The sequence below is a fragment of the Bradyrhizobium sp. 138 genome (assembly GCF_023074075.1).
Classification (GTDB): domain Bacteria; phylum Pseudomonadota; class Alphaproteobacteria; order Rhizobiales; family Xanthobacteraceae; genus Bradyrhizobium.
The window spans coordinates 1-55674 of the sequence record NZ_JADPKT010000020.1; the positions used below are offsets into that span (position 1 = coordinate 1).

General features: G+C 62.4%; 53 protein-coding genes, 3 pseudogenes and 1 other annotated feature (1 of these 57 only partly in view). Of the genes and pseudogenes, 37 read left to right on the forward strand and 19 right to left on the reverse strand.

Going from position 1 to position 55674, the window contains the following annotated elements; all coding sequences use genetic code 11:
- Window positions 1–145 (forward strand): transposase domain-containing protein (locus IVA79_RS10540; RefSeq protein ID WP_247552994.1); only part of this gene is annotated, 145 nt, incomplete at its 5' end.
- Window positions 142–744, forward strand: a complete 603-nt coding sequence (locus IVA79_RS10545; protein ID WP_247280260.1) for a plasmid pRiA4b ORF-3 family protein — start codon at window positions 142–144, stop codon at window positions 742–744. The genes IVA79_RS10540 and IVA79_RS10545, both read left to right, overlap by 4 nt.
- A gap of 183 nt (window positions 745–927) precedes the next feature.
- On the opposite strand, the gene IVA79_RS10550 is transcribed toward IVA79_RS10545, so the two are convergent.
- The 3 genes from IVA79_RS10550 to IVA79_RS10560 all read right to left on the reverse strand — a co-directional run bounded on the left by IVA79_RS10550 (window position 928) and on the right by IVA79_RS10560 (window position 4187).
- Window positions 928–1419, reverse strand: a complete 492-nt coding sequence (locus tag IVA79_RS10550) for a GNAT family N-acetyltransferase (protein WP_247552578.1) — start codon at window positions 1417–1419, stop codon at window positions 928–930.
- 84 nt (window positions 1420–1503) lie between these two features.
- Window positions 1504–2718 (reverse strand): hypothetical protein, encoded by a 1215-nt coding sequence (locus IVA79_RS10555; RefSeq protein WP_247552580.1) that lies wholly within the window; start codon window positions 2716–2718, stop codon window positions 1504–1506.
- A complete protein-coding gene (locus IVA79_RS10560) occupies window positions 2715–4187 on the reverse strand; it encodes a coproporphyrinogen-III oxidase family protein (protein WP_247552582.1) in 1473 nt (490 codons plus the stop codon). Before IVA79_RS10560 ends, IVA79_RS10555 begins: the two co-directional genes overlap by 4 nt.
- A gap of 1592 nt (window positions 4188–5779) precedes the next feature.
- On the opposite strand from IVA79_RS10560, the gene ybgC reads away from it, so the two are divergent.
- Entirely contained in the window at window positions 5780–6223 is a 444-nt protein-coding gene (ybgC, locus tag IVA79_RS10565; protein ID WP_247387742.1) for a tol-pal system-associated acyl-CoA thioesterase, read from the forward strand.
- A gap of 244 nt (window positions 6224–6467) precedes the next feature.
- Here ybgC and IVA79_RS10570 read toward each other — a convergent pair.
- The 6 genes and pseudogenes from IVA79_RS10570 to IVA79_RS10595 all read right to left on the reverse strand — a co-directional run.
- A pseudogene (locus IVA79_RS10570) lies at window positions 6468–6643 on the reverse strand (IS630 family transposase); the annotation flags it as partial.
- A gap of 143 nt (window positions 6644–6786) precedes the next feature.
- Window positions 6787–7459, reverse strand: a pseudogene (locus IVA79_RS10575) (IS110 family transposase); the annotation flags it as partial.
- A 135-nt stretch (window positions 7460–7594) separates the two neighbouring features.
- A pseudogene (locus tag IVA79_RS10580) lies at window positions 7595–8857 on the reverse strand (IS701 family transposase).
- Window positions 8858–8901: 44 nt separating this feature from the next.
- Complete coding sequence (locus IVA79_RS10585) at window positions 8902–10281, reverse strand: aspartate aminotransferase family protein (RefSeq protein WP_247552584.1); 1380 nt, start codon at window positions 10279–10281, stop codon at window positions 8902–8904.
- A gap of 351 nt (window positions 10282–10632) precedes the next feature.
- Window positions 10633–11124, reverse strand: a complete 492-nt coding sequence (locus tag IVA79_RS10590; RefSeq protein WP_247552587.1) for a hypothetical protein — start codon at window positions 11122–11124, stop codon at window positions 10633–10635.
- A 216-nt stretch (window positions 11125–11340) separates the two neighbouring features.
- A complete protein-coding gene (locus IVA79_RS10595; protein ID WP_247552589.1) occupies window positions 11341–11904 on the reverse strand; it encodes a hypothetical protein in 564 nt (187 codons plus the stop codon).
- 257 nt (window positions 11905–12161) lie between these two features.
- On the opposite strand from IVA79_RS10595, the gene IVA79_RS36920 reads away from it, so the two are divergent.
- Both IVA79_RS36920 and IVA79_RS36925 read left to right on the forward strand, forming a co-directional pair.
- On the forward strand, window positions 12162–12431 hold the full coding sequence (locus IVA79_RS36920) for a DUF5681 domain-containing protein (RefSeq protein ID WP_346658170.1): 270 nt from the start codon (window positions 12162–12164) through the stop codon (window positions 12429–12431).
- Window positions 12403–12561: a hypothetical protein gene (locus IVA79_RS36925; protein WP_346658168.1), complete on the forward strand. Its 159-nt coding sequence runs from the start codon at window positions 12403–12405 to the stop codon at window positions 12559–12561. The genes IVA79_RS36920 and IVA79_RS36925 overlap by 29 nt, the downstream gene beginning before the upstream one ends.
- Before the next feature lie 72 nt (window positions 12562–12633).
- Here IVA79_RS36925 and IVA79_RS10605 read toward each other — a convergent pair.
- Both IVA79_RS10605 and IVA79_RS10610 read right to left on the reverse strand, forming a co-directional pair.
- Window positions 12634–13865 (reverse strand): IS3 family transposase gene (locus tag IVA79_RS10605; RefSeq protein WP_247552591.1). Its coding sequence is split into 2 segments (ribosomal slippage): window positions 12634–13574 and window positions 13574–13865, totalling 1233 coding nucleotides; the frame shifts between segments, so codons are not numbered across the junction.
- Window positions 13465–13581 (reverse strand) — a sequence feature (AL1L pseudoknot). (Overlaps the previous gene by 117 nt.)
- 290 nt (window positions 13866–14155) lie before the next feature.
- A complete protein-coding gene (locus IVA79_RS10610; protein ID WP_247552593.1) occupies window positions 14156–14296 on the reverse strand; it encodes a hypothetical protein in 141 nt (46 codons plus the stop codon).
- Between IVA79_RS10610 and IVA79_RS10615 the strand changes: the two genes are divergently transcribed.
- A complete protein-coding gene (locus IVA79_RS10615) occupies window positions 14289–15950 on the forward strand; it encodes an acyltransferase family protein (RefSeq protein WP_247552595.1) in 1662 nt (553 codons plus the stop codon). The genes IVA79_RS10610 and IVA79_RS10615 overlap by 8 nt on opposite strands.
- A gap of 258 nt (window positions 15951–16208) precedes the next feature.
- Here the strand turns inward: IVA79_RS10615 and IVA79_RS10620 are convergent, their stop codons facing one another.
- A complete protein-coding gene (locus tag IVA79_RS10620; RefSeq protein WP_247552597.1) occupies window positions 16209–16430 on the reverse strand; it encodes a hypothetical protein in 222 nt (73 codons plus the stop codon).
- Window positions 16431–17267: 837 nt separating this feature from the next.
- Between IVA79_RS10620 and IVA79_RS10625 the strand changes: the two genes are divergently transcribed.
- The 4 genes from IVA79_RS10625 (at window position 17268) to IVA79_RS36935 (ending at window position 19775) form a co-directional block, all read left to right on the forward strand.
- Window positions 17268–17462, forward strand: a complete 195-nt coding sequence (locus IVA79_RS10625; protein ID WP_247552599.1) for a hypothetical protein — start codon at window positions 17268–17270, stop codon at window positions 17460–17462.
- Window positions 17463–17795: 333 nt separating this feature from the next.
- Entirely contained in the window at window positions 17796–18104 is a 309-nt protein-coding gene (locus IVA79_RS36930; RefSeq protein WP_346658169.1) for a hypothetical protein, read from the forward strand.
- 200 nt (window positions 18105–18304) lie between these two features.
- Window positions 18305–19177 (forward strand): type I restriction enzyme HsdR N-terminal domain-containing protein, encoded by an 873-nt coding sequence (locus tag IVA79_RS10635; RefSeq protein WP_247552603.1) that lies wholly within the window; start codon window positions 18305–18307, stop codon window positions 19175–19177.
- Between the two features lie 91 nt (window positions 19178–19268).
- The gene (locus IVA79_RS36935; RefSeq protein ID WP_247552605.1) at window positions 19269–19775 is read left to right on the forward strand and encodes a TIGR02391 family protein; all 507 of its coding nucleotides are present in this window, start codon (window positions 19269–19271) and stop codon (window positions 19773–19775) included.
- Here the strand turns inward: IVA79_RS36935 and IVA79_RS10645 are convergent.
- Window positions 19711–20076 (reverse strand): hypothetical protein, encoded by a 366-nt coding sequence (locus IVA79_RS10645; protein ID WP_247552608.1) that lies wholly within the window; start codon window positions 20074–20076, stop codon window positions 19711–19713. The genes IVA79_RS36935 and IVA79_RS10645 overlap by 65 nt on opposite strands.
- Window positions 20077–20375: 299 nt before the next feature.
- On the opposite strand from IVA79_RS10645, the gene IVA79_RS10650 reads away from it, so the two are divergent.
- The 4 genes from IVA79_RS10650 (at window position 20376) to IVA79_RS10665 (ending at window position 22220) form a co-directional block, all read left to right on the forward strand.
- Window positions 20376–20702 carry a hypothetical protein gene (locus tag IVA79_RS10650; RefSeq protein ID WP_247552610.1) on the forward strand — a complete coding sequence of 109 codons (327 nt, stop codon included), beginning with the start codon at window positions 20376–20378 and terminating at the stop codon, window positions 20700–20702.
- Between the two features lie 66 nt (window positions 20703–20768).
- Complete coding sequence (locus IVA79_RS10655; protein WP_247552612.1) at window positions 20769–21176, forward strand: hypothetical protein; 408 nt, start codon at window positions 20769–20771, stop codon at window positions 21174–21176.
- Window positions 21177–21241: 65 nt separating this feature from the next.
- The gene (locus IVA79_RS10660; RefSeq protein ID WP_247552996.1) at window positions 21242–21673 is read left to right on the forward strand and encodes a YbgC/FadM family acyl-CoA thioesterase; all 432 of its coding nucleotides are present in this window, start codon (window positions 21242–21244) and stop codon (window positions 21671–21673) included.
- Window positions 21674–21752: 79 nt separating this feature from the next.
- Window positions 21753–22220, forward strand: a complete 468-nt coding sequence (locus IVA79_RS10665; RefSeq protein WP_247552998.1) for a nuclear transport factor 2 family protein — start codon at window positions 21753–21755, stop codon at window positions 22218–22220.
- Window positions 22221–22510: 290 nt separating this feature from the next.
- On the opposite strand, the gene IVA79_RS10670 is transcribed toward IVA79_RS10665, so the two are convergent.
- Window positions 22511–23224, reverse strand: a complete 714-nt coding sequence (locus IVA79_RS10670; protein ID WP_247552614.1) for a type 1 glutamine amidotransferase — start codon at window positions 23222–23224, stop codon at window positions 22511–22513.
- 52 nt (window positions 23225–23276) lie between these two features.
- A complete protein-coding gene (locus IVA79_RS10675) occupies window positions 23277–24203 on the reverse strand; it encodes a LysR substrate-binding domain-containing protein (protein WP_247552616.1) in 927 nt (308 codons plus the stop codon).
- Between the two features lie 271 nt (window positions 24204–24474).
- Here IVA79_RS10675 and IVA79_RS10680 point away from each other — a divergent pair, with 271 nt between their 5' ends.
- The 10 genes from IVA79_RS10680 to IVA79_RS10725 all read left to right on the forward strand — a co-directional run bounded on the left by IVA79_RS10680 (window position 24475) and on the right by IVA79_RS10725 (window position 34387).
- Window positions 24475–25509 (forward strand): ABC transporter substrate-binding protein, encoded by a 1035-nt coding sequence (locus IVA79_RS10680; protein ID WP_247552618.1) that lies wholly within the window; start codon window positions 24475–24477, stop codon window positions 25507–25509.
- Window positions 25510–25529: 20 nt separating this feature from the next.
- Complete coding sequence (locus IVA79_RS10685) at window positions 25530–26570, forward strand: ABC transporter ATP-binding protein (protein ID WP_247552621.1); 1041 nt, start codon at window positions 25530–25532, stop codon at window positions 26568–26570.
- The gene (locus IVA79_RS10690; RefSeq protein ID WP_247552623.1) at window positions 26567–27442 is read left to right on the forward strand and encodes an ABC transporter permease; all 876 of its coding nucleotides are present in this window, start codon (window positions 26567–26569) and stop codon (window positions 27440–27442) included. The genes IVA79_RS10685 and IVA79_RS10690 overlap by 4 nt, the downstream gene beginning before the upstream one ends.
- Window positions 27439–28248: an ABC transporter permease gene (locus IVA79_RS10695; protein ID WP_247552625.1), complete on the forward strand. Its 810-nt coding sequence runs from the start codon at window positions 27439–27441 to the stop codon at window positions 28246–28248. The genes IVA79_RS10690 and IVA79_RS10695 overlap by 4 nt, the downstream gene beginning before the upstream one ends.
- Window positions 28249–28256: 8 nt before the next feature.
- Entirely contained in the window at window positions 28257–29393 is a 1137-nt protein-coding gene (locus tag IVA79_RS10700; protein WP_247552627.1) for an FAD-dependent oxidoreductase, read from the forward strand.
- 19 nt (window positions 29394–29412) lie between these two features.
- Window positions 29413–29709, forward strand: a complete 297-nt coding sequence (locus tag IVA79_RS10705; RefSeq protein WP_247552629.1) for a (2Fe-2S)-binding protein — start codon at window positions 29413–29415, stop codon at window positions 29707–29709.
- Complete coding sequence (locus IVA79_RS10710) at window positions 29706–31124, forward strand: NAD(P)/FAD-dependent oxidoreductase (RefSeq protein ID WP_247552631.1); 1419 nt, start codon at window positions 29706–29708, stop codon at window positions 31122–31124. Before IVA79_RS10705 ends, IVA79_RS10710 begins: the two co-directional genes overlap by 4 nt.
- A complete protein-coding gene (locus IVA79_RS10715) occupies window positions 31121–32242 on the forward strand; it encodes an FAD-dependent oxidoreductase (protein WP_247552633.1) in 1122 nt (373 codons plus the stop codon). Before IVA79_RS10710 ends, IVA79_RS10715 begins: the two co-directional genes overlap by 4 nt.
- A gap of 16 nt (window positions 32243–32258) precedes the next feature.
- Window positions 32259–32606: a RidA family protein gene (locus IVA79_RS10720; protein ID WP_027545617.1), complete on the forward strand. Its 348-nt coding sequence runs from the start codon at window positions 32259–32261 to the stop codon at window positions 32604–32606.
- Between the two features lie 167 nt (window positions 32607–32773).
- Window positions 32774–34387: an ABC-F family ATP-binding cassette domain-containing protein gene (locus IVA79_RS10725; RefSeq protein ID WP_247552635.1), complete on the forward strand. Its 1614-nt coding sequence runs from the start codon at window positions 32774–32776 to the stop codon at window positions 34385–34387.
- Between the two features lie 222 nt (window positions 34388–34609).
- Here the strand turns inward: IVA79_RS10725 and IVA79_RS10730 are convergent, their stop codons facing one another.
- Window positions 34610–35938 (reverse strand): dicarboxylate/amino acid:cation symporter, encoded by a 1329-nt coding sequence (locus IVA79_RS10730; protein WP_247552637.1) that lies wholly within the window; start codon window positions 35936–35938, stop codon window positions 34610–34612.
- A gap of 141 nt (window positions 35939–36079) precedes the next feature.
- Here IVA79_RS10730 and IVA79_RS10735 point away from each other — a divergent pair, with 141 nt between their 5' ends.
- From IVA79_RS10735 to IVA79_RS10775, 9 genes are all read left to right on the forward strand, one after another.
- Window positions 36080–37399: a solute carrier family 23 protein gene (locus IVA79_RS10735; protein WP_247552639.1), complete on the forward strand. Its 1320-nt coding sequence runs from the start codon at window positions 36080–36082 to the stop codon at window positions 37397–37399.
- 73 nt (window positions 37400–37472) lie between these two features.
- Window positions 37473–38309 (forward strand): SDR family oxidoreductase, encoded by an 837-nt coding sequence (locus IVA79_RS10740; protein WP_247552641.1) that lies wholly within the window; start codon window positions 37473–37475, stop codon window positions 38307–38309.
- A 114-nt stretch (window positions 38310–38423) separates the two neighbouring features.
- Window positions 38424–40223 (forward strand): cation:proton antiporter, encoded by a 1800-nt coding sequence (locus IVA79_RS10745; protein ID WP_247552643.1) that lies wholly within the window; start codon window positions 38424–38426, stop codon window positions 40221–40223.
- Window positions 40224–40299: 76 nt separating this feature from the next.
- Window positions 40300–41121 carry an NAD-dependent protein deacetylase gene (locus tag IVA79_RS10750; RefSeq protein WP_247553000.1) on the forward strand — a complete coding sequence of 274 codons (822 nt, stop codon included), beginning with the start codon at window positions 40300–40302 and terminating at the stop codon, window positions 41119–41121.
- A gap of 139 nt (window positions 41122–41260) precedes the next feature.
- Complete coding sequence (locus IVA79_RS10755; RefSeq protein WP_247552645.1) at window positions 41261–43345, forward strand: hydantoinase/oxoprolinase family protein; 2085 nt, start codon at window positions 41261–41263, stop codon at window positions 43343–43345.
- A 2-nt stretch (window positions 43346–43347) separates the two neighbouring features.
- Window positions 43348–45006, forward strand: coding sequence for a hydantoinase B/oxoprolinase family protein (locus IVA79_RS10760; RefSeq protein ID WP_247552647.1), 1659 nt, complete (start codon window positions 43348–43350; stop codon window positions 45004–45006).
- Between the two features lie 36 nt (window positions 45007–45042).
- The gene (locus tag IVA79_RS10765) at window positions 45043–46044 is read left to right on the forward strand and encodes a TRAP transporter substrate-binding protein (RefSeq protein ID WP_247552649.1); all 1002 of its coding nucleotides are present in this window, start codon (window positions 45043–45045) and stop codon (window positions 46042–46044) included.
- Window positions 46045–46054: 10 nt separating this feature from the next.
- A complete protein-coding gene (locus IVA79_RS10770; RefSeq protein ID WP_247552651.1) occupies window positions 46055–46648 on the forward strand; it encodes a TRAP transporter small permease in 594 nt (197 codons plus the stop codon).
- A 31-nt stretch (window positions 46649–46679) separates the two neighbouring features.
- Window positions 46680–47984, forward strand: coding sequence for a TRAP transporter large permease subunit (locus tag IVA79_RS10775; RefSeq protein WP_247552653.1), 1305 nt, complete (start codon window positions 46680–46682; stop codon window positions 47982–47984).
- 885 nt (window positions 47985–48869) lie between these two features.
- Here IVA79_RS10775 and IVA79_RS10780 read toward each other — a convergent pair.
- On the reverse strand, window positions 48870–49514 hold the full coding sequence (locus tag IVA79_RS10780) for a glutathione binding-like protein (RefSeq protein ID WP_247552655.1): 645 nt from the start codon (window positions 49512–49514) through the stop codon (window positions 48870–48872).
- Window positions 49515–49619: 105 nt separating this feature from the next.
- On the opposite strand from IVA79_RS10780, the gene IVA79_RS10785 reads away from it, so the two are divergent.
- Window positions 49620–50300 (forward strand): TetR/AcrR family transcriptional regulator, encoded by a 681-nt coding sequence (locus IVA79_RS10785; RefSeq protein WP_247552657.1) that lies wholly within the window; start codon window positions 49620–49622, stop codon window positions 50298–50300.
- 20 nt (window positions 50301–50320) lie between these two features.
- Here the strand turns inward: IVA79_RS10785 and IVA79_RS10790 are convergent, their stop codons facing one another.
- Together IVA79_RS10790 and IVA79_RS10795 are read right to left on the reverse strand one after the other, a co-directional pair.
- Window positions 50321–52288: a methyl-accepting chemotaxis protein gene (locus IVA79_RS10790; protein WP_247552659.1), complete on the reverse strand. Its 1968-nt coding sequence runs from the start codon at window positions 52286–52288 to the stop codon at window positions 50321–50323.
- 169 nt (window positions 52289–52457) lie between these two features.
- Window positions 52458–53423, reverse strand: a complete 966-nt coding sequence (locus tag IVA79_RS10795; protein WP_247552661.1) for a glyoxylate/hydroxypyruvate reductase A — start codon at window positions 53421–53423, stop codon at window positions 52458–52460.
- A gap of 141 nt (window positions 53424–53564) precedes the next feature.
- Here IVA79_RS10795 and IVA79_RS10800 point away from each other — a divergent pair, with 141 nt between their 5' ends.
- The 3 genes from IVA79_RS10800 to IVA79_RS10810 form a co-directional block, all read left to right on the forward strand.
- Window positions 53565–53933, forward strand: a complete 369-nt coding sequence (locus IVA79_RS10800) for a YciI family protein (protein WP_247552663.1) — start codon at window positions 53565–53567, stop codon at window positions 53931–53933.
- Window positions 53930–55213 (forward strand): RNA polymerase sigma factor, encoded by a 1284-nt coding sequence (locus tag IVA79_RS10805; RefSeq protein WP_247552665.1) that lies wholly within the window; start codon window positions 53930–53932, stop codon window positions 55211–55213. Before IVA79_RS10800 ends, IVA79_RS10805 begins: the two co-directional genes overlap by 4 nt.
- Before the next feature lie 130 nt (window positions 55214–55343).
- A protein-coding gene (locus IVA79_RS10810) for an SRPBCC family protein (RefSeq protein WP_247552667.1) crosses the window boundary here: on the forward strand, window positions 55344–55674 show its 5' portion. 209 nt of this gene lie beyond the right edge of the window; 331 of the gene's 540 nt are visible here — the first part of the coding sequence; it begins with the start codon at window positions 55344–55346; the stop codon falls past the right edge of the window.

Consider the following 55674-nt stretch of genomic DNA (forward strand, 5'->3'; position numbering starts at 1 on the left):
GCTCAATGGCGTCAGTGCCGAGCACTGGCTCGCTGATGTTCTCGCGAAGCTCGTCAATGGTTGGCCTGCGGCGCGACTGGACGAACTGCTCCCTTGGGCGTCGATCTACACGATGCATGCACACGATCCGAGGCTGGCGGCATGAGCCTGAACACGACCGCGGTCCGGATCAAGGTGACCCTCAAGGACGTGAAACCGGAGGTGATGCGATGCCTTGTCGTGCCGCTTACGCTGCGCCTTGATCGGCTGCATCTGACGCTTCAGGCGGCGTTTGGCTGGACCAACAGGCATCTCTTCGAGTTCCTGGCCGGCGAAGGAAGTTGGGGTATCCCTGATCCCGATGGAGATTTTGGCCCTCAGCCCATCGATGCCCGCAAGACGCGGCTCTCTAATATCGTTCAGGAGACCGGCGCGAAGACGATCCATTATCTCTACGACTTCGGCGACAGCTGGGATCACGTGATCAAGCTTGAAAAGTGGTTCGACAACACGACAACGGAGGGACTTCCGTTCTTGCTCGAGGCCGCCGGCCGTTGTCCTCCGGAAGATGTCGGCGGTGCGCCAGGCTATGCCGAATACCTCGACGCCATCAGCGACCCCACCCATCCGGAGCACGAACATATGCGCCTCTGGGGCCCGGAGCAGTTCGATCCCAACGTCGTCGACCGGAAGGTGCTTGAGGCCGCTGTCAATGCGTTGTCCGACATATGGAAGCCGCGCCGGCGCACCACGCGCTCAAAATAGACGTCAAGCGCCAATCAAATGGGCCTCAGAGCTACGCTTACGTTTTATCTGAGCGGATTCGACATCATTCCCAAGGGGCGAGTTTGGGCGTTTGGGCGATGGTCGGGGGCAAGTGACTGAATTTGTGCTCGTTGCGCGTCCGCAGAGCTCCACTGGACTATCCGGTCTCACAACCTGATTTGCTCATGCGGGGCCATCCTGGCGAATGAGCCGCTTCTCGTAAAAGATCACCGCATATCCATGCAACATCCCTTCCCTGCGGCGAACATAGCCAGCGCTCTCATAAAGTCTTTGGGCCCCTACTTGGATCGTTGTTGTGTCGAGCATTACCCACTTGAAACGGAGAGCTACAGCTCGCGACTCCAATTCACGAAGAACCCTCCTTCCAAACCCTCGTCGCTGAAAGACGGGGTCGACCCGCATACGTCTAAGTTCTGCGACATCATCGTCAAAAGGTTTCAGCCCACCCATGGCAGCGAATCGGGTACCAATATGCGCAACTACGAAGTCTCCGCCCGAGGCGATGTATACTTCCCCGATATTGCGTAAATCATCCTCCCAAGCCCCTTCCGGGCCACACACACCAACATCCTGCGATGCGCTTCTGTGCAGATGCCATACATCATCGCTATCCCCGGACTCGAACCGACGAAGGATCAGTTCGTCTTGAGACATCGACTATTACCTCTCGACCGGTGGAGGACGCCTGCGTCTCTGGCATCGTTGTCTGTTTTTAGCCACGCAGAGACCACCGTCGGCTTACCGGCGCGCCTCTGTCAACAGCCGCTGAGAAAGGACAGCCTCAACACTTTCCGACACCTCAACTCCGACAATTGGACGACCCGGCTCAACCGTATATTTTAACGCCGTACTACGGTGCATCTGGGTAAACCGATCCAGTGCACAAACACAGCACGTGCGCAGCGTTCGGATTTCGCCGCCGTGATGCTCCACGACTGGCGAAATGGTCGCAATCCTGGGAAAGTCCGCTTTCCCCTTTAGCCAACCTGGCTTGAGCGGTGCACTCCCTTTGCCTGACGACAGCCAGCGGAATACCTCGTGAATGCATCTCTGCGGATAATATTCGGACAGCCGATACAGATCCCTATAAAATTGCGGTTTCTGGTGGAAGAGTTCTTCACCGACCAGTAGCACCGAGACCGCCACGATACGAGCTGAGAAGCGGCCGCTTGGACCAAGCGTATTCTTGTAAGGATTCTTTCCGTAAAACACACGAAATTGGCCAAACAAGTCCGGCGACATATGTTCATAAAAGCGCGTCAGAACATTGTTTGCTGACTCAAGGCGCTCCAGGCATAGCGCAAGACATTGCCCTGCATCCACGTCGGCCACATCACGCAACTTAAGCAGAGCGTCCATTGCTGACTGCAATTCGCTCTCGATGATCTGATGGCCCAAGCAAAAATCTCGCTCCTCGACCCCGGCCGCGCCGAGGCAGTATACGCGTGGATCGTTCTGCAGCGGATTCGTAAGGATCATATTTTCATAGGAGAGGACCTCAATGCCAGGCTGCCGTTGACAACTTGAGCGGGCAAGGCGGCTCAGTACCTCTCCCACCGTCAGCTCGGCGTCCATGGGATGAAGGCCGGCAAACGCAGACATCTGATAAGCACAATTTACGAGATATTGGATGTCTGTCTTAGCGATCTCGAAGTCCGACTGCGGCAAACTTAGCAGCTGTGCTTCATAGTCCGTCTCCGCCATCATTGCGTTGATGCTACGCCCAAGAGCCTTAACCGCTTCACCTGGTCGTTCACTGCATTTGATCTCCGCAATGCAGTGCGGCAGTTGATCGGCGACAAAATTGCTGACCAGCCCAAGCGGGCGTTCTCGCTGTCGGCGATCAATGCTATCGGTCAGATGCGAAAATATGTCCTCCGCCTGGCAGGTCGACCCTTGCGGGGTGGAAACGGAAAAAGGAGCGACCATAAATGAGCGCGCCCGCGACTTCATCGAAACGCAACTTGCATTTCGGCGCTTGACCCGTATCGTGCGGCCGGTGAGTAATCGTGCTTTTCGAGCAGATCAGTTCGTTTGTCTATTATCCTACTGTCGTTGTACGCGACCCGCTCGAGTATATTGTTCGAGAAAAATAGCAGCGATACGGCGCCCGAATTAATAGTGCCGGCGGCAGTTAACGAAAGCAGGCCGTTTGAAATGCAGATGAGTCCTGCCTCATTCAAGAGTTCAAGCTCGCGGCCAAAGCATTTCTCGATGGACACCCCAAACTCCCGCTCGAAGCGGGAGAGCAACACCCCACTGCTTCGCAGGGCAAACATTACCGTTCTGCGCATGAGATCATCTTGCGACAGGACAACACCCTTCCACACAGGCTTCTCGCCCCCCTCAACCCTATATAGGTAGCGATCTAAATCTGCCTCGTTATAGAACTGGCACTGGCTCATGTAACCAAATCCGGCAACCCCAAACGGGACCAGATTATTGTCGTTCCAGGAATCGTATTTGCGGCTCTGTTGAATCGAGTGTGGCTGCGACTGCTTACTCCAATAGAAAATCGGCCCATGGCGATAGCCGAGTTTCGTGAGGATGTGCTCGGCCATAAAATGCATGATAATGCGCTCCTTAGCCCCGGCAAATTGATATCGTCCCCGAGCCAAATGGCGGGCTACGGGGTCTGTAGATTTAAACATCAATGGGAATACATTGAACTTCTCTATTCCCATATCCAGTAAGCCGATAAGTGAGTCGTACCAGCTCCGGAGCGTTTGCTGCGGCAACCCATACATGAGGTCAAGCGACAGATTCTCAACGCTCATCTCATTCAGTAACTTCACGAGTTGTACTACCTCGTCCACGTGGTGCCCGCGGTTCAGTATGCGTAAAATGCTCGGATCAAGACTCTGAACGCCCAATACGAAGCGGTTTACGCCGGCTTTAAGCAGTGTAGAGATGCGATCTGCAGCGTCCACTTGCTTTGCAAGAGAGGGATGCAATTCGAAACTCACCTCCGACTTAGACAAATCAAAGCGCCGGCCAATCATACCAAATAGCGTTTCGAGTTGACGGTTGGTCAAGAAGGAGGGAGTGCCGCCTCCAAGAAAAGCAGTCTCAACAGCTCTGCCAGCCAGCGCCGCGTCCGACCAACTCATCTCTTTATCTAAAGCCGCCAGATAGCGCTCCACCCGCCCGGAAGATGGATTGATTTCCTTGGCGAAGTGGCAAAAGGTACAATACTGATCACAGAAGGGGATGTGAAAATAGAGATCAATTGACGGCGTAACCTGAAGCAACAACTTTTCGGCATCCAGGTCGCCCATTGCCTTGAGAGGCGGATATGTGCCGACAAGATAATCGTTGTGCGTGTCAAGGTGCAAATTCCGTGACCTCAACATGTCAAGGTTAATGTCGTACGAGCGGTCGATCGCGAATTCCAAAGCCTCGGAATAGGTCGGCGCACGCATTTTTTTAAACTCCTCTAGCTTTCGTGTGGAGGCAAGCCACGATGGCAGCTCCGTTTCCTCGTGTCACATTGCGCTCTTCACTTCGGGTTCGATACCGAAGTCGTGCATTTCGATCGAAGGCTTCCGCTCGGCGACATGGCGGGATGATTATGGTTCGGCGAAGAAGACAGATGCCGTGACCGAGGCCGAATGTCCTTCGGGCGTTGCGAAACGGCACCGAGGAAGACTTCAGGCGCCGAGGAGTGCGAATACTGCTCGACAAAATGGTGTTCCACCTCCGAGTGTGACCCGCGCCGAGTCGGGCGCCGAGCTCGATCTGCTCCAGCGTGCCATTGAACAACTTCTGTCCGCTCCCCTCTTCGAAAGGAAGCGGCCATTGCTCGAGACCAAGCTTGATTTGGTTTCCTCCCGGTCCGACGCCGACATTCGCATGCCACTGCATGCATTCGCCACAGAGCCGCCCAAACGCGTCACACTGGTTTGGATTTGCTCGGGAGTAAGCGCGCTGAATGCTAGTCGTTGGTGGTCTTGAGAGTTATCCAACGCGAAGAACGACAGCGGCACCCGCGAGAGACGCGGCAAAGCTTTAGGCGGGGCCGCACTCAATAGCGCAGCGTCCATGGCATTGATTTGGATCAGTCGAGCAAGTGTCATTTGAACTCCTGGGCCGGCGAATGCGAGATCGTCATGGTCGTGCGGATCCTTTACGGTGTCCCAGCAATCCACGTGCCACTCAAGACATTTGCGAGCCTCGCTTGAAGAGGGCAAAACCATGTGCTTCGTGTCCACCGACGGAATACTCGCGCCTCAGTGTCTGGTCCCGGACATTAACGTCTTCAGCCGGACACGGCTGAACACGACAACGCGGAATGTTGAATGACGATGGCGGCCTCTCATGCCGAATTCGAACATCTACTTCAACGGCGACCTTACGACCGAATCGCTCGGCTGATGGAGGCAGCGTCCCGGCACGTGACGGATATGCAAATGAACTCGTCGCTTTCTTGCGGCGCGGTGGCCACGGAGCGACTTCGATCTATTGGCAACGCTCGGCGCGGACTTGCCAGGCGCGGTGCGCGTCGTACCGAGCGACGAGGCTCGACCGCAGAGCATCGGCGCGGCCGACTCTCCGGTCAAGATGCCGTGGATCATTCTGCCCGGTTTCATCGATCTCCATGACCATCTCACCTGGAATATCCAGCCGCGATGGCTGACCGGTCGGAGTTTAACAACTGCTGTGAATGGTAGGATTCGCGGAATAGGACTGCTTGCTGAACAATCCGCACTGCCGGGCAATCCCGACTTTGGCCTGCGAAACGCAGATGTACGCGGAGATCAAGGCGCTTGCCGTTGGGGCCACCTCGGTCCTCGGGGATTGCTGAGCAGCGATAAGAGCTCTGCAAACCATCCGTGCTGCGGGACTTGCCGGAAATCTGGATAGGGGTTCCGGCTTCTCGCAACAGCAACCGGTCTCCGACCGTCCTTGCGCCGGGCGGCCTCCACCTGCACGCACCAAGCCCATTGGCACTTGCTGCGGAACGCGCCCCTGTGCAAGACAATTCGTCCCAGAAGGGCAGTAAGGGAACCGCACTGTGACAGCTTCTCTTGATGGCGAAATTCGCGACGGCGGCCATCATATGCAGGTTCGCGTCTATTTCGAAGATACTGACTCCGGTCAGATTGTTTATCACGCAAATTTTTTGCGCTTCATGGAACGGGGTAGAACGAACTACTTGCGCCTGCTCGGAACCACTCAGCAAGCGCTACTCAAAGAAGCCAAGAACGATGCGCCCGGCTTTGCCTTCGTGGTCCGCTCCATGACGATCGATTTTCTAAAACCGGCGGTCTTGGATGACCTGCTTGACGTTGTCACAGTCCCGCAAGAGGTGAGGGGAGCGTCGATTGCCTTGCTGCAGGAATGCAGGCGCGGAGACAATCTCCTAGTCACGGCGCGTGTACGCGTGGCGTTTATTTCAGCCGGAAAGGCGCAGCGCATCCCGAAGTCGCTGCGGCTCGCTATGGAAGGGCTTAGATAAATCCGCCGCCTTTGCCTTCCAGCGCCCGAATGAAATCAGGTCATTAAGCTTCTGTTGCAACATAGTCAAACCAGTGTTCGCGGACCGATCGGAAGACCCCGCGTTGAGGCCGCGTCTGGAGCCTTCCAGCGCATCGAAGGCGGCAAAGATAGTGGGTGGTACCGTTGTGCTTATATCGTGGGCATGGTGGCGCGCCCCTTTTTCACGGCAGACCCGGTTCGGTGCGATCGAGCGCCTGGATTTAGCTCTTCTCGTCGACCGAGAGCAAGATGGCATGCTCGGGCGGATTGACGTGGAGCCCCGACCACGTCTTGCAGCTTGTCGACCAAGTTGGGATCATTCGAGAGGTTGAACTGGTGGGCGAGACGGTTGCAGTCCGTGCGCCCGCCAGATGCGCTGCACCAAGGTTGCGCTGATGCCCGCCGCCTTTCGCCAGTCCTGGCTCTCGTCCGGCGCCATATATCTACAGTCCGGACGAGCTAGTCCGGCTCGTTGCGGATCAAGCTCGCGGCTGGGTGGACATGCAGAGCTCGAGCCGGTCGACCCACTCCCTGCCGACGCACTTCAACCGTTTCTTGGAGCGCGATCTGATGTGCGGGGTGATCGAATTGTTGTTCCTGAAGCCAGCGCAGATAGCGCATCGTCCAACTCTTCTTGCGAGGACGGGTGCGGTCGTGCTTGAGCATGAAGACGCCACCTGTTGCCGGTGAACCCGCAGCGCCTCAACCGCTGCCGCTCGCGCGCGAACGAGATACCGCATCGCCTCGTGGCCTTCAAGGGGAACCCATACCGCCGTCAGCTCGCCAGCGCGTAGCAGCCGCGCGAGAGAAACGGCGCCCGGCGATTCGTCTTCACCCGATCCCCCGGCTTCCTTGTGCAGCGATGGTGCCGACACCGTGCATTCATGGCCCAGCAATCGGATCAGATGATAGAGGCCGTAGCCGGTCGGGCCGGCCTCATAGCAGAAATGCACGCGGTCGAACCGGTTGGCGATCCGCGCTATGATGCGACCCATGTTCGTTGCCGAAGCGTCGACCTCGCCGAAGAAACGAACTTCTCCCTCCCGGCCTGCCTCAGCAATCGGATGGCGTTTCTCAGTTTGGCGTCGATTCCGACGAATGCTTCCCTATAATCTGCCACGGTTCGTCCTCCTGTGATGAGGATCGGCTCGGTCCACCCGAGCAACCATCGGACGCGCAGTGTAAGGCGAGCTATCTCATCGGCAGAGACGGACATACGCTCTTACCGTTCATCGGGGATGACCTCTTGAATATCCACGACCGGCTCTGTTCCAATTTCTGGAAAACAATCGTCGCCGGATTTTAAGCGCACTAACACTACTTTGGCAGAATGTGTTTTCGCCACTGCTTTTCAAGGAGTTGCTTTCGGCAATATGGGCACTGCTGAGACGGCGGCCGAAGGATGAGATCGACGATGGCGTGACGTACGGCGGGCATGGTTGGTTGAGGGCGGCCCGTTGATTCTTTTTTTTTCCGCCCCGCGTATGCGAGGCGACGATGTTGCAGGAAGGCGTAGGCAATCATTGTCATCAAGGCGTGGCGATGAAGACCTTGCCATGATCGCCCTTCGAAGTGATCAAGTCCAAGCTCCTCCTTCAACTGCTGATGCGCCTGCTCACAAATCCACCGTGCCTTGATGGTTGCGGCCAGCGTGCGCAGATCCGTTTCCGCCGGATTGGCGAGATAGTATTCCCCTGAGGCACGTTGCTCGCCAATGAGCCAGGCTTCGTCGCGCGGGAGATGCTGCTGACCTTTGTCCCATATCCGCTGCGGAGGGCCGTCGGCGGTCCGGACACGGAGAGCAGCAAATTGGGCTTTGAGCCGACCTTTCGTCCCGCTACGCCAACTCACGGTTTTCCATTTGGCGCTGGCCAGCATTTGTTCTGCCGCAATCGATAAGATATCAGGCACGTGGTGCTTTCGTGGTTTCCTGCGGACTTTGGTAATCGGCCAAATGAGCTTCACATCGACCGGATACACTTTCAGGTGCCGAGGGATGCCGACAGCCCAGGCCAGCCCGCGCTCTGTTAGACCTTGTCGAAACGGTGCGCTGAGGCCGTATCCTGCATCCGCCAGCACACATCCAAAGCGCACGTTGGCTGCCATCGCGCGGTCAATCTCGGCCAAAGCAATCTCCGGCTTGGACCGTGGCGTTCGGTGTTCGACGGGCACGCGAGCGCGCTTCAAACGAGACGCGTCGCTTGTCCAACTGTCAGGCAGAAAGAGACGTAACGCGACCATCACTGGCACTTCGCCGCGCGCAAGCGTTAAAGACACCAGCGTTTGGCAATTTGCCGTTTACCGAGAGCCGACGCGTATTGAGCCGCAACACCGACCGAGCGCTCACCCTTCTTCGGCAGTGAGGTGTCATCAATAACCAGCACCGCATCGCTGCCGCCGACAAGTCGGTCCGCCTGGTTGAGCAGCTCTGTTTCCAGCGGCGTCGCGTCCCAGACACCGTCCGCAATGAAATGGTGCAACTGGTCGTAGTTGCTCGTGGCAAGGCGTTCCGCCATCGGCTGAACGCTCTTGCGATCGCCAGGACCGACTTATGACCCAGCCGGTCCAAGAACGGCATCAGCCAGCGTTCGAGTTCGTCTTCCCATCCCGGCATGGTCAGCCCTCCATGCGCGAGGTCGCCAGTGTAAGGCGGCCTTTTCAAAAAGTGGCAAAAACAGCATTGACTGCGTCCACTGTACTCTCGACGATGATATCAGCTTCGTGCTTTGTTAAGCACAGCGGCGGCGCGAACCCGAGAATGTCGCCCTGCGGCAAGGCGCGGCCGATGACGCCACGCTCAAGCAGCGCGGCGGCGACCTGCTCACCCACTTTTTTTGATGGATCGAAGAGGGTGCGATTATCCCTATCCTCGACAAATTCCACCGCCGCCATCAGCCCGTCGCCGCGCACCTCGCCGACGTTTCCATGATCGCCCAGCGCCTCAGTCAGTGCGGACTGGAGATAGGCTCCAATATCGCGAGCATTCGTGATCAGGTCCATCTCATCGATTAGCTCAAGATTTGCAATAGCCGCCGCCGCGCAGATAGGATGGGCAGAACAAGTCCAACCATGACCGATACTACCGAGTTGATCGGAGCCTTTCACGAGAACCTGCCAAACCTTGTCCGAAATAATGACGCCGGACAAAGGAGCGTACGCGGAGGTCAGACCTTTTGAGATTGTGATCAGGTCCGGTCTGATGTCGTAGTGGTCGGAACCAAACATCCTGCCCAGGCGGCCGAATCCGGAGACGACTTCATCCGCGATGAGTAGAATGTCGTATTTCTTCAGAACGGACTCTATCTTCGCCCAGTATCCGGTGGGCGGCGGAATAATGCCGCCAGCACCTTGGATCGGCTCTCCGATGAACGCCGCGACTGTATCGGGACCCTCGGCTACAATCATTGCCTCAAGCTTGTCGACGCAGGCTTGGACGAACTGATCCTCGCTCATGGTGGCATCAGCGCGGCGGAAATAGTAAGGAGCTTCAGTGTGGAGAATGGGCGTACGCGGTAGATCAAAGGCGTTGTGGTACAGTTCAAGGCCTGTCAGCGAGCCTGTCATGACGGTTGAGCCGTGATAGGCTCGCCAGCGAGAGATAATCTTCTTCTTCTCCGGTCGGCCAAGCACATTATTATAGTACCAAATTAGTTTGATGTTTGTCTCGTTCGCGTCGGAGCCTGATAGACCGAAAAAGACGCGACTCATGCCTTTGGGCGCCCGGTCGATGATCATCCTGGATAGCGTGATCGGGGCTTCTGTGCCGTGGCCATCGTATGCGTGGTAATAGGGGAGTTCGTTCGCCTGCTTTGCAATCGCCTCGGCGATCTTCTGGCGGCCATATCCGACATTCACACAAAAAAGACCCGCAAAGGCGTCAAGGCTGGTTCGCCCAGACTTATCAGTGATGTAGACTCCTTTGCCCCCGCTGATCACGCGCGTTTGAATTTCACCTCGCGCATGCGCGCCGATGTGCGTCCCCGGGTGCAAGAGGTGATCGCGGTCCCAAGCACCGAGTTCGTTGAATCCGTGGGACATTTTCTGGTTCCTCTCCTACTCTGCATCAGAGGGTCTCGAGCCAAATTCTATGGGATAAGCACCCCCATGGCTCGATGGGGGCTCACTTGCTGCCACCGAAAGATTGGAGTCGAATCCTTGTCCGTTCGGCGTTGCTGTTCAACAATAGCGAAATCGGATGTAGCGAAAAGAGGCCCGGCGCAACCAAAGTTTGTAGTTGCGCCAAAACGATGGTGCGACGCCAAGGCTAAGAGCACGCCGACCTCAAGTAGCGCGGGAGGACGCGTGAACGGAATCGCGGGCAGCTTAGTCGGCTATACAATTTGTTGGTTGGCGGCTGGCAATATCTAACTCTTGGGACAGCCAGCTCGATCAAAGGAGATCAGCAGGATCAAAGGTCGCCGAACTCCTACGCCAAACTCGCCCATCCGTGGTTGGCACGGGGATGAAATCGCGCAGAGTTTGGTGCTTAAAGCCTGTGAGCAGCGAAGTGGTCAATGCCGCAAGATCGCTGCCGCCCCATCCGATCAAATCGCCGCGCAGCAGAACCAGGGGTTCGCTGGCGATGAGAACATCGCGAATCTGCTTGCTTAGCGACTCGATCCAGGCGGCGACGACGCCGAGTTGGGGAACCAGGCCGCCGGAGGGGTGAAGCAATATCTTGAGTACATTCTCGGGCGAGACCTTCTTTTCGACGAGGTAGCGCGCCGCCAGAAATTCCGCGAAACTCTGATGAGCCCACCCCATGAGTTCGCCGCCGCGAGAGGTGAACAGGCCGGTATCGAGCACCTCGCGGACATGATCCTCGGTGGCGCCCCCCCCGCGCCAGAATCGAAAACGCGACGTCTTCTTCGGGAACGCCATCCGATTGTGCATAGCGGTTGGCAAGCATCGTCGCGGCCGCAAGGCGGCTGGTGACGCGCAGGCGCTGGGCGGGATTGAGAGCTCCCAGACGTCGCGCGTTGCGCCTGCTCGAACTTGTCTCCTCACAGAGCTTGAGGCAGCCACGGGTGTAGAGATCGACGATGCTGCGCGGGAGCTGTCCATCACGCTGAAACAGACCGAGCAGCAGATTCAAGGTCAACGGCTTGATCGCGAAGCGTACGACATCCGCGCGTAGAGTTCCCTGATAAAGGTGTTGGCGTCGATGCCGTGCGCGGTGGCGGCTGCCACCAAGTCTTTGCGGCGGAGCGGCCCCAATTCGAAAATTCCGACTGCGTCCTTGCCCCATAGGCTACCCAGCACCGGCTCCAGGATTGCGCCCGGCCAGTTTGCGGTTCGGCAGGCAATTCTCGCCGACATGCGTGATGTCGGGTAGCGCGGCAATACGACCCGCAAATCACGGCGAACCTTGACGCACTGAAAAACGGCATCCTCGGACAGACCGCGAGCGGTTCGAACATCGGCCAGAATCCGGCGCGCAAAGCGCAGCTGGACCAGATCACGACCGATGTCACGAACCAGAGCAACGGCGCGTGGGCCGCAGCGGGCCGCGACGGCTCGCCCGGCAATGCGCAGGCGCTCGGCCGCGGCATCGCTTCCGGCGTCGCGCCGGTGATTGCGGCGCAGTACAATACCGATGGGCATCGGCGCGGTTTCGACCGGTCTCAACGCGCAGAATGCGGCACCGACGGCGGCAATCAAATGCGCTGGCCCAGGAGTTCAATATTCCGGCTTCACGGCTCACCACACTGCTCGGGACTGTCTCGCTGGTCGCCGCCCAATTCGGCACGCAAACCGGTCATTCCGAGGGTACCTCTACGATGTCGGGAGCCCAGCAATTTGGCCTGTTGGCACAAGGTGCCGTGAACGCGATGAAGCTCTGGCCTTCGGCCGGGATCTTGTTTGGGGCGGCTTGGTCTTAGCGGTACATGACCGACAGCTCTGAAAATACAGGCCCGATGCAGGATGCCCGTTTCCAGCCGGGGCAGTCCGGAAATCCGAGAGGCCGCCCGAGAGGGTCGCGCAATCGGACCACGCTCGCAGTCGAGGCGCTTCTTGAGGGAGAGGCTGAGGCCTTGACGAGAAAGGCAATAGAGCTGGCCACTGGTGGCGATATCCAGGCGCTGCGCATTTGCCTGGATCGGCTGTGTCCGCCTCGCCGAGAGGCTACCTTGATGTGTTGCGGATGCGGTCAAAGCCATGGCCGCAATCGTGGGGGCTGTTGCTGACGGCGATTTGACGCCCGGTGAAGCGCAAGCCATCTCTGGCCTGGTGCAGAATTTCTCGAAAGCCGTCGAGACCGCAGGCTTAGAAGCTCGCATCGCCAAACTGGAGCAAGCAAATGACGCGCGCAATTGAGATCAGACTGAATAAGCTGGAGTTGGCCTGAGGTGAACCGTCCCGGGTTTGCCGGAGGCCATTTGGTTTAAGTTATGCCGCCATGGCCGATTGTTCCAGCATGGCGTAGTAGCGTTGCTCGGCTTCGGCCGGCGGGATGTTTCCGATGGGCTCCAGGAGCCGTCGGTTGTTGAACCAATCGACCCATTCGAGAGTGGCGAACTCGACGGCCTCGAAGCTGCGCCATGGCCCGCGCCGATGGATCACCTCGGCCTTGTAGAGACCGTTGATGGTTTCGGCGAGAGCGTTGTCATAGGAATCTCCGACACTGCCGACAGAAGGCTCGACGCCAGCTTCAGCTAGGCGCTCGGTGTACTTAATGGATACGTATTGGCTGCCCCTGTCGCTGTGGTGCACGAGCCCGCCACGATGGACCGGCCGTCGATCATGCAGTGCCTGCTCCAGCGCATCGAGCACGAAGCCCGCATGCGCCGTGCGCGAGGCCCGCCAGCCGACGATCCTTCGAGCATAGGCGTCGATGACAAAGGCGACGTAGACGAAGCCGGTCCAGGTCGCGACATAGGTGAAGTCGGAGAGCCAAAGGACGTTCGGCCGTGGCGCCTTGAACTGGCGGTTGACGTGATCCAGCGGGCATGGCGCCGCCTTGTCGCTGATCGTGGTCTTGACGGATTTGCCGCGGATGACCCCTTGCAGACCCATGTCCCGCATCAATCGCGATACTGTGCAACGGGCAACATCGAAGCCTTCGCGCTTGAGCTGGCGCCAGACCTTGCGCACACCGTAGACGGAGAAGTTCTGATCGAAGACGCGACGAACCTCGACCTTCAGAGCGGCATCCTGCCTGGCGCGCGCCGACCGCTTGGCCGGATCGCGCCGCTTGGCCACATGGGCGTGGTAGGTCGAGGGGGCGATCGGCAGGACCTTGCAGATCGGCTCGACCCCATGCGCCCCACGATGATCATCGATGAAGGCGATCATGGCTTGGACCGGCGGTCGAGCTCCGCCATCGCAAAATAAGCGCTCGCCTTGCGCAGGATCTCGTTGGCCTGCCGAAGCTCACGGTTCTCCCGTTCCAGGGCCTTCAGCTTCTCGGCCATCTCAGTCGGAACGCCGGTCCGCTGCCCGCTGTCGATCTCGGCCTTCTTGACCCAGTCATGAAGCGTCTGCGGTGTGCAGCCGATCTTGGCCGCAATCGATGTCACCGCCGCCCAGCGCGAAGGGTGCTCGCCGGCGTGATCCAGAACCATCCGAACCGCGCGGTCCCGGACCTCAGGCGAAAACTTGTTCGTCGTCTTGCTTGTCATGGCTCCATCCTCTCAGGAGTTGGAGCCTCCGGCAAACCCGGGACGGTTCACCTGGACAAAACCGGGCCCTTCCACCATCCCGGGCTTCTACTGCTTGCTCTGGTTGCTGTTGAGTGCTTATGGTCGCCTCGTACTTCCGGCTGTGGGGCCATCATTTGTCTGTCTCTCTGAGCGGAGATCGACCTTGGGAAAGGTCGACGGACGCTATCACGCAAACCGCGAATGTGGTTGTCGCCCGCGACTTTCGGCTGGACATCAATGCCCTGCGGGCAGCTTCCGTCCTGCCCGTTTTAGGCTACCATCTTCGTATCCCCGGGTTCGCCAGCCGCTTTATCGGTGTAGACGTCTTTTTCGTCATAACCGGCTATCTGATGAAGAGAATCGTGGTCACCGATCTGGCGGCGGACCGTCAATTTCGGGAAGATGCGCATACGGCGGCTCCTTCCGGAACTTGCTGTCGTCCTTGCAGCATCGGTCGCCGCTGGGTGGTTTGTTAGCCTGCCCAGCGAATATCAGCGCCATCTTAGGCAAGCTTGTTTTGCTTTCTTGTCGCTCTCAAATATCGCGTTTGACGCCGATAGCGGTTATTTCGCGGCGCCTGCGCAAACCAAACCGCTGCTGCACACATGGTCGCTTGGGGTTGAGTGGCAATTCTACATTTGGATGCCATTGATCGCTTCTATCGTCTGGCGCAGAGCCTGGCCATCTAAGCCACGGCTCGATGTGCTGCTCGGCGCGTTCTGGGGATTCGCCCTCGCATCCGCCTTGTGGTGCGCATGGCAAAGCCACACTGATTTGACGGGCTCTGCTTTCTTTTCCTTGCGTGCGCGCGCGTGGGAGCCGTTGGCGGGCGGCTTAGTCGCGCTCATTGAGCAGCGATTGGCGCTTGAAAATGTCGACTCAAGAATGAAGCGGACCGCGGCACTAGTTGGTTGGGGCATCATAGCCGCCTGCGTCGGATTTCCAATTCCCGAGGGGCAATGGCCCGGCCTCCTCACATTGCTTCCAATTGGAGGCGCTGTTTTGATCGTTGCCTCTCGACAACAGAACATCCTGGTGAGGTGGGCTGGACTCAGGTTTCTACAACGCCTAGGGGATTGGTCTTACTCGATTTACCTTTGGCACTGGCCGATCTGGGTCTTCGCCCTATCGTGGGCGTCACTTCGTGGCCATTCGATCACGTTCACAACTAAGCTGTTGATTGCAGCAGTCTCGATCGGGCTAGGCGCCGCTTCCTATGTCCTTGTTGAGCAGCCTGCCCGCAGAAGGCGCGACATCTTGCCCGACTCGCGACTGATGGCGACTGCCACCGTTTCCTTTTCTGCGCTACTTGCATTTACCGTGGCCGCTTTCATGAGCCACGGCTTCCCGAGCAGATTACCGGAGTATATTGCCGCGGCCGAGGAGGCCCGGCGGACCAATACGCCGCGCGACGAATGTTTCAGGAATGCTAACTCCATCAAGCAAGCGGCGGAGCCATACTGCGAGTTCGGCAGCCGGGCCCCTGAAGCTAAGAAAGCGATATTGTGGGGCGACTCTTTCGCTAACCAGTATCTCGAGCCGATATCGTCCGCAGCCAACGCAAATGGCATACATGGCTTGATTGCGACGCAAAGTGCATGCCGTCCCTTTATCGATGATGCTGCAAAGCACTCATCTGATCAGGAGCCATGTCGCGCTTTCAACCGTGACACGCTGAACTTAGTTTTGAGCAGAGCCGACCTGACCACCGTGATCCTTGGCGGCAACTGGGGCGACCCAGATGGGATTGCTCCCCTGGTTCAAAAGCTGCTCTCCTCGGGAAAAACCGTCGTTCTGATCCTGCCGCTGCTAAATATCGGCTTCGACGTGCCTCAACGCTGGATGGAAGAGCAAGCCCGGGCTGGAAAAGCGATACGCGAGTGGAAGGTAGAGGTCGATCCTCAGTTAACCCAAGAAACGCAAAGGTCCGAAATAGCGCAACGCCTCGCAGCTTACCAAGAAGATCCAACACGACCTTACGCCAGATGGCGTTGCCCGGGCCCTGTTCGCTGTTGGGCACGTTCAGGACATGATCAGGGCTTTCCAAAAGAAGCTCAATCTTGACTGACACGGTCCCTTCGGGAGCAAAAGGCCCGACGGCTCACGCTGGCGGGCTCGACGAAAGGGCCGCAGCGATTGAGTTCGCTGCGCCTGCGCCGTGTCAAAACGACCGGGTGAAAGAGGTAGGTGCAATATGAACGCCAGCCCCGGTTTGCCGAAGTTTCCCGGCACTTCCGGTTCCGGCCACAACAAATGTGAATAAAAAGCGCCTGCGTGCCCGAATGTCCCAAACGCCTCAGTCTGCCTGTGCGACCTATTAAATCATTCTGCGGCCTTCAGACCCTGTTCCGTGGGCTCGTAGCGCTGCCCGTGCTTCACCAGCCAGCCACCTTCAACCATCTTCTGCGCCAAACCCAGCGAACATGCCGGGTGGCTGCCGCCTGGGTGGTATACGCCGTCTCTGCGCTCGACGAGAAAGCCGTAGACGCGCGCCAGTCGTAGCGACTTGAGCATGGCGGGAATGAGAATGATAGTGGAGGTCATTGCTTCCCAAGTGCGCGCCATCCTGAACGTTCCGAAGCGCAGCCTTGGCGACGAGCACCGAGGCGGCGCTTACAGTTTGAGAAAACTAGGACGAGCGGCTTCACTCTGGGCTTGCAACAAAGAACGGCCCCAGGCCAAGGGGAAGGACCCAGGGCTGGGGCCGCCCCGGCTACAACAGATAGCCTGGCGCCTGAAGCGCATGCAGATCAAACACCAGGGAGGACGTGGGTTCCTATCAGGAGGCGCCCGCATTCCGGGCTTTGATCGAGTTGAAGAGTGTAGCTGTTACCTTGATGTAGGAACGTTCGTTCGCGTTTTGCGTCTCTCAGGAAAGTCCAACAAAGAGACGTGTCCATGCCAGTGGCCCAAACCGCGAGCCCGACCTTGTTCCGCTGCCCAAGGTGCTGCGGGCCTCTCAGTCTGGTAGAAAAGTTATGGGATAGGCATCTCGCTTCATACGGGTCTATGAATGTAAGTACGGCGTGCTGCTCTGGGACGATTAGAAACTAACAATGGCTGAGTCGTTCGGAAGCAGTCTTACCATCGTGGAAATGGTGGCGGACGACTTTGGCCCCCGGCCCAAGACCCAACTCTGGTCGCTGCAGCAAAGCCCGAGCAAGCCCTTACGCTGGTGCTGTCGGCAGTTCCGGAGGGGTGGACAGCAAGGCTGGGTGGACAGCTAGGCTGGCAACTGGCCATCTCGGTTCGAAGCAACTGGAAACGCTACGGGAGCTCCGATTGAAACCTGGCGAGGTGCAAGAGCTGACGAACTAATGGCAGTTTGCCACAATGGCCGTTCACATCTCGACAAAAAGTTGGCCCGACAAGGAGCGTCAGATGACCGAACGGCGTGAGCTCTATCGCAGTACCAACGGCGATGCCTGGTTTCTGGGACGTGAGCCGGCCAATGGCCATGCTTTCATCATTCATCAGCCGAACGCTCCCTCTGGCGGACGGTTGTCACACATTGAGCTGGCGACTTCTTGCGAAGCGAGCCGAAAGGACCCGAGCATCAGGCCCTACTGCGCTTGATAGGGACCCTCGTGAACGTGCCGCCGTACGCTTAGGAGGGCCGCGCGAAGCGTTGCCGCTACTGTGATTTGGGCGCGCAGGCATCTACGGTAGTATGACAGCGATTCTCACCTATGGTTATTTTTGGCAACGGAGCCCGAGATGATTACCGCCGCAGCCTGCCAAGAAGCAGCAGAACATTACAAGGCACTTTCTAGAACTCCAGGTATTTCAGCCGCCCGAGTGTCCCTTCTCAAGAACATTGCAAAGAGCTTCGCCGGCTTGGCCAGCCAGCTGGATAGACTAGCAGCACTCACACGAGACGAAGGTCGTCGGCGGTAAGCGGACGCCTCAGTGGGTGGCGTCTTTCGCCCCTATGATTGCAAGCTTTGGATTCCCCCGATCGAAGTCAGGCCGAACGTCAGCGCCGCGGCTTCCGCAGCCCTGACAGACGAACTGTGGCTCGATATCAGACAGCCGCACCTCATCGACCCAGCAATCCGCGTCCAGAGCAACGTGATGGCCGCAATGGCAATAGACCAGCACGCCGCCAACGCCCATCGCGCGCATCTGGCCGAAGGTAATCTTCATCGGGCGGCCGTCTGCGTGTATTGGCGTGTGGCGTTTCGGGCGAGGCATGCCGCCATCAAAGCGGGTTCGTAAGTACCTCGTAAATTATGGATTCCTAGTGGCTCGGAACGCGCGCGAGCTACTGCAGATCGTATTGTGGAAAGGTCGGCTCAATCGGCAGCTAAGGTACACATCCGGCTCACTTGGACAGACAAAGCAGCAAGCTCAGGACGAGATCCCGAGAGGCAGCCAAACTTTGACTAAATGGGGGCTTGTGCTCGCCGAAAGGTTGCATGATGCTCACGCCCATATTTCTGGGGCGAATCATGGCGAAACTCTCAACCAAAGTCGCGACGCGGATCATCACTCAACTCAAGAGATACCAAAGCGTATTAGCAGGGCTGCTGAAGCGCGATGTTAGTGAAGCCGACACGGTCACCGTCGTCAACGATATGCTTTCCGACATCTGCGGCTATGACAAGTATCTACATGTCACTAGCCAATATGCGATCCGCGGCACCTATGTTGATCTTGCTGTGAAAGTTGACGACGACATCCGGTTCATTATCGAGGTCAAGGCCATTGGGATCGATCTCAAGGATGCCCATGTCAAGCAAGCCATCGATTACGCTGCCAACGTGGGTATTGAGTGGGTAGTGCTCACGAACGGCGCCCACTGGCGAATCTACAAGGTGCATTTCGGCCAGCCGATTGAGAAAATCCTCGTTTGTGAGTTTGACGCTATCGAGGAAAGCGCCAAGAGCCCTGAAGCTCTTGAATGCTTCGGAAATCTGAGCCGCGAGGGCTTCTCAAAGAGCAGAATGGCCGAGTTCCTGCTGCACAAGCAGGTCACGAACAAGTTCACAGTCGCGGCCGTTCTGCAGACTGACTTCATCCTGGAGATTTTGCGCCGCGAGATTCGTCGGATGAGCTCCGGCGTGAAGGTGGAGGTCGACTACCTGAAGACGTTGTTGCGCGAGGAGGTCATCAAACGCGACTTGGTTGATAGTGATGAAGCGAAAGCGGCTCTCCAGAACATCAAGCGTTTGCAGCGGGCTGCGACGCGGAAAAAGGCTGCACCGAAAGCTGCAGATGATGAAGCTCCGATAGTTGCCCCGGTTGAGGATGCTTCCGCGTCCACGCCGCGAGCGGTCGCCATTCCTTGAATAACGGGGGGTTCGTTTGGGGCGGTTTGATAGTTAGTGCATTAGAGCGGTTTGGTCGGAAGTGGGCTGTTACTGAATAAGAGCGCTGGAAGTGCCGAAGCCTTTCAACCAGTCCTTCAATTCGATCGAGCAGTTGGAGAGAGCGACGCCTGAGCAGGTCGGTGTCGCAATAGTACTTCATATGCAGGTAAATGGTCGGCGGTTCTCACCGGACAACTTTCAATCCGAAATCAACCACTTCTTCGGCCATCAAGGTTCGCCGCCGTGGCTGATGCAGAGGGTTTCTGAAGGAATGATGTGGGCCCAGCAGATGCTCCTCGCGGTGCCTGACCTGAGCCAGCCTCACGCGGTATGGTACGTTTTGAGCAGAACGGGCGTTGAGTTCGAGCCGGCGACTGATCTGGAGAGACTTCAAATCGAGCGGCTTCTTCCGGAGTTTCTGTTACATCCCGATGTGCGAGACGCATCAGCGGAGATATTCAAGATAGGCCGTTACGACGCTGCCGTGTTCGAGGCGTTCAAGCTAGTGGAGACTAAAATACGAGAAGCCGCAGACTTGCCGGCGGAGGCACGTGGCATGCCTGCTCATCCTGAATGACTTCGACAAAGAGACCGCCGATCTGCTGAAAACGAATGCCGCTTCGCTCATCGCCGAAATCAAGGAGAACGTGCCGAAGCTCCACCTTCGCGTCGAGTATCGAAGTGAGAAGTTCGACGAACTCTATCCCGAGGTGAAGCAAATGCTGGAGCGCGGCAGTTATCACAACGTCCTCTTCAACCTGGATCAATGCGGAACAGGCAACGTTGAAATCAACACGATCGGCGACATCGTTGCGTCGTTCACGTCGGTTGAAATCTTCTACACATTCGGCATCCAGACGCTGCTGACGTTCTTGCATCAGACGGATCGTGCCGCGCTGGCCAAGCAGCTTGCGCCGTTTGGCGTCAGTCCAGATGATCTATCGCAGCTCGATGGCTTGATGACCAAGGACGCCTGGCTCGGCGCAGCGGAACGCATCGTGTTTGAGTCGTTTCGGGATGCGCGAACTACGTTAGTCCGTTTTCCATCCACAATCCGGACGGCTGGCACTATTGGCTTATCCACTTCGCAAATTCGGTTCGCGCACGTCAGGAATATAACAATATCCTGCATCAAAACAGTAGCGCCCAGGCACATTTTGGCCGATCCGGTTTGCACATGCTGTCCTACGACCCAAGTGAAGCCGACAGTATGCTCTATGTGTTCGATGCGGCGGGAAGGGCCGAAGCGAAAAAGCAGCTTCACGATGATATTCCACGGCTCATCACAAATTACGGCGATGCAATTCCGGTCGGGGAGTTTTACGCCAGCATCTACAACGCGACCCCGGCTCACATGCTCGACATCAATTTAGCGATCATCGAGAACCCCGACCTGGAGGTTATCACCGAACAAGGGGGCGGGGAGCGCCGCAAAGCCAACACGATCACGACCAGCGACATCCTGCGCTTGAAACAGCAGCGCAGTTTCTTTCCGATCTTCTGATAATCAAAGCAGGAGAAGGAAGAAATGACGCGCGCCATCGTGATCGCATGACGATTGGCGCCCCGAATGGCTGACAATCGAAATACACTCGCCCTTGTCGCAGCCGCTGCCATCCTGGCCCTTGTGTTGGGGTTTGCCTATGGCGCCACCTTTAACGGTGGTTGCGAGCAACTCAAAGATGCTCAATCTGGTTGTCTCGAATGGTGGTTTTCCCGCTATCAGACATTGATCGCAATGTTTGGCGCGATTTTCGTTGCTTGGCTTAGCGTCCAACCTGTTCTGAAGCAGCTCAGGCTCTCCTCAGTGCAGACCGCCGTTGCCTTGCAGCAAGTTCACGCAGATCGTGAAAAACGGTTGGAGAATTGGTCAAACCAGAATTGGCCGCGCTGGAAAAACTGTCCGAAGAACTGGCGCGTGGCTACTACGAACGCGAGGATGACCATGGCACGGCGAGCACGGCTTCGGCGCCATTGACGGGAATCCCGAAGGTGCTGCGGTTCGCGCTGGAAGGGACGTAGAAATCTACGCTTATTTACGCTATAGCCCTCCAACGCCCCAATGAAATCAAGGCGCTGTGTTGCGATTTCGGCAACCCAGAGTTTTCCGGCATCGTCTATCACGCCAATTATCTGCGCTACATGGAGCGCGGACGGACCAATCATCTCAGGCTGATGGGTGCCGAGCAGCAGGCGCTGTTCGAGCAGCCCGAGATCGACGGCGCCGGCTTCGCCTTCGTGGTGCGCTCGATGCATCTGGATTTCCTCAAGCCCGCGCGGATGGACGACGTGCTCGACGTCGTGACCTGGCCGATCGCGGTGAAGGGCGCCTCCATCATGCTGGCGCAGGAGGTGAAGCGGGGTGAGGACGTGCTGGTGAAAGCCGAGGTGCGCGTCGCCTTCATCAGCGGCGGCCGCGCCCAGCCGATCCCGAAATCGATCCGGACGCTGATGAAGGCCGATCTGATTTCGTGATCGACCGATAGGGGATCGGCACTCGACTCCGGCTTGCGCAGCGATAGATTGCGGCCCCAACCCATCGATGAGGCTCATGATGTCGCGCCCGCCGCTTCCACCTTTCACCCGAGAGACCGCCGCGCAAAAGGCGCGCATGGCCGAGGATGCCTGGAATTCGCGCGATCCGGTGCGCGTCTCGCTTGCCTATACCGAGGACAGCCGCTGGCGCAATCGTTCGGAAGTTTTTCAAGGGCGCGAAGCCATCGTCGCCTTCCTCACCCGCAAATGGGAGAAGGAGCACGACTACCGCCTGATCAAGGACCTCTGGGCCTTCGACGAGAACCGCATCGCGGTGCGCTTCCAGTACGAATGGCACGATGCCGGCGGCCAGTGGTATCGCTCCTACGGCAACGAGCAGTGGGAGTTCGACGAGCACGGCCTGATGAAGCGGCGCGAGGCCTCGATCAACGACATCGCGATCGCGGAGAAGGATCGCCGTTTTCATTGGGCCGCGCCAGGGCCGCGGCCGGCGGATGTGGCGGGGCTGGGAAGCGAGCCGTTCTGATTATCTAGCCGCCCTCATTGCTCTTGGCTCTTGCTTTCGGCAGGTCCTCCCAAAGCCACATGCTACCTAACGCCGTCACGAAACCAGCGGCCATTAGCATCCAACCCTTCCACCGAAGTGCGAAGAATAGGAGATATATCAAAGCCACCAGCCCTACAATCGTTAGGGAGAGTGCAAACGTCAGGCTTATCGTGCGACGAATTGGGCTCATTGCCACCCAGCCTAAAGTGTCTACCGACATTTTGCCCCTGAGCCTTCTCTCTGACAAGGCGAGAGAGCAAGCGCTGGGGCTAGGTTGCCGCGCGGCTTGCCAAAAACCGCGTAATCGCCCCACCGAGCTTCGCGTTGTCCATCGGCTCCGCCAGCGACGCCCTTGCCGTTGCGACGACGTCATCCGGCGCCTTGCCGTCGCGCAGGTCGCAGCACACTTGCGCGAATTCCACGTCGAATTCCGGATGCGGCTGCACGGTCAGGGTGGTGCCGTTGGCGTAGAGCAGGCCGGCATGCGGGGTGAACTCGGACGAGAGGATCGTCAGCGCGTCGCTCGGCGGGTCGATCACCTGGTCCTGATGCGAGCAGGCAATGGCGACCGCTTCGGCGTCGATCACGCCGTTCTGCGGCAGCACCTGATAGACGTGCCGGCCGATGCCCCAGCCGCTGTCCGACTTGCGCACGGTGCCGCCGAGCGCCTGTGCGATCAGCTGATGGCCGAAGCAGACGCCGACCATCGGCGTCTTGTTGGCGTAAGCGGCGCGCACGAAATCTTCCAGCGGCGCGATCCAGTCGAGCCCGTCATAGACGCCGGCCGCAGCCCCAGTGATCAGCACGGCCTTGAGCCTGCGCGGATCGGGAAGTGCATCGCCATTCGGGATGCTGATGATATCCACGCTGACCGCCGGATCCTCGGCGCGGAACATGCGTTCGAACATGTGCGGAAACGAGCCGTGACGCTCGCGATGCTTTTGAGGAACGAGCCCGGTCTCGATGATGGTGATGCGTGCCATGTGCTACCTGCGGAAGTAGGGAGGATACAGCAGGACCCGCACGGCGTCCAAGTCAACCGGGCGCAAAATCCCGTGTGGACTCGTGCTCGAGTTCGGCGAGCGCCTTGCGCATCGTCTCGACAAGATCCAGCGCCACCGGCGACGGGCTGCGCTGCGCCGGGAAGACGGCGGAGAATTCGAAGTCGATACGCGGCAGGAAAGGACGCGCGACGACGCCGCGGGTGGCGAATTCCCTCGCGGTGAAGGGATCGCAGATGGCGACGCCAAGCCCCGACGACACCATGCCGCACATGATCTCCGACAACGTGGTCTCGACCCGGAGCACGCGGCGGACCTCATGACGATTGAACACCTGGTCGACGAGATGCCGGCTCGATGATCCCGCCGACAGCGAGATGAAGGTCTCGCCCTCGAAATCGCGTGGCTCCAACACCTCCTTTTCCGCGAGGCGGTGACCTGTCGGCAGCACCGCGACGCGCGCGGGCGCCGGCAGCCGCAGGCTCGGCAGGCCGGAATGGGCGATCGGCACCTCGGCAAAGCCGATGTCGCACTGGTTGTTCAACACCCAGTCGACCACGATCGGTGAGATCACGCCGAAGAAGGCGAGGTTGAGGTTGGGCCGCTCTTTCAAGAAGTGTCCCGCCAGCCGCGGCAGATAGCCGTTCGCCAGCGCCGGCAGTGCGGCGATGCGCAGCGAGCCGGTGCGGCGGCCGCGGATTTCTTCGGCGGCCGCGGTGATCCGTTCGAGGCCGACGAAGGAGCGCTCCACTTCAGTATAAAGCGCCATTGCCGCGGCGGTCGGCACGAGGCCGGTGCCGCGCCGCTCGAACAGCTCCATCTTCAGCAGCGCCTGGAAGTCGCGCAGCAAGCGGCTGACCGCGGGCTGCGTCACCACCATCAGCTTCGCCGCCTCGGTGACGCTGCCGGTGAGCATCGTCGCGCGGAAGGCCTCCACCTGCCGCGAATTGATCCGCGCCATCTCGAATTCCACTCATAACATTTCGGCATGCAGAAGGTGCCATTATTCATTGGACGATGGAAGTATAGGTTGCGATCTTTTTCATCAGAGCTGGAGCCAGCCCGCTTTTTCGGCAGATTGGAGGGGTTCAAACCTCCAAATCGCGTCAAAACCCGCCGAACAGGGGCCGGAGCCCTGGTCGGAGAGGATGAGCGCGGAAGGAAATGCGGAAGGCGCCTCAGCCGGAGATTTGTCGGCACCTCACCTCATTCCGGTATGGAGATCAGTCCACATGAAGACTTTTCGCCTTCTGACCGCGGTCAGCATCGCAGCGCTCATCGCCGTCCCGTCAGCCGCCTCGGCCCAGCAAAAGACGCTCTATGTCGCTGGCTATGGCGGCTCGTTCGAGAAGACCATCCGCGACGAGGTGATCCCGGCCTTCGAGAAGGAGAACGGCGTCAAGGTCGAGTACGTCGCCGGCAATTCCACCGACACGCTGGCGAAACTCCAGGCGCAGAAGGGCAATCAGCAGATCGACGTCGCCATCGTCGATGACGGCCCGATGTACCAGGCGATCCAGCTCGGCTTTTGCGGCAAGCTCGACGGCCTGCCCGCCGATCTCTACGACACCGCCCGCTTCAAGGACGACCGCGCGGTGGCGATCGGCATCGTCGCGACCGGCCTGATGTACAACACCAAGGTGTTCAAGGAGAAAGGCTGGGCGCCGCCGACATCGTGGAATGATCTGAAGGACACCAAATACGCCAAGCAGCTCGTGATCCCGCCGATCAACAACACCTATGGTCTCGAAGCGCTGGTGATGCTGTCGAAGATGAACGGCGGCGGCGAGACCAATGTCGATTCCGGCTTCAAGATCTTCAAGGAAGCGATCAATCCGAACGTGCTCGCCTATGAGCCGTCGCCGGGCAAGATGACCGAGCTGTTCCAGTCCGGTCAGGCGGTGATCGCGGTGTGGGGCACCGGCCGCGTGCAGAGCTTCGCCAATACCGGCTTCCCCGTCGACTTCGTCTATCCCAAGGAAGGCGCCGCGACGCTGTTGACGACGGCATGCCCGATCAACAAGCCGAACGCCTCGCCGCTGGCGGCGAGCTTCGTCAAGATGTTGCTCGATCCAAAAATCCAGCTCGTGATGCTGAAGGATTATGGCTACGGCCCGGTGCTGAAATCGCTGGTGATCCCGCCCGAGCTCGGCAAGATGGCCCCGATCGGCGAGCGCGCGGCAAAACTCTACAATCCGGACTGGACCGTCATCAACGAGAAGCGCGAGGAGTGGACCAAGCGCTGGAATCGCGAGGTCGAACGCTGATCGTTTGCGGAGACAGCGTGATGGCCTATCTCGAGCTCGATCGGGTCGCAAAACAGTTCGGCGCGCAGACTGTGGTCGACGACTTCAGTCTGTCGGTGGGGAAGGGGGAGTTCATCTCCTTCCTCGGCCCGTCCGGCTGTGGCAAGACCACGACGTTGCAGATGATCGCGGGCTTCCTCGATCCCACGCGCGGCGCGATCCGCCTGGCGGGCAAGGACCTGACCGCGATCCATCCGGCCAAGCGTGGCCTCGGCATCGTGTTCCAGAGCTACGCGCTGTTTCCGCACATGACCGCGGCGGAGAACGTCGCCTTCGGCCTGGAAATGCGCAATGTGCCGCGCAACGAGCGGGCCGAGCGCGTGCGTGCCGCGCTCGCGATGGTGGGGCTCGCCGGTTACGAGGACCGCCATCCGCGCCGCATGTCCGGCGGCCAGCAGCAACGCGTGGCGCTGGCGCGCGCGCTGGTGATCAAGCCGAGCGTGCTGCTGCTCGACGAGCCCTTGTCCAATCTGGACGCCAAGCTGCGTGAGGAGATGCAGATCGAGCTGCGCCAGATCCAGCGCACCGTCGGCACCACCACGATCCTGGTCACGCACGACCAGAACGAGGCGATGTCGCTGTCCGACCGCATCGTGGTGATGAGCCAGGGCCGCATCGAGCAGATCGGCACGCCGCAGCAGACTTATGAGAAGCCGGCCTCGGCCTTCGTCTCGCAGTTCCTCGGCAAGACCAATGATTTTGCCGGAGCGATCGACCGGACTTTGACGCCGGCGCAGCTGGTGGTGGGCTCCTGGAGCGTGCCCGCGCCCGCCGGCCTCAATGGCCCGGTGACCGTCAGCATCCGCCCCGAGCGCATCGGTTTTGGCGATGCCGGCCTCAGCGCAAAAATCGTCACGCGCATCTTCCAGGGCAATCACTGGCTGTTTCAGTGCGAGAGCGAGTGCGGCCCGGCGATCGTGATCCGTCAGAATGACGGCAAGGCGCAGCCGGCCGAAGGCGAGGCCGTTCGCCTGACCTGGCGACCCGAGGACATGAGCGTGCGTGCGAGGGCCGGCTCATGAGCATGGCCGCCGAGGAACGCGACGCACGTGCCCCCTGGGCGTTGACGGCGCCGGCCCTGATGCTGTTCGTCGGCGTGCTGCTGATTCCGCTGGCGATGACCGTGATGCTGTCGTTTCACGATTGGGGGCAGTACAAGGGCATCGAGCCGGTCTTCATCCTCAAGAACTGGCATGAGATCGCGACCGATCCCTATTACGCTGAAATGTTCTGGCGGACCTTTCGCATCGCGATCCTGACCACGCTGCTCACGGCGCTGCTCGGCGCCCCCGAGGCCTACATCCTCAATCGCATGAGCGGCCGCTGGAAGAGCTTCTTCCTGCTGATCATTCTCGGGCCGCTCCTGATCTCCGTGGTGGCGCGCACGCTCGGCTGGGCACTGCTGTTCGGCGGCAACAACGGCCTCGTCAACAAGCTTCTGATGTCGCTCGGGGTGATGCGTTCCCCCATTCCCTTCATGTTTACCGAGACGGGCATGGTGGTCGCGCTCGCGCATGTGATGATGCCGTTCATGGTGCTGTCGGTGTGGGCGGCGCTGCAGCGGCTCGATCCGCAGATCGAGAATGCGGCGATGTCGCTCGGCGCCGGCCCCGCCACCATCATCCGCCGCATCATCATGCCGCAGATCATGCCGGGCGTGCTGTCGGGCTCCATCATCGTGTTCTCGCTCTCGGCCAGCGCCTTTGCGACACCCGCGATCATCGGCGGCCGCCGGCTCAAGGTCGCGGCAACGCTCGCCTATGACGAATTCCTCAACACGTTGAACTGGCCGCTCGGGGCGGCGGTCGCGACGCTGCTGCTGGTGGCTTTGGTCTTGATCGTCGTCGGCAGCAACGCGCTGATCGAGCGCCGCTATGCGGAGGTGTTCCGATGAGACGGAACGGCCCGCTGGCACTGATCTTCCACACCATCTTCGTCGTCGTCATGGTGGCGCCGATCCTGGTGGTCTGCCTCGTCGCCTTCACGCCCGAGGGGTTTCTGTCGCTGCCGACCAACGGCTTCTCGCTGCGCTGGTTCAGAACGATCTTGAACTATCCCGAGTTCATTCACGCCTTCTGGGTCAGCCTCGGGCTCGGCGCGCTGTCGTCCCTGGTGGCGCTGCTGTTCGCGGTGCCGGCGGCGCTGGCGATTGCGCGCTACCGCTTCCGTGGCCGCGATGCGCTGGCGGCGCTGTTCCTGTCGCCGTTGATGATTCCGCATGTCGTGCTCGGCATCGCCTTTCTGCGCTTCTTCACCTCGGCCGGTCTCGGCGGCAGCTTCGCGGCGCTGATCATCGCCCATGTCATCATCGTATTTCCCTTCGCGCTGCGGCTGACGCTGGCGGCGGCGACCGGCATGGACCGCACGGTCGAGATGGCTGCGGTCTCGCTCGGCGCCAACGGCTGGACACTGTTTCGTCGTGTGACGTTGCCGCTGATCCTGCCCGGCGTCATCAGCGGCTGGGCGCTCGCCTTCATTCAGTCCTTCGACGATCTCACCATGACCGTCTTCCTCGCCGCGCCCGGAACCGAGACGTTGCCGGTGCGCATGTTCCTTTACATCCAGGACAACATCGATCCGCTGGTGACGTCGGTCTCGGCCTGCGTGATCGCGATCACGATGACCGCCCTCATTCTGCTCGACCGCTTCTACGGGCTCGACCGCGTGCTCGCCGGCAAGGGCAGCGACACGGGGCGATAGGAGAACCTATGCGAACGGATTACGACGTCGCCGTCGTCGGCGGCGGATTGCTCGGCTCCGCCATTGCCTGGGGCCTCGGCCGCCTCGGCAAGCGCGTGGCCGTGCTCGACGAAGGCGACATCACCAAGCGCGCCTCACGTGCGAACTTTGCGCTGGTGTGGGTGCAGAGCAAGGGGCTCGGCATGCCCGCCTATACGGTGTGGACCGTGCAGGCCTCGCAGGCCTGGGGCCGGCTTGCCTCCGAGCTGAAGCAGCAGACCGGCCTCGACGTTTCGCTGCAGCAGAACGGCGGCTTTCATCTCACGCTCGGCGAGGACGAATTTGGCCAGCGCACTGAGCTCGTCAAGCGCATGCACAATCAGGTTGGCGCGGCCGACTACAAGATGGAGATGCTTTCCGCATCCGAGGTGAAGAAGTCGCTGCCGCTGATCGGGCCGGAAGTGTCCGGCGGCAGCTATTGTCCGCTCGACGGCCATGTTAATTCGCTGCGCACCTTCCGCGCCTTCCACACCGGCTTCAAGGCATTCGGCATCGACTATCTTCCGGAGCGTCCGGTCTCGGCGATCAGCAAGAGCGGTGGCGAGTTCCGCCTGACCACGCCCAAGGGCGAGCTGCGCGCCGCAAAGATCGTGCTCGCCGCCGGCAATGCCAACCAGACGCTGGCGCCGATGGTTGGGCTCTTTGCGCCGATGGGCCCGACCCGCGGCCAGATCGTGGTGACCGAACGCACCATGCCGTTCCTGCCGCATCCATTGACCACGATCCGCCAGACCGACGAGGGCACGGTGATGATCGGCGACAGCAAGGAGGACGAGCTGGACGATCGGACGCTGAAGCACTCCATCAGCGCCGTGATGACCGATCGCGCCCAGCGCATGTTCCCGCATCTGTCGCGTCTCAACGTGGTCAGGAGCTGGGCCGGCATCCGCGTCATGCCGCAGGACGGCTTTCCGATCTACGACCAGTCGGAGACGCATCCCGGCGCCTTCGTCGCCTGCTGCCATTCCGGCGTGACGCTCGCCTCCAACCACGCCTTCGAGATCGCACGCATGGTGGCGCAAGGTTCGCTCGAGCCGGAGCTGGTCGGCGCGTTCTCGGCCAGCCGTTTTGGCGCGGCCGGTGCTGCGAACAACAGCGGCTACTAGAGATACTGAGGAAGCCAGAATGTTTAGACGATCCGAACAGGACAAGCGGCCACCGGTGCAAATCTTCGTCGACGGCGTCGCCGTCGCGGCGCGCCAGGGCGACACCGTCTCCGCCGCGCTGCTGGCATCTGGCTGTGACGCACGTCGCGCGACCGCGGTGAGCGGTGCGCCGCGTCTACCCTATTGCATGATGGGCGTGTGCTTCGATTGCCTCGTCACCATCGACGGCGTCGGCAACCGCCAGGGCTGTCTCGTGCCGGTCGCCGAAGGCATGCAAATCGAGATCCAGAAGGGCAAGCGGGAGATCGGAAGATGAGTGTGGCTCCCAAGCGCGAAGACTACGATGTCGTGGTGATCGGGGCCGGTCCCGCCGGCCTCGCCGCTGCCGCGACCTCCGCCGAAGCCGGCCTCTCGACGCTGCTGCTCGACGAGAACATCGGCCCCGGCGGCCAGGTGTTTCGCGCGATATCATCGACGCCGGTGACAGAGCGCAGCCAGCTCGGCGCGGACTATTGGGTCGGTGCCGAGCTTGTACAGGCGCTGCGCGCGAGCAACGCCGAGATCATCCACCGCGCCACCGTCTGGAGTCTCGACCGCAATCTCGAGATCGCCGTCTCGATCGGCGGCGCGTCCGCCTTCGTCAAGGCGAAGCGCGTGATCCTGGCGACGGGCGCGCTGGAGCGGCCGTTTCCGATACCCGGCTGGACATTGCCGGGCGTGATGACCGCGGGCGCCGCACAGACCATGCTGAAATCCTCGGCGCTGGTGCCCGATGGCCGCACGGTGATCGCGGGGCAGGGGCCGCTGCTCTGGCTGCTCGCCGCGCAGATCCTGCGGCTCGGCGGCCGCATCGACCGCATCCTCGACACCACCGAGCGCGGTAACTACTTCGCCGCGCTCCCGCACGCCTTCGCCTTCCTGACCTCGCCCTATTTCGCCAAGGGCCTGTCGATGATGCGTGAGGTCAAGGCCAAGGTGCAGGTCGTCTCCGGCGTCACCGAGCTCTCGGCATCTGGTGATGGCCAACTCGCGAGCGTCAGCTATGTCGCGGGCGGCAAGCGTGAGACCATGCCAGCCGACCTGCTGCTGCTGCATCAGGGTGTCGTGCCCAACGTCAATCTGGCGATGGCGGCAGGCGTCGAGCATCGCTGGGACGATTTGCAACTCTGTTGGTCGCCCGTGCTCGATGCGAGCGGCAATTCGACCGTTCCCGGCATCGCGATCGCCGGCGACGGCGCCGGCATCGGCGGCGCGAACGCCGCCGTGGTCCGCGGCCGCATCGCCGCGCGTGCAGCGGTGGAAGCGCTGGCGCCTGCGGCTGTGGCGAAGCTCGCGCCGATGGCGACGCTTCGTTCCGATCTCGCCAAGGCCGAGCGCGGTCGCGTCTTCCTCGACAAGCTGTTCCGTCCGGCGCCGCAGTTCCGCATCCCCGCAGGCGATACCATCGTCTGTCGCTGCGAAGAGGTGACGGCAAGGGACGTTCTCGACTCCGTCGCGATCGGCGCGACCGGGCCAAACCAGCTCAAGGCCTATCGCCGCACCGGCATGGGGCCGTGCCAGGGCCGGCTCTGCGGCCTCACCGTCACCGAGCTGATGGCGCAGGCGCGCGGGAAGACGCCGCAGGAGATCGGTTACTACCGGCTGCGCGCGCCGGTGAAGCCGATCACACTCGCCGAGCTCGCCGCCGTTCCCAAGAGCGAGGCCGACGTCAAGGCGGTGGTGCGCGGATGACCCAAAACGTGGATGCGATCGTCGTAGGCGGCGGCATCCACGGATGCTCGACGGCGCTGCATCTGTGCCTTGCCGGCATGAAGCCGGTGCTGATCGAGAAGGACTATGCCGGCCGCCACGCCTCGGGAGTCAATGCCGGCGGCGTGCGCCAGCTCGCGCGGCACATTCCCGAGATTCCGCTCTCGATCCGCTCGATGGGGATCTGGGAGAAGATTTCAGATCTCCTCGACGACGATTGCAGCTTCGAGAGCCACGGCCAGGTGCTGGTTGCCGAAAACGAGGAGGAGCTCGCGGTCTGCCGTACGCGCGTCGCCGAGCTCAACGCGCTTGGCTTCACCCATGAGGAGCTGATCGACGCGACTGAATTGCGGCGCCTCGTTCCGGCGGTCGCCGAGACCTGCCCCGGCGGCGTCGTCTCCCGCCGCGACGGCGCCGCCAATCCGGCGCAGACGACGACAGCGTTCCGCCGCAAGGCCGAGCAGTTAGGTGCCACCGTGCGCGAGGGCGTGGCCGCCACCAACATCCGGTCCAGCGATGGCCTCTGGCATGTCGACGTCGGCGCCGAGACCTTCGCTGCGCCGGTGCTGGTCAATGCCGCCGGCGCCTGGGCTGGCAAGATCGCGGCTGATCTCGCCGAGCCCGTGCCGGTCGAGACCGTGGCGCCGATGCTGATGATCACCTCGCGTGTGCCGCACTTCATCGATCCCGTCGTGATCCTGCGCGGGCGCAAACTCTCCTTCAAGCAATTCTCCAACGGCACCGTGCTGATCGGCGGCGGCCATCTGGCAATTCCGTATCAGGATCGCAACGAGACGGTGCTCGACTGGAAGAGCCTCGCCACCAGCGCGCGCACCGTGTTCGAGCTGTTTCCGGTGATGCGCAGCGCCACCATCGTCCGCGCCTGGGCCGGTATCGAGGCGAAGATGAAGGACGACATCCCCGTATTCGGCCCGAGCAGCCGCCACAAGGGTCTCTATCACCAGTTCGGCTTCTCGCTGCACGGCTTCCAGCTCGGCCCCGGAGCCGGCGCGGTCATGGCCGAGCTGATCGTCAACGGCGGCACCCAGACCCGCATCAGCGATCTCGGCATCGACCGCTTCCATCCCACGACGCTCTAGCAAGAAGAGGAACATCATGAGCATCACCCGCAGCATCCGCACGCCGATCATGCACCGCGCCGTCGAGGCCAACGGCTTCGTCTTCCTCGGCGGCACCATCGCCGACGACACCTCGGTCTCGATGGGCGACCAGACCCGCAACATCCTCGGCAAGATCGCCGGCTATCTGAAGGAAGCGGGAACGGACAAGAGCCGCGTCGTTAGCGCTTCGATCTTCGTCACGGATCTTTCCAAGAAGAAGGAGATGGACGCGGCCTGGACCGAGTTCTTCGGCGACAATTTGCCGACCCGTGCCACGGTCGGCGTCGCCGATCTCGGCGGCAGCGCGCTGATCGAGGTGGTGGTGACAGCGCTGAAGGGCTGATCGCATGCCGAAGGGGACGTCAGCGCCCCTCGCGCTGGCGTCCTTCGGGCCGTGCCTTGATCTCGCCCTTCGAAGGGAATACTTGGAGGCTTCCTCAGTCAGGAACTTCGCAGCCATGGATTTCACCCCGATCGCAAAGCCCATCCGCCTTGCTCACGGGGAATTCCATGCCTGCTTCAATCATCCTGTCCAATCTGTCGCTGTCCACGTCTGACGGCCGCTCTCTCTGCTCCAATATCGATCTGACATTCGGCGCCGAGCGGACCGGCCTGGTCGGCCGCAATGGCGTTGGGAAGACGACGCTGCTTGCCTCGATCTGCGGGGAGCATCATCCCCAGGCGGGGCGTGTCGTCGTCACCGGAACGGTCGGTTTGCTGCGCCAGGATGTCCAGCTCCGTGCTGGCGCGACGGTGGCCGACTTGTTCGGCGCGCGAGGCCAGCTCGCGTTGCTTCGCCAGGCTGAGCGCGGCGAAGCCGCGGCCGACGACCTCGCCGAGGTCGATTGGACCTTTGAGGCACGCTTGCAGGCCGCGCTTGCACGTCTCGGGTTCGATCTCGCTCCCGAGACTGAACTGGAGCGATTGTCCGGCGGCCAGATCACGCGGGTTCGCCTCGCTGCCCTCGTCTTCGCCCAGCCTGACTTCCTGCTGCTGGACGAGCCCACCAACAATCTCGACCAGGACGGACGCAAGGTGGTGACCGATCTCCTCGCCGCCTGGCGCGGCGGCGCGATCGTCGTCAGCCACCACCGGAATCTGCTCGAAACGATGGATGCGATCGTCGAATTGACCTCGCTCGGCGCAACTCGATACGGCGGCAATTGGAGTCGTTACCGCGAGCAAAAGGCAGTCGAGCTCGCGGCCGTCAGGCACGATCTCGCCCATGCCGAGCGACGCCTGTGCGAGATCGATGGCAAGACACAGGAGGCCGCCGAGCGGAAAGATCGCAAGAACAGTGGCGGGAAGATGAAACGGGCGAAAGGGGGCATGCCGCGCATCCTGGCCGGCGCGCGCAAGGACCGCAGCGAGGATACCGGCGGCAAGAACGCGCAAATCGCTGAGCGGCGGCACGCGGAAGCGCTGGAAGCTCTCGACATGGCACGTCGCCGCATCGAGGTTCTTCAGCCGCTGTCGGTGAAACTGCCGGCGACTGGTCTGCCGGCGGGCCGGGAGGTGGTTTGGCTCGACGGCGTCACTGCCGGCTATCGGCCGGAGCAGCCGGTCTTGCGGGATCTATCGTTCACGATCGTCGGTCCGGAGCGCGTCGCGTTAGTCGGGCCCAACGGCTCGGGCAAGACAACGCTGCTGAAACTCATTGCCGGCGAGTTGCGTCCCTTCTCGGGCACTGTCCGGGTCAGGCCCGACTTCGCGCTGTTCGACCAGAAGGTCAGCCTGCTCAATCCGGGGCTCTCGATCCTGGAGAATTTTGGCCGTCTCAATCCAGCGGCGGGCGCGAATGCGTGCCATGCCGCGCTGGCCCGGTTCATGTTTCGCGCCGATGCCGCCTTGCAGGTCGTCGGCAGTCTGAGCGGCGGGCAAATGTTTCGTGCGGGCCTTGCCTGCGTGCTGGGCGGGATAAGCCCGCCGTCCCTGCTGATCCTGGACGAGCCGACCAATCATCTCGACATCGAGTCCATCGAAGCCGTTGAAGCTGGCTTGAGAGCCTATGACGGCGCGCTGCTCGTCGTCAGCCACGACGAGGCGTTCCTGCAGGCGATCGGGATCACGCGACGGCTCGATCTTGCCGTCAAGATGCCGTGCGCCAATGGCGGGATCACGTGACCCCCGCCGTCCGGTCCGATGATGCGGAGATTTTCAAAAGCTCGACGCCCTGCCCCCAGCGCGCCGAGCAAATAAGTCAATATTCCATTCGTGATCACAACGCGCTTGTTCTGACTGCTGGCTCGGAAAATTACTACTCCGGTAAACTACCGCAAAGGAACCGGGCGGTCTTTGCTGCGATGAGGGCAAAGCGCGGACGTCAGGTGCACCGCTGAGGGGGCCTTACGCCCGTCCACCCGGCTCCAGCGCTTCGCCGATCTCCAGTGGATGGGCCATGGTCTCGTGCAGCGCCTCGCGATCGAGCTCGCCTTCGGAGATGCTGATGACGACGCAGGCGACGCCGTTGCCGATCAGGTTGGTCAGCGCGCGGCATTCGCTCATGAACTTGTCGATGCCGACCAGGATCGCGATCGACTGGATCGGGATGTCGGGCACGATCGAGAGCGTCGCCGCCAGCGTGATGAAGCCGGCCCCGGTGACGCCCGAGGCGCCCTTCGAGGTGATCATGGCGATGCCGAGGATGCCGAGCTCCTGCCAGATCGTCAGATGGGTGTTGGTGGCCTGCGCCAAAAACAGCGTCGCCAGCGTCATGTAGATGTTGGTGCCGTCGAGGTTGAAGCTGTAGCCGGTCGGGATCACGAGGCCGACCACCGAGCGCGAGGCGCCGAGATGCTCCATCTTCTGGATCATCTGCGGCAGCACCGTCTCGGAGGATGAGGTGCCGAGCACGATCAGCAGCTCGTCTTTGATGTAGGCGATGAAGCGCAGGATCGAGAAGCCGGCGAGCCGCGCGATCGCACCCAGCACGATCAGCACGAACAGGATGCTGGTGAGATAGAACGTGCCGATCAGGGCGGCGAGGTTGAGCAGCGAGCCGAGGCCGTAGGCGCCGACGGTGAACGCCATCGCGCCGAACGCGCCGATCGGCGCGACGCGCACGATGATGCGGATGATGCCGAAGAACATCTTGGCGGCCTTGTCGATCGCATCCGCGATGGGTTCGCCAGCCTTGCCGAGGAAGGCGATGGCGAATCCGGAGAGGATCGAGATCAACAGCACCTGCAAGAGATCGCCGCGCGCGATCGCGCCCAGATAGCTGTCGGGGATGATCGCCATCAGATGGGCGACGATGCCTTCTTCCTTGGCCTTGGTGACGTAGGTCGCCACCGAGTTCGGATCGATCGTGGCGGGATCGATGTTGAAGCCGTGCCCGGGTTGGAGAACTTCGCCGACGAGCAGGCCCACCGCGAGCGCAACGGTGGAGACCGTCTCGAAATAGATCAGCGACTTCAGCCCGACCCGGCCGACGCGCTTGAGGTCGCCCATCGAGGAGATGCCGTGCACCACGGTGCAGAAGATCACCGGCGCGATCATCATCTTGATCAGCGCGATGAAGCCGTCGCCGAGCGGCTTCAAGGCCTTGCCGAGATCAGGATAGACATAGCCGATCAGCACGCCGAGCGCGATCGCGATCAGGACCTGGATGTAGAGGATCTTGTACCAGGGCTGGTGCCGGCGGAGGACGGCTGGCTGGATCGCGACTTGTGTCATAGAGTGGGCCCCGGAACGTATTGATCTTGCAGGATTTGGATCCTGCTTGGCCCGCACCATGTGATGGCCGCCGCAGAAGTGACAATCACATTTTTGTCGGATCGCACGAAGATCGATCGCTGCATCGCAATTGGGGGGAACATGGCGACGGCACCCGGCTCCGACCAGCAAACCCAAGGCTATTTTCCGCGCTGGAAACTCAAGACCTCGGGCGTGATCATGCCGGAGGAGCGGCTGTCATGGGGCCAGACCGTCGTCTCCGGTCTCCAGCATTGCGTCGCGATGTCGGGATCTACGATCATCGCGCCGCTGCTGATGGGGTTCGATCCTAATGTTGCGGTCCTGTTCTCCGGCGTCGGCACGCTGATCTTTTTCGTGATCGTCGCGGGGCGCGTGCCGAGCTATCTCGGCTCGAGCTTCGCATTCATCGCCGTCGTCATCGCCGCCACCGGCTATGCCGGGCAAGGCCCGAACCCGAATTTGTCGGTTGCGCTCGGCGGCATCGTCGGCGCCGGGGTGCTGTATGGCGTGATCGCGCTGATCGTGATGTGGTCGGGGGTCGGCTGGGTCGAGAGACTGCTGCCGCCGGCCGTCACCGGCGCCGTGGTCGCCGCGATCGGCCTCAACCTCGCGCCGGTTGCGGTCAAGGCGGTGAGCGCCAATGGGTTCGACACGGCAATCGGGCTCGCAACCGTTCTGATCATCGGCGTGGTCGCTGTGGCAGCGCCAGGCCTGTGGCGCAGGCTGCCGATCATCCTCGGCGCAATCGGCGGATATCTTTTGTATTTGCTGTTCGCGAACGGTCTGGGCTTCGGCAAGCCGATCGACTTCGCGCAGCTGGCGGCCGCACCGTGGTTCGGGCTGCCGAGCTTCACCACGCCGACGTTCCAGGCCGATGCAATTGTCCTGATCGCGCCGGTTGCGATCATTCTCGTCGCCGAGAATCTCGGGCACATCAAGGCCGTCGGCGCCATGACGGGCCGGAGCCTCGATGCCTATCTCGGTCGCGCCCTGTTTGCCGACAGCCTCGCGACGATCGTCGCGGCCTGCGGCGGCGGCACCGGCGTCACCACCTATGCCGAGAATATCGGCGTCATGGCGGCGACGAAGGTCTATTCGACATTGCTGTTTGCCTTCGCGGCCACGGTATCGATCCTGCTCGGCTTCTCGCCGAAATTCGGCGCGCTGATCCTGTCGATTCCCGGGCCCGTCATCGGCGGCCTCTCGATCGTGCTGTTCGGCTTGATCGCGGCGATGGCGGGCCGGATCTGGGTCGAGAATAAGGTCGATTTTGCCAATCCTGCAAACCTGATCACCGCCGCCGTGGCGTTGACCGCGGGCGCGGGCGATCTGACACTCAAATTCGGTGCATTCACGATCGGCGGGATCGGCACCGCAACCTTTGGCGCCATCATCCTGTATCAGATCCTGACCTCGCCGCTGGCGAAGCGCGCGGAATGAATCCCAGCGATGCGCCGGGGGGATGGAACAAAAATCGCCGTCCGCCGATGAAGAGGCATTCCGGAGAGAACCCATGCCGCAACCCGATCGCTCGACTTCGTTTCCCTCGCGCCTTGTCAGCCAATACGCGCTGGTGACCGGCGCCTCACAAGGCATCGGCCGCGCCGTCGCCATCCGGCTCGCCCAGGAAGGCGCGACCGTCGCCATCAATTATTTCGATCATCCTGAGAGGGCCGAGGAGACGCTTGCGCTCGCCCGGACGGCATCAGGCGATCGCGGCCATGGCAGGCTCGATCATATCATGGTCAAGGCCGATGTCGGGAATGAGCAGGACGTTGCCGCGATGTTCGAGACGATCCTTTCGCGCTGGAAGCGTCTCGACTGCCTCGTCAACAATGCCGGCTTCCAGCGGGAATCGCCCAGCGAGGCGCTCGACATCGAAACCTATCGCCGCATCATCGACGTCAATCTCAACGGGGCCGTACTCTGCGCCCAGAAGGCGCTCGCGCATTTCGTCGCGCGCGGTGGAGGCGGCAGCATCATCAACTGCTCCAGCGTCCACCAGATCGTTCCAAAGCCCGGTTATCTCGCTTACTCGATCAGCAAGGGCGGCATGGCCAATCTGACGCGCACGCTGGCGCTGGAGTTCGCCGGCCGTGGCATTCGCGTCAATGCAGTCGGCCCGGGTGCGATCGACACGCCGATCAACGCGGCCTGGACCGGCGATCCCGAAAAACGCGGCGTCGTTACCTCCCACATTCCCATGGGGCGCGTCGGCACGCCGGAAGAGATCGCCGCCGTATTCGCCTTCCTCGCCTCGGATGATGCGAGCTACATCACCGGCCAGACCCTTTACGCCTGCGGAGGCCTGACGCTGTTTCCCGAGTTTCGGGAGAATTGGGCAAGCTGACGTCCGTTCGGGCGCCGCGCAGCGACGGCGGCGGGGTAGGGGTCTGCGGCGCCGTGTGCTATCGACCGTGGACGACGCTGCCGCTATTGGCAGGCGCCGACACATGACGGGCACGTGACCACAGCCATCAACATCAATGCCTACAGCGACGCACTGGTGGTGCTCGGGACCGCCGGCGTCGTGGTGCCGATGGTCCGCCGTTGGGGCATCAATCCCGTGCTGGGCTATCTCGGTGCCGGCGCCATCCTGGGTCCGCTGGGGCTTGGCTCGCTCGTCAAGGACCTCCCGCTCCTGTACTGGTTCACGGTGGCGGACGCAGCGAACGTCGAGGGGATCGCCAATCTCGGTATCGTGTTCCTGCTCTTCCTGATCGGGCTCGAGCTGTCCCTCCGGCGGCTGGTCACGATGCGGCGCCTGGTGTTCGGGCTTGGCGGCCTGCAGGTGCTGGTGACGTCAGCGATGATTTTCGGTGCGGCGCTTTTCTTCGGGCAAAGCTCCGAAACGGCCGTCATCCTTGGCGCAAGCCTTGCGCTGTCCTCGACGGCGATCGTGCTCGAGCTTCTGTCCAGCGAGAGGCGGCTTGCGACCACGACCGGGCGGGCCAGCTTTTCGGTTCTGCTGGCCCAGGACCTTGCCGTGGTTCCCATTCTGGTCTTCGTCTCGGTGCTCGGCGCGGGGAGTGATGGCTCCGTCCTGACCCACATCTCCAGTGCGGTCCTCAAAGCCGTGCTGGCGGTCGCTGTCCTCATTCTGCTTGGACGGCTGCTGATGCGTCCGCTCTTCCAGATGGTTGCAGGCACCCATTCGACGGAGTTGTTCGTCGCTGCGACCCTGTTCGTCATTGTCGGCGCGGGGCTTGCCGCGCACCAGGCCGGGCTGTCGATGGCGCTCGGAGCCTTCGTTGCAGGACTGATGCTGGCGGAAACGGAGTATGGCAAGGCCATCGAAGCCACCGTCGAGCCGTTCAAGGGCCTGCTGCTCGGCATCTTCTTCTTCACCGTCGGTATGGCCATCGACTTTCGCGTGTTCATGCGCGAGCCCGGCTGGCTGCTCGCCGCCGTCATCGGCATTCTCGCCGGCAAGGCGATCGTGCTCATCGCCCTCAGCCGCATGTTCAGGCTCTCGTGGCCGGCGGCGATCGAGAGCGGCTTCCTGCTGGGTCCCGTCGGCGAATTTGCCTTCGTCAGCATCGGAATGGCGGCGGCCGGCGGCCTGATCGAACCACGCGTTTCAAGCTTTGCCGTCGCCGTCACCGCTGTGACGATGGCGTTGACACCCTTCTTGAACATGGTCGGACGACGATTGGCTGCCAGGCTGGGCAGCGAGCGCACGCCCGATCCCGAGCTCGCGGTTCGGCCGCCCGGCGACAGGGCGCAAGCCATTGTGGTCGGCTACGGCCGCGTTGGAAAAGTGGTCTGTTCGCTGCTGACCAGCCATGGCCTGAATTACATCGCGGTCGACAACGAGGCCGTCGCCGTGGCACGCGACCGCCGCGACGGTCACAAGGTCTATTTTGGCGATGCGACAGAACCGGGTTTCCTCGAAGCCTGCGGCCTGATGCAGACGACCGGCGTGATCATCACCATCCAGTCGCGGCCGGCGATCGATGCCGTCGTCGAGCGGATCCGCGCGGTGCGCCCGGATGTGCTGATCGTTTCACGGGCGCGGGACGCCGATCATGCCCGCCACCTCTATGCGATCGGTGCAACCGATGCGGTGCCCGAAACCATCGAGGCAAGCCTGCAGCTTTCCGAAGCCGCCCTGGTCGGCCTCGGCGTTGCGGTCGGGCATGCGATAGCCTCGGTGCACGAGAAGCGGGACGAATTCCGTCTGATGCTGCAGCAAGCCGCCCGCGTTGCAGGACAAGAGAAAGCTCGTCCGCCGGATATTCCAGGGCGCCGGTCCCCGCGATAGCCGCCTGGCCGGGCTGCTGCGCGCCGCGGACTGCCACGATCTGGCAAAACCGCCCGGCTCAGACTACATCTGCGCCATGGCAAAGGCTCCGCTGGCAAGCTCCCCGCTCGAAAAATTCGTCGACCGGCACGAACGGCTGTTCGTGCTGACCGGCGCCGGCTGCAGCACCAATTCGGGCATTCCCGATTATCGCGACAGCAATGGCAACTGGAAGCGGACCCAGCCGGTCAATTTCCAGGCTTTCATGTCGGACGAGCCGACGCGCCGGCGCTATTGGGCGCGCAGCCTGATCGGCTGGCGGCGGTTCGGCCAAGCCAGGCCGAACGATGCGCATCATGCGCTGGCCCGGCTCGAGGCGAACGGCCGGTGCGGGATGCTGCTGACCCAGAACGTCGACCGTCTGCATCAATCCGCCGGCCACCAACAGGTGATCGATCTGCACGGCCGGCTCGACCTGGTCCGCTGCATGGGCTGCGGGGCGAAGACGCCGCGCGATGAATTCCAGCACGCGCTCGGCCACGCCAATGCGGAATGGTTGACGCTCGATGCAGCCGACGCACCGGATGGCGATGCTGACCTCGAGCATGAGGATTTTTCCTCCTTCCAGGTGCCTCCTTGCGAAGCCTGCGGCGGCATCCTCAAGCCCGACGTCGTGTTCTTCGGCGAGAACGTGCCGCGCGACATCGTCGCCAGCGCGCGGGATCATCTGGCGCAGGCCGACGCCATGCTCGTCGTCGGCTCCTCGCTGATGGTCTATTCCGGATTCCGCTTCGTGCAGGCCGCTGCGCAGCGCAACATCCCGATTGCGGCGGTCAATCTCGGCCGCACCCGCGCCGACGATCTCCTCACGCTCAAGGTCGAGGAGCGCTGTGAAGCGGCGCTTGCATTCCTGCTCTGATCGCGCAGGCGGCGAACACGCCTTGCCTATTGCATAGGTGCCAAGCAGAATAGCCGGACGCGGCGTTGTCCTCGTGTCCATGGCATGGAAATTGCTGCGTTTTTGGACCAGTCTTGACGATCAGCACGGAGAATTTGGAATGCTTGAGGGAGCCGAGGTGCGGCTTGCCGTTGATATCGGTGGCACGTTCACCGACATCGTGCTGGACGTGGGGCAGGATCGCAAGACGCGCAAGCTGCTGACGACGCCGCAGCGGCCCGAGCAGGCGGTGCTGGACGGCATGCGCCTCATTCTCACTGACGCGCGCGCCCATATGAGCGACATCGACGTCTTCATTCACGGCACCACGCTGGCGACCAACGCGATCATCGAGCGCCGCGGGGCCAGGACGGCCCTGATCGCGACCGAAGGCTTTCGCGACGTGCTCGATATCGGCACCGAGAGCCGCTACGACCAGTACGATCTCAGCATCGACAAGCCGAGGCCGCTGGCGCCGCGATCCCTGCGTTTCACCGTGCCCGAGCGCGTCGACGCCCATGGCGCCGTCCGCCTCCCGCTGGACGAGGCGGCGGTGCGCGCACTCGCGCCAAGATTGCGTGAGCTCGAGGTCGAGAGCGTCGCGATTGCGTTCCTGCACTCCTACGCCAATCCCGAGCACGAGCGGCGTGCAGCCGCGATTCTGGCCGAGGAGATGCCTGGCATCTCCGTGACGGTGTCCTCCGCCGTGTGTCCCGAGATCCGCGAATATGAGCGCACATCGACGGCGGTCGCGAATGCCTATGTGCAACCCCTGATCGACGGCTATCTCGCCCGCATGGCCGACGCCTTGCAGGTCGAGCAGTTCCGCGGCGCGATCTACCTCGTCACGTCAGGCGGCGGCGTCACCTCGATCGAGACGGCGCGGCGCTTCCCGGTGCGCCTCGTCGAATCCGGCCCCGCCGGCGGCGCCATTTTCGCGGCGCAGATCGCGGCGCGTCTCGGCGAGAGCAAGGTGCTGTCCTTCGACATGGGCGGCACCACCGCAAAAATCTGCCTGATCGAGAAGTACCAGCCCGAGACGTCGCGCGTGTTCGAAGTCGATCGCGCCGCGCGCTTTCTCAAGGGCTCCGGTCTGCCGGTGCGCATTCCCGTGATCGAGATGGTCGAGATCGGCGCCGGCGGCGGCTCGATCGCCCATGTCGACGCGATGAAGCGCGTCACCGTCGGGCCCGAAAGCGCCTCTTCGGAGCCGGGACCGGCTTGTTACGGCCGCGGCGGCCAGCGTCCAGCCGTGACCGATGCGGACGTAGCCCTCGGCATGATCGATCCCGATGCCTTTGCGGCCGGCACGATCAAGCTCGATCCGGAGCTTTCGAAGCAGGCGCTGCTTCGCGACGTCGGCGAGCCGCTCGGCCTGTCGGCGGAAACCGCGGCCTATGCGGTGCATGAGGTCGTCTGCGAGAACATGGCGAGCGCGGCGCGCGTGCACGCCGTCGAGCGCGGCGAGATCGTCGGCCAGCACACGTTGATCGCGTTCGGCGGTGCCGCGCCGCTGCATGCGGCGCGCGTCGCCGAGAAGATCGGCGTCTCCCGCGTGATCGTGCCCTCGAATGCCGGCGTCGGCTCGGCGGTCGGGTTCCTGGCGGCTCCGATCGCGTATGAGCTGGTGCGCAGCCGCCATGTTCGGCTCGATGATTTCGACACTGAGGGGGTCTCCGACCTCCTGCAGGAGATGGTGACCGAAGCGCGCGCATTGGTCGAGCCGGGCGCGGCCGGTGCGCCGGTGCGCGAGCGCCGCGCTGCCTTCATGCGCTATGTCGGCCAGGGCCATGAGATCTCGGTCGAGCTGCCGAACCGGCGCCTGACGACGGCCGATCTCGTCGGCCTGCGCCAGAAGTTCGAGGCGGATTATGCCGCGATGTTCGAGCGGGCGATCCCGGGCGCTGCGATCGAGGTGTTGAGCTGGTCGGTGCTCGCGACGACGGAGGCGCGTCATCCATCCGCTGTCGCTGCTGTCACGCGTAAGCCCGCGGGCAAGGCCATCGGCAGCCGCAAATTCTTCGACGGCCGCGCCGGCGAGGTGATCGAGATCCCGCTCTACCGCCGCGAGGACATGGCGCCGGGCGCGACCATCGCAGGCCCGGCCGTGATCGCCGAGGACGAAACGTCTACTTTTGTTTCGACCAGTTTTGACGCCCATATCGACGGTGCCGGCAGCATCGTCATGGAACGAAAGGCGGCCTGATCATGAGCAAGGCAAATGGCGCGAGCCTGATCGACCTTCAGATCATGTGGCACCGGCTGATCGCCGTGGTCGAGGAGCAGGCGCAGGTGCTGCTCCGCACCGCCTTCAGCCCGATCGTGCGCGAATGCGGCGATCTCTCGGCCGGCGTGTTCGACCTCAAGGGGCGCATGCTGGCGCAGGCGGTGACTGGCACGCCCGGCCACGTCAACTCGATGGCGGAATCGGTCAAGCACTTCATCGCGAGCTTCCCGATCAAGACGATGAAGGAGGGCGATGCCTACATCACCAACGATCCCTGGATGGGGACCGGCCATCTCAACGACTTCGTCGTCACCACGCCCTGCTTCAAGGACGGCAAGCCGGTGGCGCTGTTCTCCTGCACCAGCCACCTCATGGACATCGGCGGCATCGGCTTTGGCCCTGACGCCACCGACGTGTTTATGGAGGGGCTTTACATCCCGATGCTGAAGCTGATCGACCAGGGCGTCGTCAACGAGACGCTGATGGCGATGATCCGCACCAACACGCGCCTTCCGATCGACACCGAGGGCGACACCTATTCGCTGGCGGGTTGCAACGACGTCGGCTGCGAGCGCCTGGTCGAGATGATGACCGAGTTCGGCATCGACACGCTCGACGAGCTCGGCGACTACATCTGCGACCGCTCGCGCGAGGCCGTGCTGGCCGAGATCGCCAAGCTGCCGAAGGGCAGCTGGCGCAACACCATGGTGGTCGACGGCTATGACGCTCCGGTCACGCTCGCGGCGACGCTGACGATTTCGGATACGGGCATCCACGTCGATTTCGACGGCACCTCGGCCGCCTCGAAGTTCGGCATCAACGTGCCTTTGTCCTACACCACCGCCTATACCGTGTTCGGCCTCGGCTGCGTCGTCGCTTCGCAGATCCCGAACAATGCCGGCTCGCTCTCGCCGCTGACGGTGTCCGCTCCCCCTGGAGCAATCCTCAATGCGCCGAAGCCCGCGCCGGTCGCCTCGCGCCACATCATCGGTCAGATGCTGCCCGACGTGGTGTTCGGCTGCCTGCGCCAGATCATCCCCGAGCGCGTGCCGGCGGAGGGCACCTCGTGCCTGTGGAATCTCAACGTGCGCGGCCAGACCCGCTCGGGCGTCGGTGGCAATTACGGGTTCTCGATGGCGGTGACGTCCAATGGCGGCACCGGCGCGCGCTTCGGCAAGGACGGGCTGTCGGCGACCGCTTACCCAAGCGGCGTGCGTGGCACGCCGGTCGAGATCGCGGAGACGCAGACGCCTTTGATCTTCTGGCGCAAGGAGCTGCGTCCGGATTCCGGTGGGGCGGGACGCACCCGCGGCGGCCTCGGCCAGATCATCGAGGTCGGCAGCGGCGTCGATGCGCCGTTCGACATCCTGGCGGCGTTCGACCGCATCGATCATCCGCCGCGCGGCCGCGACGGCGGCCAGAACGGCGAGGCCGGTTATGTCGGCCTCAAATCAGGCAAGAAGCTGCGTGGCAAAGGCTTTCAGCAGGTGCCGCCGGATGATCGCCTCGTGGTGCTGACGCCCGGCGGTGCCGGCATCGGTGCGCCCACCGAGCGCGACCGGGGCGCCGTCAAGGACGACATCGACAGCGGCCTGGTGTCCGCTGACAATGCGGTTGCAGTTTATGGGTACGCGCGTTGATGCGTCGGCGCGTTTTATGACAAACGGAGGGGCTCGATGATTACGCGACGAAACTTCACCGCGGGCGCAGCGACGATGCTGGCCGCCGGCCACATCTCGACCCGCGCGCGGGCGGCGACGACAAGCTGGGACATGTCGACGGTCTGGCCCGACGGCAATTTCCACACCCAGAACGCGATGGCTTTCGCGGAAGAGGTGAAGAAGCAGAGCGGCGGTGCGGTCGCCATCACCGTGAAGGCCGGTGGCCAGCTCGGCTTCAAGGGACCCGAGCACTTACGCGCCGTGCGCGATGGCCTGGTGCCGCTCGCCGACGTCCTCAACATCCAGCAGGTCGGCGATGAGCCGTTCATGGGCGTCGAGAGCATCCCGTTTCTCTGCGGCTCCGTCGACGAGCTGAAGGTGCTGCACAAATACGTGCGGCCCGAATACGAGAAGATCGCCGCGCGCAACAACCAGAAGATCCTCTACGTCGTGCCGTGGCCGACGCAATACCTGCATCTCAAGGCCAAGGTCGCCGACGTCGAGGGCCTGAAGAACATCAAGATCCGCGTGCCCGACAAGAATGCGGTCGAGATGCTGAATGCGATCGGCATGGCGGCCGTGATGATCCCCTGGGGCGAGACGATTCCCGCGCTCGCCTCCGGCGCGGTGGCCGGCGTCTCCACTTCGTCGGTGTCGGGTGTCGACGGCAAGTTCTGGGAATTCCTGAAATATGTCTACCCGACCAACCATGTCTGGTCGTCGCAGATGCTCACCGTCAATCTCGATTCCTGGAAAGGGCTCTCGGCCGATCAGCAGAAGCTGGTCGCGGATGTCGCCGCGAAGATGGAGCCGGGCTTCTGGGCCAATTCGCTCAAGGCCGACGTCGACAGCCTCAACCGTCTCAAGGAGGGCGGCATGGAGGTGGTGCCGGTCTCGGACGCGATGATGACGGATATCCGGGCCAAGACCGCGCCGCAGTTGGACGCATTCCTCAAGCGCGTGCCGGCGGCCGACAAGCCGGTGCGGGCTTATCTCGCCGACATGAAGCGTGGCTAGGGGATACGACGTGGTGAGCGTTTCGCCCGAAGCACCGCAGAGCCTCAACGCGGCGGCACCGGTGCCGCTGCGTATCCTGCTCGACGGCATCGACCGTCTCGGCCGGCTCGACGGCTGGATCGGCGGCGGCTGCTTGTTGATGCTGACGCTGCTGATGCTGAGCGAGGTCGCAACGCGCTTCCTGTCGAACTTCCTGCCGTTCTTCCCGCCGACCATCTCGATCGCGTGGGAATATTCTTCTTATCTGATGGCGGCGTCCTTCACCTTCGGCGCCGCCATGACCTTGCGCGTCGGCGGGCACATCCGTGTCGTGCTGCTCCTGAAGAACGCACCGGCCTTGGTGCAGCGCGCGCTCGAGATTCTCTCTGCTGCCGCCGGCTTCGCCTTCATGGCGTTCCTGACCTCGGCGATGGCGAAGTTCGCGTTTGCCGCGTACACGCGCGGCCAGGTCTCGACCTCGAGCGACACGCCGCTGTGGTTTCCACAAGCCGTCGTCACCTTCGGCATGCTGCTGCTGACGCTCCAGTTCCTGGCGCGCGCGATCCAGGCCGCGCTTGGCCTGCCGCTGGAGGATCACCGCATGAAGGCCTCGCCCGTCGAATGACCGTTTTGCTCGCTCCAGGATTCAGAACCGCATGACCATCGAAGTCGTTGCCCTGTTCGCGATTCTGTTTGCGCTGCTGGCCTGCGGCGTCTGGATCGGTCTGACGCTTGCGCTCACCGCGACGCTGCTGCTCGCGATGTTCCGTTCGATCCCGCTCGACAAGCTGCTGCCGCAATACGCCTGGAATATCCTGACCACGCAGGAGCTGCTGGCGCTGCCGCTGTTCATCCTGATGGGTGAGCTCTTGTTTCGCACCCGCCTGTCGCGCTCGTTGTTCCAGGGCCTCGCGCCCTGGGCAGGATTGCTGCCTGGCCGGCTGCTGCACGTGAACGTGATCGGCTGCACCATCTTCGCGGCGATCTCCGGTTCGTCGGCGGCAACGACGCAAGTGATTGGCCGCATGTCGCTCAACGAGCTCTTGCGCCGAGGCTATTCCCGCGACATCGCGATCGGCTCGCTCGCCGGCGCCGGCACGCTCGGCTTCCTGATCCCGCCGTCCAACATCATGATCATCTACGGCGTGCTCGGCGATGTCTCGATCCTGAAGCTGTTCACGGCCGGCGTGCTGCCGGGATTCCTGCTGGCCGCCACCTTCATGGCCTGGGTGATGCTGCACACCAGCCTCAAGCCCGCGATGGTGCCGGAGACGGAAGCCAAGCTTTCGCAAGTGCCGTGGAGCGAGCGCTTCGCCGCGCTGAAGGATCTCGCGCCGGCGCTGTTCCTGATCGCCTGCGTGCTCGGCTCGATGTATGGCGGGCTCGCCACGCCGTCGGAGGCCGCCGCCGTCGGTGTGCTCGGCGCGGCGCTGGTTGCCTGGGCGCAGGGCTCGATGTCGCAGCAGGTGCTGCGCGACGTGCTGATCGGCTCGGTCGTGACGTGCTCGATGATCGCGCTGATCGTCCTTGGCGCTTCGATCCTCGGCAACGCCGCGGCCTTCCTCGGCATCCCGCAGGCGGTGGCCGCCTTCGTCAAGGGGCTCGGTCTGTCGCCCTTCATGCTGATCGTGGCGCTGATCGTCTTCTATCTTGTGCTCGGCTGTTTCCTCGACGGCTTCTCGATGATCGTGATGACGCTGCCGATCGTGCTGCCGATCGTGAAGGGCGCCGGCTTCGACGAGATCTGGTTCGGCGTGTTCCTGGTGCTCGCCGTCGAGATGGCGCAGATCACCCCGCCGGTCGGCTTCAACCTGTTCGTGATCCAGGGCCTGACCGATGACGGCCTCGGCTACATCGCGCGCGTGACGATGCCGTATCTGATGATCATGGTCGGCTTCGTGCTCCTGCTGACGCTGTGGCCGGGCATCGTCACGATCCTGCCGCGGGTGCTGTACGGTTAGTTGATCTCGGTCCCGACATTTCGGGCCCGTCCCACCCACCATCCCTTGTGTTGCCCGACGGGCAAAACACGCAAGCCGTGGGTCGATAGCCCCTGGCAAAAATATTCGAATTTACAGAAGTTCGGTTTTGCCGTACAAGCCGAAGCATCCCGCCCGCCACAAGGGGCGTTTCGCGATCGTCACGAGACGCGGGCCGGGATGCGGTGGCCGCGACGGCGTCGGCGCGCGATGTGGATTGCAGGGCGGGAAAACCGTGAGCAGCGACAGGCGCGATACGACACGACGCTGACAGCGTCTTCGCATGGTCTCGACGGTGAGCGCACGCCAGCCGTGAAGAACCCAGCGAGGATGTGCGCGGACGGAGAAGTCGTGTGGTCCTGACGCCCGGGGTTCTGGCGTCAAGTCAAGCGGTGATGTAGCGGCCAACCGGTGCGCGCATCAGCCATCCGCAAGGCGACGGGGGCAATAGTGCAACGCTCCCCGGGGAGAGCACGAAGGACACCGTGAAAACCATCCGCGCAGGGAAGGCCGGGCGACCGGCATCACCTGTCGTCCACCCCGTGCGCGTTTTTTCGCACACGCGGGACCTCGGGTGCCAGCCGGCGTCCGGCCTTCCCTGCGCCCTTGCTATCGAAGAGGGCGCAAGACAACAGCAAAGCTCGGGCGAAACAAGCCGCGAGGATGCGAAGGCATGTCCGCGAGTCGTAGGATGGGTAGAGCACTTGCGAAACCCATCATGTTTCGACGTGAAGATTAGTGATGGGTTTCGCTCCGCTCTACCCATCCTACGAAGTCTATCCGACTTTCAAATGCAAACGTCGCCCCGGCCTTGTCGGCAGGGACGACGACTTGATCGAGGACGAGCGATGCGGCGCTCAATCTGGCCTACGCGGCCGCCTTCTTGCGCGCGAGCTCGGCCTTGTACAGCTCGAACTCCTCGGCGATCGCTTTCGCGATCGACGGCCGCTGGCGGAGGCGCTCGTAATAGGCCTTCAGGTTCGGCCATTTCGCCAGCTCGATCGGCGGCGTCGCCATGGTCCAGTTGATGACCGTGACGAGATAGGCGTCGGCGACGCTGAAATGGTCGAGCAGGAAGTCGCGCCCCTTCAGATGGTTGTCGAGATAGTCGAGCCGCGACAGGTTCTTCTCCAGCGCATAGGCCTTGGCGTCCTGCGGCGCCTTGCGGTCGAGCAGGGGAACGAACAGGCTCTTGTGCAGCTCGGTGCCGATGAAGCAGAGCCATTGATGCAGCCGCGTGCGCTCGATGCCGGCCGTGGCGCCGAGCCCGGATTGCGGGAAGCGGTCGGCGACATATTGCAGGATCGCGGCGTTCTCAGTCAGAACCACGCCCTCGTCGGTGCGCAGCGTCGGCACGAGGCCGATCGGATTGACGGCGCGGAAGTCGGAGCCGTCGCTCAGCACTGTCTTGGTCGGCGGGTCGACCTCGAGATAGTTCGCCTCGGCGCCGGCTTCATACAGCGCGACACGGGTCGCCATCGAGCAGGCGAGCGGCGAGAAATAGAGATCCATCTGTAGCCTCCTTGGGCAATTCTCTTGAGGATTCGCTCAACCTGGCCAGATTGATTTTTGTACTGTCTTGCATAATATGAGGTCGGTCAAGGATTAATTTGCGACATGGTACAAAAATCGAAGCCGCCAGCTGCTGCCAGTGAGCCCGAGCGCCGCGGCGAACCCGAGCGCCGCGGCGAGCCGAAGCGCCGCGGCCGCCCACGCGCCTACGAGCCCGAGGTTGCGCTCGGCAAGGCGCTGGACCTGTTCCGCAAGCAAGGCTTCGCGGCCACCTCGCTCGACGATCTCAGCGCAGCAACGGGCATGAACCGCCCGAGCCTCTACGGCGCCTTCGGCGACAAGCGCGAGCTCTACATCAAGAGCTACCAGCGTTACCGCGACGAAGCTGGCGCGGCCATGGTGGCGATCTTCCGCGAGGAGATGCCGCTGCGCCAGCGGCTGGAGCGCATCTACGCGTCCGCGCTGGACATCTATCTGTCCGGCGACACCGGACCGCGCGGTTGCTTCACGGTCGTGACCGCAGCGTCCGAGGCCGTTGGTGATCCCGAGATCCGCGACATGGTGCTGGACGGCCTCACTGGATTAGACAAGGCTTTTGCAAGTTGCTTCCGCCGCGCCAAGGAGAAGGGCGAGTTGCCGGAGAGCGCCGATCCAACCGCGCTGGCGCAGATCGCCTCCGCCACCGTCCACACCATCGCCATCCGCTCGCGCGCGCGCGTGCCGCGCAAGGAGCTCGAGGCGATCGTGAAGGGCGCGATCGGCGTGATGGTGGGAGCCAAGGAGTAGGCTGTCGTCCCGGCGTCCAATTACGCCGCGCGAATCTGCCCTAGGAAGTGGTCCACCTCGTCCCGCAGCCGCTGCGACTGTTTCGACAGCTCGATCGCCGAGCCCAGCACTTCCTCCGCCGCCGTGCCGGTGGCGGCGATGCCGTCGGTGACGCCGGCGATGTTCTGCGAGACCTCGCCGGTGCGGGCGGCCGCCTGCTGGACGTTCTGTGCGATCTCCTGCGTCGCCGTGCCCTGCTGGCCAACGGCTGCGGCGATCGCGGCGGAGATTTCGTCGACCTCTCGGATCGTCGCGCAGATCGACTGGATGCCGTCCACCGCGCCTGATGTCTCGCCCTGCACCGCCGTGACCTGGGCGCCGATCTCCTCGGTCGCCTTCGCCGTCTGCGTCGCCAATGCCTTGACTTCGGAAGCGACCACGGCAAAGCCGCGGCCGGCTTCGCCCGCGCGGGCCGCTTCGATCGTTGCATTCAGCGCCAGCAGATTGGTCTGGCCGGCGATGCCATTGATGAAGGAGACGACGTCGCCGATTTTCTGTGCGGCCTCCGCGAGACTCTGCACGCGCGCATTCGACTGCCGGCCGTCGCTGGCGGCCTTGCCGACCACCTCGGTCGCGTGGGCGAGGCGCCGGCTGATCTCGGTCATCGACGAGGACAGTTCCTCCGCCGCTGCCGCCACGGTCTGCACGTTCTCCGAGGCCAGCGCCGAGGCGGACGATACCGCGCCCGTTTGCTGTCGGGACTGCTCGACGATGGCCGACATCGAGCGCGCCGTATGCTCCATCTCGACCGCAGCCGAGGACACGGTGGTGACGACGTCGCGGATGCTGGCCTCGAAATTGTCGGCAAGCGCGGCAAACGCACGCCGCTTCTCCGCTTCGGACTGCGCCTTGGCTTCCAGCTGCTCGGCCTGGAGCTTGCCAAAGTTGACGGCGTTGTCGCGGAACACCGCGACCGCCTTCACCATCGCTCCGACCTCGTCATTCGCCTTGCTGGCGGGGATCGCGACGTCGAGCCGGCCGTCCGCGAGCTCGCGCATGACGGAGGTGATGGAGAGGATCGGCCGCGAGATGCTGCGGGCGATGAGATAACCGACGATGGCGGCAAGCACGAGCCCGATCGCGGCGATCGCGAGCGCGAGCATCCAGGCGCGGTCGGCCGAAGCTTCGTAATCGGCATTGTCCATCACCAGCTCGACGGCGCCGAGGGCTTTTCCGGAAAAATCCTTGATCGGTGCGAGCAGCGCTGCGACCGGGGTATTGTCGAGCTTGGCCTGCTTCACGGTGAAGCTGCCTGCGGTGGCGCGGCCGTAATCGGCCGCGTCGAAGAAGCTCTTGCCCTTCAGGGTGCCGCCGAACAGCTTGAAGCCCGAGCCGTCGGCGAGATGGAAGGCGACGTCGACGTGGCGATTGGTCTTGAAATCGTCGAGGAAGGACTGGCCGAAGGTCAGGCCGAATTCCACCGAGCCGAGATGCCTGCCGGCTTGCGCGATCGGCACCACGCCGCGAATGCCGAGCCCGGCGACGCCGCCTTCGAGGCCGACCACGACCTTGCGATCCTGGTTGGCGACGACGACGGTCTTGCGGAAACCGGAGAGGTCGTCGCCGAACTTGGCAGGCTGGTGCACGCGCAGGAACGAGGTCGCCGGCGCCACGTGGAACTGGAACTGCTCGACACCGTATTCCGACTTGGTGGCGGCAAAGACCGGCCCGAACAGCCCGACCAGGGCGTTGCGGTCCTGCTTGGCCATCGCATCCTGCGTTGCCGGCATCGCGGCCACGACCGCGCTCATGGCGGAGGCGCGGTGGGATTCCTCGGCGATGCGCGACTGAAGCGCATCATAATGGCTGCGCAGCTCGCGCTGGTCGGCGCGGTCGATGATCCCCGCGATGATCCACATCGCGCCGAGCACGGCAAACAGGGCAGTGGCCGCCGCCGTCACCGCCAGGGCAACCGTGATCCGCATCCTGAGGCCGAGGCTCGCGCGCATGTCCGACTCGTTGTTTGAGCGTTGGTTAAGAACGCCTATCAACTTCTCGCTAAGAGAGGGTGAACGAGACACCGGCGGAGCGCAGTGGTTGTGGTGAGCTCCTTGCCAAAACCACAGCTGTCGTCCCGGCGAACGCGGGACGGTACCGCGTATGTAGAGCTGGCGAGGCCTAATACCCCCTTGCCCGATCCACCACGTTCTCCAGCGCACCGCCGGCCTCGAACCGCGCGATCTGCTCGGCGACATAGGCTGAAATCGCGTCCGCATCGGTGTCGGCGGCGTTGTGCGGCGTCAGCACCACCCTGGGATGGGTCCAGAATCGGCTGTCCGCTGGCTGCGGCTCCTGCACGAAGACGTCGAGCGAGGCGGCGCCCAGCGTACCGTCGTCGAGGCAGGCCAGGATGTCGGCCTCGTTCTGGAGGCCGCCGCGGCCGGCATTGATCAAAATCGGCGCGCCGAGCGGGCCGTTGCGATTGAGCTTGGTGAAGACGTCGCGGTTGAGGATGCCGTGCGTCTCCGGCGTCAGCGGCAGCAAGCAGACCAGGATATCCGTCGCGCGCAGGAACGCATCGATCTGGGCTGCGCCATGGAAGCATTCGACACCATCGATCGCGCGGGGGCTGCGGCTCCAGCCCGCGACGCGGAAGCCGAGCCGCCGCAGCACGTCGGCGGCATCCGCCCCTAACGTGCCAAGCCCCATGACGCCAACCGTGACGGCACTCGCCGGCCATTGATATTTCGGCTCCCAGCGCTTCTCGCGCTGCGACTGCCTGAGATAAAGCTCCTGGCGGTGATGCATCAGCACGTGCAGCACGACATATTCGGTCATGCGGCCGGTCAGATCGGGCACGGCGACGCGGACCAGCGGCACATTTGGCAGGCTCATGTCCGCCATCAACGCATCGACACCGGCGCCGAGATTGAAGATCGCCCGCAGATTGGGGAAGGCGCCGAGATCGCCCGGCACCGGCTTCCACACCGTGGCATAGTGCACCTCGGCAGGATCGAGCGAGGAATTGGGCAGCAGCACCACGCGGCGGCCGCCACAGACCGCGTCGAACCGAGCCTTCCAGCGCTCCGGCAGCCAGTTCTGCTGCGTGCTGTTGATGAGGACGGCCAGTGTGCCCATTGTCATTCGAAGTGCCTCGTCGGGTTCCGTTCAAGAAGAGCCCTCCTTGGCACGATCTGTCGGATTTTTCTTGCAAATTTTTTCCGCAGTCCTGTCGGGGCGGGGCATATTGGCGCGTCTTTAGAACAGACGAGGAAAGTGTCGCCTATGCTTTATGCCATCCTTTGCTATCACGATGAGGACTTCGTCGGCTCCTGGAGCAAGGAGCAGGACGAGGCCGTGATGAAGAAGCTCGCCGTGGTGCAGGAGAAGCTCACGAGCCAAGGCCGGCTCGGGCCGGTGGCACGGCTGCTGCCGACCACGGCGGCTGCGACCTTGCGCAAGGAAGATCCGCCGCTGGTGCTCGACGGTCCCTATGCCGAAACCAAGGAGCAGCTGCTCGGCTTCTACATCGTCGATTGCAAGAATCTCGACGAAGCGCTCGACGTCGCCCGCGACCTCGGCGCGGCCAATCCCGGCGGCGCCTATGAGGTGCGTCCCGTCGGCGTGTTCCGGCCCGGAGGAAACTTGTCGTGAACGAGGCCGACACCGCCTGGATCGAGACCGCGCTGACCTCGGCGCGACCCCAGGCGGTCGGCGCGCTGCTGCGCTATTTCCGCGATCTCGACACTGCCGAGGAGGCGTTCCAGAATGCGTCCCTGCGCGCGCTCAAGTCCTGGCCGCAGAACGGGCCACCGCGCGATCCTGCGGCCTGGCTGATCATGGTCGGCCGCAATGCCGCCATCGACGAGGTGCGCCGGACCCGCAAGCAGCAGCCGCTGCCGGAGGACGATCAGGCGATCTCCGATCTCGACGACGCCGAGGGCGCGCTGGCCGAGCGGCTCGACGGCTCGCACTACCGCGACGACATTTTGCGCTTGATGTTCATCTGCTGCCATCCGCAATTGCCGGCGACGCAGCAGATCGCGCTCGCGCTGCGCATCGTCTCGGGCCTGACCGTGAAGCAGATCGCGCGCGCCTTCCTGGTCTCGGACGCGGCGATGGAGCAGCGCATCACCCGCGCCAAGGCGAAGGTCGCGGAGGCGGGGACGCCGTTCGAAGCGCCCGGCGCGGTCGAGCGCTCCGAGCGGCTCGCCGGTGTCGCGGCGATGATCTATTTGATCTTCAACGAGGGCTATTCGGCGAGCGGCGACACCGCGGAGATCCGCAAGCCGCTCTGCGAGGAGGCGATCCGGCTGGGGCGCCTGCTGCTGCGGCTGTTTCCGAGCGAGCCGGAGATCATGGGGCTCACGGCGCTGATCCTGCTGCAACATGCGCGCAGCGCCGCGCGCTTTGCCGCGGACGGCTCGCTGATCCTGCTCGACGACCAGGACCGCTCGCTGTGGAACGGCACCATGATTGCGGAAGGGCTTGCGCTGATCGACAAGGCGATGCGCCACCGCCGCAGCGGGCCCTATCAGATCCAGGCCGCGATCGCCGCGCTGCATGCCCGCGCGGCGACGCCGGAGGAGACCGATTGGGCGCAGATCGACCTGCTCTACGGCGCGCTCGAAGTTGTGCAGCCCTCGCCGGTGGTGACGCTCAACCGCGCCGTCGCGGTCTCCAAGGTGCGCGGGCCGCAAGCCGCGCTCGAATTGATCGAGCCCTTGGCGCCGAAGCTCGCCAACTACTTCCATTTCTACGGCGTGCGCGGCGCCTTCCTGATGCAGCTCGGCCGCAACGACGAAGCCCGCATCGCCTTCGATCGCGCCATTGCCCTGGCCAACACCTCGGCCGAAGCCGCGCACATCCGCATGCATCTCGACCGCCTGATCCGTGACAGCCAGCCGAAGAAGGAAAGCGCGAAGGCGAAGTGACACGCGAGACCATTTTCCACCGTCATGCCCGGCCATGACGTGGGGGCCGGCAGTCTGCCAAAAATTTCCCGTCGTCTTGTCGACCGGGGCCACTCCCGTTCGTCCTAAGCCCGTATCCACGGAGCCCCTCATGCTGAAAGCCATTGCCGCCATCGCCGTCGTGTTCGCCGTCGGCCTGGCCGGTGTTCTCGTCTTTGCCCTGACAAAACCCGACACCTTCCGCGTCGAGCGCAGTCTCGCCGTGAAAGCGCCGGCGGAGGCGATCTATCCGATCGTCGCCGATTTTCGCCGCTGGACCGCCTGGTCGCCCTATGAGAACCGCGACCCCGCCATGAAGCGGACTTTCGGTGGAACCGCTGAAGGCAAGGGCGCGACCTATGCCTGGGACGGGAACAACAATGTCGGGGCCGGCCACATGGAGATCCTGGAGGCGAGCGGACCCTCGAAGCTTCGGATCAAGC

What these genes read in the sequence shown, in the direction of transcription:
- IVA79_RS10590 (WP_247552587.1), bottom strand. Translation starts at nt 11,124, where the DNA reads ATGGCGTTCCCGAAGAAGACGTCGCGTTTTCGATTCTGGCGCGGGGGG.
- IVA79_RS10620 (WP_247552597.1), bottom strand. Translation starts at nt 16,430, where the DNA reads ATGACCTCCACTATCATTCTCATTCCCGCCATGCTCAAGTCGCTACGA.
- IVA79_RS10755 (WP_247552645.1), top strand. Translation starts at nt 41,261, where the DNA reads ATGCTTGAGGGAGCCGAGGTGCGGCTTGCCGTTGATATCGGTGGCACG.
- IVA79_RS10650 (WP_247552610.1), top strand. Translation starts at nt 20,376, where the DNA reads ATGCTGTCCTACGACCCAAGTGAAGCCGACAGTATGCTCTATGTGTTC.
- IVA79_RS10800 (WP_247552663.1), top strand. Translation starts at nt 53,565, where the DNA reads ATGCTTTATGCCATCCTTTGCTATCACGATGAGGACTTCGTCGGCTCC.
- IVA79_RS10735 (WP_247552639.1), top strand. Translation starts at nt 36,080, where the DNA reads ATGGCGACGGCACCCGGCTCCGACCAGCAAACCCAAGGCTATTTTCCG.
- IVA79_RS10775 (WP_247552653.1), top strand. Translation starts at nt 46,680, where the DNA reads ATGACCATCGAAGTCGTTGCCCTGTTCGCGATTCTGTTTGCGCTGCTG.
- IVA79_RS10610 (WP_247552593.1), bottom strand. Translation starts at nt 14,296, where the DNA reads ATGCGCATCTTCCCGAAATTGACGGTCCGCCGCCAGATCGGTGACCAC.
- IVA79_RS10725 (WP_247552635.1), top strand. Translation starts at nt 32,774, where the DNA reads ATGCCTGCTTCAATCATCCTGTCCAATCTGTCGCTGTCCACGTCTGAC.
- IVA79_RS10710 (WP_247552631.1), top strand. Translation starts at nt 29,706, where the DNA reads ATGAGTGTGGCTCCCAAGCGCGAAGACTACGATGTCGTGGTGATCGGG.
- IVA79_RS10690 (WP_247552623.1), top strand. Translation starts at nt 26,567, where the DNA reads ATGAGCATGGCCGCCGAGGAACGCGACGCACGTGCCCCCTGGGCGTTG.
- IVA79_RS10635 (WP_247552603.1), top strand. Translation starts at nt 18,305, where the DNA reads ATGATGCTCACGCCCATATTTCTGGGGCGAATCATGGCGAAACTCTCA.
- IVA79_RS10765 (WP_247552649.1), top strand. Translation starts at nt 45,043, where the DNA reads ATGATTACGCGACGAAACTTCACCGCGGGCGCAGCGACGATGCTGGCC.
- IVA79_RS10625 (WP_247552599.1), top strand. Translation starts at nt 17,268, where the DNA reads ATGACCGAACGGCGTGAGCTCTATCGCAGTACCAACGGCGATGCCTGG.
- IVA79_RS10715 (WP_247552633.1), top strand. Translation starts at nt 31,121, where the DNA reads ATGACCCAAAACGTGGATGCGATCGTCGTAGGCGGCGGCATCCACGGA.
- IVA79_RS10705 (WP_247552629.1), top strand. Translation starts at nt 29,413, where the DNA reads ATGTTTAGACGATCCGAACAGGACAAGCGGCCACCGGTGCAAATCTTC.
- IVA79_RS10795 (WP_247552661.1), bottom strand. Translation starts at nt 53,423, where the DNA reads ATGACAATGGGCACACTGGCCGTCCTCATCAACAGCACGCAGCAGAAC.
- IVA79_RS10545 (WP_247280260.1), top strand. Translation starts at nt 142, where the DNA reads ATGAGCCTGAACACGACCGCGGTCCGGATCAAGGTGACCCTCAAGGAC.
- IVA79_RS10730 (WP_247552637.1), bottom strand. Translation starts at nt 35,938, where the DNA reads ATGACACAAGTCGCGATCCAGCCAGCCGTCCTCCGCCGGCACCAGCCC.
- IVA79_RS10655 (WP_247552612.1), top strand. Translation starts at nt 20,769, where the DNA reads ATGGCTGACAATCGAAATACACTCGCCCTTGTCGCAGCCGCTGCCATC.
- IVA79_RS10695 (WP_247552625.1), top strand. Translation starts at nt 27,439, where the DNA reads ATGAGACGGAACGGCCCGCTGGCACTGATCTTCCACACCATCTTCGTC.
- IVA79_RS10555 (WP_247552580.1), bottom strand. Translation starts at nt 2,718, where the DNA reads ATGAAGTCGCGGGCGCGCTCATTTATGGTCGCTCCTTTTTCCGTTTCC.
- IVA79_RS10740 (WP_247552641.1), top strand. Translation starts at nt 37,473, where the DNA reads ATGCCGCAACCCGATCGCTCGACTTCGTTTCCCTCGCGCCTTGTCAGC.
- IVA79_RS10665 (WP_247552998.1), top strand. Translation starts at nt 21,753, where the DNA reads ATGTCGCGCCCGCCGCTTCCACCTTTCACCCGAGAGACCGCCGCGCAA.
- IVA79_RS10760 (WP_247552647.1), top strand. Translation starts at nt 43,348, where the DNA reads ATGAGCAAGGCAAATGGCGCGAGCCTGATCGACCTTCAGATCATGTGG.
- IVA79_RS10720 (WP_027545617.1), top strand. Translation starts at nt 32,259, where the DNA reads ATGAGCATCACCCGCAGCATCCGCACGCCGATCATGCACCGCGCCGTC.
- IVA79_RS10680 (WP_247552618.1), top strand. Translation starts at nt 24,475, where the DNA reads ATGAAGACTTTTCGCCTTCTGACCGCGGTCAGCATCGCAGCGCTCATC.
- IVA79_RS10685 (WP_247552621.1), top strand. Translation starts at nt 25,530, where the DNA reads ATGGCCTATCTCGAGCTCGATCGGGTCGCAAAACAGTTCGGCGCGCAG.
- IVA79_RS10670 (WP_247552614.1), bottom strand. Translation starts at nt 23,224, where the DNA reads ATGGCACGCATCACCATCATCGAGACCGGGCTCGTTCCTCAAAAGCAT.
- IVA79_RS10675 (WP_247552616.1), bottom strand. Translation starts at nt 24,203, where the DNA reads ATGGCGCGGATCAATTCGCGGCAGGTGGAGGCCTTCCGCGCGACGATG.
- IVA79_RS10645 (WP_247552608.1), bottom strand. Translation starts at nt 20,076, where the DNA reads ATGCAAGAACGTCAGCAGCGTCTGGATGCCGAATGTGTAGAAGATTTC.
- IVA79_RS10615 (WP_247552595.1), top strand. Translation starts at nt 14,289, where the DNA reads ATGCGCATACGGCGGCTCCTTCCGGAACTTGCTGTCGTCCTTGCAGCA.
- IVA79_RS10785 (WP_247552657.1), top strand. Translation starts at nt 49,620, where the DNA reads ATGGTACAAAAATCGAAGCCGCCAGCTGCTGCCAGTGAGCCCGAGCGC.
- IVA79_RS10560 (WP_247552582.1), bottom strand. Translation starts at nt 4,187, where the DNA reads ATGCGTGCGCCGACCTATTCCGAGGCTTTGGAATTCGCGATCGACCGC.
- IVA79_RS10790 (WP_247552659.1), bottom strand. Translation starts at nt 52,288, where the DNA reads ATGCGCGCGAGCCTCGGCCTCAGGATGCGGATCACGGTTGCCCTGGCG.
- IVA79_RS10780 (WP_247552655.1), bottom strand. Translation starts at nt 49,514, where the DNA reads ATGGATCTCTATTTCTCGCCGCTCGCCTGCTCGATGGCGACCCGTGTC.
- IVA79_RS36925 (WP_346658168.1), top strand. Translation starts at nt 12,403, where the DNA reads ATGGCCGCAATCGTGGGGGCTGTTGCTGACGGCGATTTGACGCCCGGT.
- IVA79_RS10550 (WP_247552578.1), bottom strand. Translation starts at nt 1,419, where the DNA reads ATGTCTCAAGACGAACTGATCCTTCGTCGGTTCGAGTCCGGGGATAGC.
- IVA79_RS36920 (WP_346658170.1), top strand. Translation starts at nt 12,162, where the DNA reads ATGCAGGATGCCCGTTTCCAGCCGGGGCAGTCCGGAAATCCGAGAGGC.
- IVA79_RS10750 (WP_247553000.1), top strand. Translation starts at nt 40,300, where the DNA reads ATGGCAAAGGCTCCGCTGGCAAGCTCCCCGCTCGAAAAATTCGTCGAC.
- IVA79_RS10700 (WP_247552627.1), top strand. Translation starts at nt 28,257, where the DNA reads ATGCGAACGGATTACGACGTCGCCGTCGTCGGCGGCGGATTGCTCGGC.
- IVA79_RS10585 (WP_247552584.1), bottom strand. Translation starts at nt 10,281, where the DNA reads ATGTCCCACGGATTCAACGAACTCGGTGCTTGGGACCGCGATCACCTC.